This is a genomic window from Nocardia sp. NPDC127526 (assembly GCF_042672265.1).
Classification (GTDB): domain Bacteria; phylum Actinomycetota; class Actinomycetes; order Mycobacteriales; family Mycobacteriaceae; genus Nocardia.
In genome coordinates, this window is sequence record NZ_JBHXVO010000008.1 from 285,380 (window position 1) to 329,520 (window position 44,141).

General features: G+C 68.3%; 42 protein-coding genes (1 of these 42 cut by a window edge). 23 read left to right on the forward strand and 19 right to left on the reverse strand.

The window, feature by feature from the left end; translation table 11 throughout:
• The 4 genes in view from ACFVIV_RS17480 to ACFVIV_RS17495 are tightly spaced (at most 38 nt apart) and all read left to right on the forward strand, a layout consistent with a single transcriptional unit that may run on beyond the window.
• Positions 1-206: the 3' portion of a hypothetical protein gene (locus ACFVIV_RS17480; protein WP_379197348.1), read on the forward strand. 91 nt of this gene lie to the left of the window's left edge; the window shows 206 of its 297 coding nt (coding positions 92-297); the start codon falls outside the window, past its left edge; its stop codon occupies positions 204-206.
• Between the two features lie 38 nt (positions 207-244).
• Positions 245-667, forward strand: coding sequence for a hypothetical protein (locus ACFVIV_RS17485; RefSeq protein WP_379197350.1), 423 nt, complete (start codon positions 245-247; stop codon positions 665-667).
• Positions 668-681: 14 nt separating this feature from the next.
• Complete coding sequence (locus ACFVIV_RS17490) at positions 682-1,113, forward strand: GNAT family N-acetyltransferase (protein WP_379197352.1); 432 nt, start codon at positions 682-684, stop codon at positions 1,111-1,113.
• A gap of 38 nt (positions 1,114-1,151) precedes the next feature.
• A complete protein-coding gene (locus ACFVIV_RS17495) occupies positions 1,152-2,294 on the forward strand; it encodes an epoxide hydrolase family protein (protein ID WP_379197354.1) in 1,143 nt (380 codons plus the stop codon).
• Positions 2,295-2,328: 34 nt separating this feature from the next.
• On the opposite strand, the gene ACFVIV_RS17500 is transcribed toward ACFVIV_RS17495, so the two are convergent.
• Entirely contained in the window at positions 2,329-3,075 is a 747-nt protein-coding gene (locus ACFVIV_RS17500; RefSeq protein ID WP_379197356.1) for a glycoside hydrolase family 25 protein, read from the reverse strand.
• An 86-nt stretch (positions 3,076-3,161) separates the two neighbouring features.
• On the reverse strand, positions 3,162-4,502 hold the full coding sequence (locus ACFVIV_RS17505) for a glycogen debranching protein (protein ID WP_379197358.1): 1,341 nt from the start codon (positions 4,500-4,502) through the stop codon (positions 3,162-3,164).
• A 218-nt stretch (positions 4,503-4,720) separates the two neighbouring features.
• Between ACFVIV_RS17505 and ACFVIV_RS17510 the strand changes: the two genes are divergently transcribed.
• Together ACFVIV_RS17510 and ACFVIV_RS17515 are read left to right on the forward strand one after the other, a co-directional pair.
• Complete coding sequence (locus ACFVIV_RS17510; protein ID WP_379197360.1) at positions 4,721-5,425, forward strand: SDR family oxidoreductase; 705 nt, start codon at positions 4,721-4,723, stop codon at positions 5,423-5,425.
• A gap of 190 nt (positions 5,426-5,615) precedes the next feature.
• Positions 5,616-5,948 carry a hypothetical protein gene (locus ACFVIV_RS17515; protein ID WP_379197362.1) on the forward strand — a complete coding sequence of 111 codons (333 nt, stop codon included), beginning with the start codon at positions 5,616-5,618 and terminating at the stop codon, positions 5,946-5,948.
• A gap of 66 nt (positions 5,949-6,014) precedes the next feature.
• Here the strand turns inward: ACFVIV_RS17515 and ACFVIV_RS17520 are convergent, their stop codons facing one another.
• Positions 6,015-6,944: an NADP-dependent oxidoreductase gene (locus tag ACFVIV_RS17520; protein ID WP_379197364.1), complete on the reverse strand. Its 930-nt coding sequence runs from the start codon at positions 6,942-6,944 to the stop codon at positions 6,015-6,017.
• 29 nt (positions 6,945-6,973) lie between these two features.
• The gene (locus tag ACFVIV_RS17525; protein ID WP_379197366.1) at positions 6,974-7,459 is read right to left on the reverse strand and encodes a luciferase family protein; all 486 of its coding nucleotides are present in this window, start codon (positions 7,457-7,459) and stop codon (positions 6,974-6,976) included.
• Positions 7,460-7,525: 66 nt separating this feature from the next.
• Between ACFVIV_RS17525 and ACFVIV_RS17530 the strand changes: the two genes are divergently transcribed.
• A complete protein-coding gene (locus tag ACFVIV_RS17530) occupies positions 7,526-7,975 on the forward strand; it encodes a winged helix-turn-helix transcriptional regulator (protein WP_379197368.1) in 450 nt (149 codons plus the stop codon).
• Between the two features lie 74 nt (positions 7,976-8,049).
• Here the strand turns inward: ACFVIV_RS17530 and leuS are convergent, their stop codons facing one another.
• Positions 8,050-10,920, reverse strand: coding sequence for a leucine--tRNA ligase (gene leuS / locus ACFVIV_RS17535; RefSeq protein WP_379197370.1), 2,871 nt, complete (start codon positions 10,918-10,920; stop codon positions 8,050-8,052).
• Positions 10,921-11,081: 161 nt separating this feature from the next.
• Here leuS and ACFVIV_RS17540 point away from each other — a divergent pair, with 161 nt between their 5' ends.
• The 3 genes from ACFVIV_RS17540 (at position 11,082) to ACFVIV_RS17550 (ending at position 13,606) form a co-directional block, all read left to right on the forward strand.
• Entirely contained in the window at positions 11,082-11,489 is a 408-nt protein-coding gene (locus ACFVIV_RS17540) for an SdpI family protein (protein ID WP_379197372.1), read from the forward strand.
• A gap of 94 nt (positions 11,490-11,583) precedes the next feature.
• Positions 11,584-12,402 carry an alpha/beta fold hydrolase gene (locus ACFVIV_RS17545; protein WP_379197374.1) on the forward strand — a complete coding sequence of 273 codons (819 nt, stop codon included), beginning with the start codon at positions 11,584-11,586 and terminating at the stop codon, positions 12,400-12,402.
• 118 nt (positions 12,403-12,520) lie between these two features.
• Positions 12,521-13,606, forward strand: a complete 1,086-nt coding sequence (locus ACFVIV_RS17550; RefSeq protein WP_379197376.1) for a serine hydrolase domain-containing protein — start codon at positions 12,521-12,523, stop codon at positions 13,604-13,606.
• 71 nt (positions 13,607-13,677) lie between these two features.
• Here the strand turns inward: ACFVIV_RS17550 and ACFVIV_RS17555 are convergent, their stop codons facing one another.
• The 4 genes from ACFVIV_RS17555 to ACFVIV_RS17570 form a co-directional block, all read right to left on the reverse strand.
• Positions 13,678-15,738, reverse strand: coding sequence for a PhoX family protein (locus tag ACFVIV_RS17555; RefSeq protein WP_379197378.1), 2,061 nt, complete (start codon positions 15,736-15,738; stop codon positions 13,678-13,680).
• Positions 15,739-15,881: 143 nt separating this feature from the next.
• Complete coding sequence (locus ACFVIV_RS17560; protein ID WP_379197380.1) at positions 15,882-16,607, reverse strand: amino acid ABC transporter ATP-binding protein; 726 nt, start codon at positions 16,605-16,607, stop codon at positions 15,882-15,884.
• Positions 16,604-18,430, reverse strand: a complete 1,827-nt coding sequence (locus ACFVIV_RS17565; RefSeq protein WP_379197382.1) for an ABC transporter substrate-binding protein/permease — start codon at positions 18,428-18,430, stop codon at positions 16,604-16,606. The genes ACFVIV_RS17560 and ACFVIV_RS17565 overlap by 4 nt, the downstream gene beginning before the upstream one ends.
• A 45-nt stretch (positions 18,431-18,475) precedes the next feature.
• The gene (locus ACFVIV_RS17570) at positions 18,476-19,249 is read right to left on the reverse strand and encodes an LLM class F420-dependent oxidoreductase (RefSeq protein ID WP_379197384.1); all 774 of its coding nucleotides are present in this window, start codon (positions 19,247-19,249) and stop codon (positions 18,476-18,478) included.
• A 185-nt stretch (positions 19,250-19,434) separates the two neighbouring features.
• On the opposite strand from ACFVIV_RS17570, the gene ACFVIV_RS17575 reads away from it, so the two are divergent.
• Positions 19,435-20,514 carry an ABC transporter ATP-binding protein gene (locus ACFVIV_RS17575; protein ID WP_379197386.1) on the forward strand — a complete coding sequence of 360 codons (1,080 nt, stop codon included), beginning with the start codon at positions 19,435-19,437 and terminating at the stop codon, positions 20,512-20,514.
• Between the two features lie 25 nt (positions 20,515-20,539).
• Here ACFVIV_RS17575 and ACFVIV_RS17580 read toward each other — a convergent pair whose 3' ends face one another.
• Complete coding sequence (locus tag ACFVIV_RS17580) at positions 20,540-21,031, reverse strand: winged helix-turn-helix transcriptional regulator (protein WP_379197388.1); 492 nt, start codon at positions 21,029-21,031, stop codon at positions 20,540-20,542.
• A 128-nt stretch (positions 21,032-21,159) separates the two neighbouring features.
• Between ACFVIV_RS17580 and ACFVIV_RS17585 the strand changes: the two genes are divergently transcribed.
• Positions 21,160-22,329 (forward strand): thiolase family protein, encoded by a 1,170-nt coding sequence (locus tag ACFVIV_RS17585; RefSeq protein WP_379197390.1) that lies wholly within the window; start codon positions 21,160-21,162, stop codon positions 22,327-22,329.
• Here ACFVIV_RS17585 and ACFVIV_RS17590 read toward each other — a convergent pair.
• Positions 22,314-23,321, reverse strand: coding sequence for a helix-turn-helix transcriptional regulator (locus tag ACFVIV_RS17590; RefSeq protein WP_379197392.1), 1,008 nt, complete (start codon positions 23,319-23,321; stop codon positions 22,314-22,316). The genes ACFVIV_RS17585 and ACFVIV_RS17590 overlap by 16 nt on opposite strands.
• 63 nt (positions 23,322-23,384) lie before the next feature.
• Here ACFVIV_RS17590 and ACFVIV_RS17595 point away from each other — a divergent pair, with 63 nt between their 5' ends.
• Positions 23,385-23,792 (forward strand): VOC family protein, encoded by a 408-nt coding sequence (locus ACFVIV_RS17595; RefSeq protein WP_379197394.1) that lies wholly within the window; start codon positions 23,385-23,387, stop codon positions 23,790-23,792.
• Positions 23,793-23,803: 11 nt separating this feature from the next.
• Here ACFVIV_RS17595 and ACFVIV_RS17600 read toward each other — a convergent pair whose 3' ends face one another.
• Both ACFVIV_RS17600 and ACFVIV_RS17605 read right to left on the reverse strand, forming a co-directional pair.
• On the reverse strand, positions 23,804-24,139 hold the full coding sequence (locus ACFVIV_RS17600) for a hypothetical protein (RefSeq protein ID WP_379197396.1): 336 nt from the start codon (positions 24,137-24,139) through the stop codon (positions 23,804-23,806).
• Between the two features lie 49 nt (positions 24,140-24,188).
• On the reverse strand, positions 24,189-24,719 hold the full coding sequence (locus tag ACFVIV_RS17605; protein ID WP_379197398.1) for a hypothetical protein: 531 nt from the start codon (positions 24,717-24,719) through the stop codon (positions 24,189-24,191).
• Positions 24,720-25,701: 982 nt separating this feature from the next.
• On the opposite strand from ACFVIV_RS17605, the gene ACFVIV_RS17610 reads away from it, so the two are divergent.
• Positions 25,702-26,688 (forward strand): o-succinylbenzoate synthase, encoded by a 987-nt coding sequence (locus ACFVIV_RS17610; RefSeq protein ID WP_379197399.1) that lies wholly within the window; start codon positions 25,702-25,704, stop codon positions 26,686-26,688.
• 178 nt (positions 26,689-26,866) lie between these two features.
• On the opposite strand, the gene ACFVIV_RS17615 is transcribed toward ACFVIV_RS17610, so the two are convergent.
• From ACFVIV_RS17615 to ACFVIV_RS17630, 4 genes are all read right to left on the reverse strand, one after another.
• Positions 26,867-27,343, reverse strand: coding sequence for a hypothetical protein (locus ACFVIV_RS17615; RefSeq protein WP_379197401.1), 477 nt, complete (start codon positions 27,341-27,343; stop codon positions 26,867-26,869).
• Between the two features lie 33 nt (positions 27,344-27,376).
• Positions 27,377-28,624: a DUF6745 domain-containing protein gene (locus ACFVIV_RS17620; protein ID WP_379197403.1), complete on the reverse strand. Its 1,248-nt coding sequence runs from the start codon at positions 28,622-28,624 to the stop codon at positions 27,377-27,379.
• A 77-nt stretch (positions 28,625-28,701) separates the two neighbouring features.
• Positions 28,702-29,241, reverse strand: a complete 540-nt coding sequence (locus ACFVIV_RS17625) for a TIGR04338 family metallohydrolase (RefSeq protein ID WP_379197405.1) — start codon at positions 29,239-29,241, stop codon at positions 28,702-28,704.
• A 36-nt stretch (positions 29,242-29,277) separates the two neighbouring features.
• Positions 29,278-30,141: a DUF2786 domain-containing protein gene (locus ACFVIV_RS17630; protein WP_379197407.1), complete on the reverse strand. Its 864-nt coding sequence runs from the start codon at positions 30,139-30,141 to the stop codon at positions 29,278-29,280.
• Between the two features lie 146 nt (positions 30,142-30,287).
• On the opposite strand from ACFVIV_RS17630, the gene ACFVIV_RS17635 reads away from it, so the two are divergent.
• The 6 genes from ACFVIV_RS17635 to ACFVIV_RS17660 all read left to right on the forward strand — a co-directional run bounded on the left by ACFVIV_RS17635 (position 30,288) and on the right by ACFVIV_RS17660 (position 37,061).
• Positions 30,288-31,589, forward strand: coding sequence for an ABC transporter substrate-binding protein (locus ACFVIV_RS17635; protein WP_379197409.1), 1,302 nt, complete (start codon positions 30,288-30,290; stop codon positions 31,587-31,589).
• Positions 31,590-31,674: 85 nt separating this feature from the next.
• The gene (locus ACFVIV_RS17640; RefSeq protein WP_379197455.1) at positions 31,675-32,664 is read left to right on the forward strand and encodes a carbohydrate ABC transporter permease; all 990 of its coding nucleotides are present in this window, start codon (positions 31,675-31,677) and stop codon (positions 32,662-32,664) included.
• On the forward strand, positions 32,664-33,575 hold the full coding sequence (locus tag ACFVIV_RS17645; protein WP_379197411.1) for a carbohydrate ABC transporter permease: 912 nt from the start codon (positions 32,664-32,666) through the stop codon (positions 33,573-33,575). The genes ACFVIV_RS17640 and ACFVIV_RS17645 overlap by 1 nt, the downstream gene beginning before the upstream one ends.
• Positions 33,576-33,772: 197 nt before the next feature.
• Positions 33,773-35,971 carry a transglycosylase domain-containing protein gene (locus tag ACFVIV_RS17650; protein ID WP_379197413.1) on the forward strand — a complete coding sequence of 733 codons (2,199 nt, stop codon included), beginning with the start codon at positions 33,773-33,775 and terminating at the stop codon, positions 35,969-35,971.
• Positions 35,972-36,174: 203 nt separating this feature from the next.
• On the forward strand, positions 36,175-36,630 hold the full coding sequence (locus ACFVIV_RS17655) for a GyrI-like domain-containing protein (protein ID WP_379197415.1): 456 nt from the start codon (positions 36,175-36,177) through the stop codon (positions 36,628-36,630).
• Between the two features lie 5 nt (positions 36,631-36,635).
• Complete coding sequence (locus ACFVIV_RS17660) at positions 36,636-37,061, forward strand: GyrI-like domain-containing protein (protein WP_379197417.1); 426 nt, start codon at positions 36,636-36,638, stop codon at positions 37,059-37,061.
• A 74-nt stretch (positions 37,062-37,135) separates the two neighbouring features.
• Here ACFVIV_RS17660 and ACFVIV_RS17665 read toward each other — a convergent pair whose 3' ends face one another.
• Together ACFVIV_RS17665 and ACFVIV_RS17670 are read right to left on the reverse strand one after the other, a co-directional pair.
• Positions 37,136-38,236: an inositol-3-phosphate synthase gene (locus ACFVIV_RS17665; protein ID WP_379197419.1), complete on the reverse strand. Its 1,101-nt coding sequence runs from the start codon at positions 38,234-38,236 to the stop codon at positions 37,136-37,138.
• On the reverse strand, positions 38,229-38,786 hold the full coding sequence (locus tag ACFVIV_RS17670) for a PadR family transcriptional regulator (protein WP_379197421.1): 558 nt from the start codon (positions 38,784-38,786) through the stop codon (positions 38,229-38,231). Before ACFVIV_RS17670 ends, ACFVIV_RS17665 begins: the two co-directional genes overlap by 8 nt.
• Before the next feature lie 162 nt (positions 38,787-38,948).
• On the opposite strand from ACFVIV_RS17670, the gene ACFVIV_RS17675 reads away from it, so the two are divergent.
• The 3 genes from ACFVIV_RS17675 to ACFVIV_RS17685 all read left to right on the forward strand — a co-directional run bounded on the left by ACFVIV_RS17675 (position 38,949) and on the right by ACFVIV_RS17685 (position 43,981).
• Complete coding sequence (locus ACFVIV_RS17675; RefSeq protein ID WP_379197423.1) at positions 38,949-39,362, forward strand: DUF5318 domain-containing protein; 414 nt, start codon at positions 38,949-38,951, stop codon at positions 39,360-39,362.
• Positions 39,363-40,102: 740 nt separating this feature from the next.
• Entirely contained in the window at positions 40,103-42,307 is a 2,205-nt protein-coding gene (locus ACFVIV_RS17680; RefSeq protein WP_379197457.1) for a transglycosylase domain-containing protein, read from the forward strand.
• Between the two features lie 99 nt (positions 42,308-42,406).
• Complete coding sequence (locus ACFVIV_RS17685) at positions 42,407-43,981, forward strand: glycosyltransferase family 87 protein (protein WP_379197459.1); 1,575 nt, start codon at positions 42,407-42,409, stop codon at positions 43,979-43,981.
• Positions 43,982-44,141 lie beyond the last annotated feature (160 nt).

Here is a 44,141-nt window from a genome sequence, read left to right on the forward strand (position 1 = left end):
ACTATGTCCACGACGGCCATCTGCACCGCGCTCACGACGGTCACTACGACGAATGCGAGCCCTCGGGTCACGCCGCCCACGACAGTCACGACCATCAGCACGGCGAGGGCTGCGGCCACGTCGCCGTCCCGCACGGCGACCACGTCGACTACATCCACGACGGTCACCGCCACGCCGCCCACGACGGCCACTACGACGAGCACTGACCGCTCGCTCCCCCGGCCGCTACGCGATGATGCGGATCATGCCCGTGTTCCACCGCGATCCGCGTAGCGGCTTCCGGCCCAATCCGGCCCCCGCCAGCGGTACCGCCAGCCGCGAACTGGCCCGATTCACCCTCGCCGGCCGCGAATTCGTCCTGCGGCAGACCCTGATCGACCCCGGCGGTCGAACCGGCTGGCACTTCCACGACGGAACGCTGCTGGTCCTGGTCACCGGCAGCCCGCTCGACCATCCGGCCACCGACTGCGTGCCGGTCACCAAACGCCCGTGGCGCATCTTCCGGGAGCCCAGCGGCCCCGGCCACGCCCACCTGGCCCGCAACACCGGCGCCAAGCCGCTGCGCCTGACCGTTCTCTATATCAACCCACCCGGCAGCCCGCTGTCCCGCAGCATTCCCCCGCCACCCTGCGCCGCCGAGCCGCCCACGGCCGATCCGGCCCGGTGAGGCATGCTGACCTCATGATCGAGGTCGTCACTGTCTCCACCGAACAGGAACTAGCCGACGCCTACGCCATCCGCGTCGAAGTCTTCGTCACCGAACAAGGCGTCCCGAAGGAACTCGAACTCGACGAACTCGACGCCACCGCCGACCACTTCCTCGCCCGCCTCGACGGCACACCAGCAGGCGCCGGCCGCCTCCTCATCCGCGAAAACACCGGCGTACTGGGCCGTTTGGCCGTCCTGAAGGAAACCCGCGGCACCGGCCTGGGCGTAGCCCTGGTCCGCGCCATCGAGGACCGCGCCCGCGAACGCGGCTTGACCGCAGTCGAATTGCACTCGCAGACCCAGGCCCGAGGCTTCTACGAACGTCTCGGTTACTCGGCGTACGGCGATATCGACGACGATGCCGGTATCCCGCACATCTGGATGCGTAAACCCCTGGAAAGCTAGGGCAGAAGTTGCCCTAGGCGGCTTCTACGGTGGATGTCATGAGCGCAGAGATCACTCCCTTCCGCATCGAGATCCCCCAAGAGCAGCTCGACGATCTGAACCGGCGGCTGGATGCCACCCGCTGGCCCGACGAGGATCCCCGGGCGGGTTGGGGTCAGGGCATTCCGCTCGGGTACACCAGGGAGCTGGCCGACTACTGGCGGCATACCTACGATTGGCGGGCGCAGGAGGCGCGGCTCAATGCGTTTCCGCAGTTCCGCACCGAAATCGACGGGCACAACCTGCATTTCGTCCATGTCCGCTCGGCGGAGCCGGACGCATTGCCGCTGATTCTCACGCACGGCTGGCCGGGATCGATCGTGGAATTCCTCGAGGTGATCGGACCGCTGACCGATCCGGTGGCGCACGGCGGCAAGGCGGAGGACGCGTTCCACGTTGTGGTGCCGACCATTCCGGGGTACGGGTTCTCCGGGCCCGCCGTCGGCTGGTCGACGGCGCGGGCCGCGCGGGCGTGGGCGGAGCTGATGCGCCGGCTCGGCTACGACCGGTATACCGCGCACGGTGAGGACACCGGGGCGGCCATCACCCGTCAGCTCGCGGTCATCGATGCCGAGCACCTGGTCGCGATGCATCTGACCGATATCGCGTCGGCCACCGTCACCGCCGAGACCGCCGATCCGAACGATCCGATCGAGCAGCGCGCCGTCGAGCGGGCGCAGCGCTACCAGTACGAATTCGGGGCGTACGCGATGCTGCAGGCCAGCCGTCCGCAGACGCTGTCCTACGGTCTCGCCGATTCGCCGGTGGGCCAATTGGCGTGGATCGTCGAGCGATTCAAGGACTGGACCGACTCGACGAATGCGCCCGAGGATGCCGTCGACCGGGACGCCATGCTGACCAATGTCATGGTCTATTGGCTCAATGGCACCGCCGGTTCATCGGCGCGCTACTACTACGAGGGCGCCGCCACCTGGGGCGCTCCCGAACCGGACACCAGCGTGCCGACCGCGGTGGCGGTCATGCCCGAGGACATCGGCGTCCTGATCCGCCGCGTGGCGGAGCAGAACCACAACATCGTGCGCTGGACCGAGTTCGAGCGGGGCGGGCACTTCGCCGCCATGGAGGAACCCGATCTCATCATCGACGACCTGCGCGCCTCGTTCCGCGACTACCGCAAGTAGCGAACAGGTCTCGGCGATCTGCCGGTGGCGCGGGTCAGCTGCTACCCGCGCTTCCGGTACCGCTGCCGGAGAACGGCATATTCGCGAATTGCGCGAAATCGCCCTGGGCGCCGCTGTAGACATTGATGTCCGTGCCGCCGGCGATGCCCGGGACATCACCGGAATCGGTGTACTGCCAGAAGGTCCAGGTGGGCCAGCCGCCGGGGACCTCGGGCTGCTCGTTCCCCCGGTAGTCGGCGATCCAGAGTGGGTAGCGGGTGAACTGGTTGGAGTTGGCCATGGCCGTCTTCCAGAAGTTCGGATAGGTGTAGATGACGGGCACGCGGCCGGTGAGGGCCTGCACCGTATTCAGATAGCGATGGGTCCAGTCGATCAGCGCGTCGGGCGCCAGCCCGCCGGAATCCTCCAGATCGAGCACGGGCGGCAGGTCCAGGGGTCCGTTCTGGCCCAGGACGATGGTCGCGTACAGGGCGGCCTGCGGTTCCGGCGGCAGCGCGGGCCGCGCGTAGTGGTAGGTGCCGCGGGCCACCCCGGCCGTGCGCATGAGCAGGCTGTCCTGCACGAAGTACGGGTTGACGTAGTTCAGGCCCTCGGTGGCCTTGACCATGGCGAACTGGTGGCCGGCCCCGCGGACGGCGAACCAGTTGATCATGCGGCCGTCGATGTGTTGCCAGGACGAGACGTCCGGGCCGTTCTCGGCGGTTGCGGGTGCAGCGGAGATTGCCGCGAGGATGCCGGCCGCCGCGAGACTGAGCAGAACCAAGCGGTTTCGTCGGACCATGCAGACGCACGGTATGGGGCATTACCTGCTTTGGCCACCGGACTCGGCCGCGTGTCGCCCGAGTGTTAGCTAGTTCATTGCCAGCATTAGCCCAGCCAGTCCAGAACCGATGCGGCCGTCCAGGACTGCTGCATGCTGCCCAGCGGTGCGCCGGTGAACGGCTCGTAGTACTCGGCGAAGCTGCCGTCGCTGGCCTGGCGCAGGCCCTCGGCGCGCAGCATGAACGACCGCTCGGCCCAGCCGCGGCGGGCGAAGACCCAGGAGAACAGCCAGCTCATGACCGGCCAGACCGGGCCGCGCCAGTATTCGCGGGAACGGAAGTCCTTGGACACCGGCGAGGTCGACGGCGGCAGGGCGTAGCGCAGGTCCGGGTGACCGCACCAGCGCGGGCCCTCGAACAGGCGCAGCAGCCGGCGTTCGGCGTCGCGGGGCAGGCCGCCGGACAGCAGCGGCGCGAAGATCGCCAGGGTTTCGGTGTCGATCCAGCGGTCCGCGCGAACATCGAAATCGCGGGCCGCACCGGTGCGGGCATCGGTGGTGGCGATGACGCCGGCGCGGAAGTAGTCCGACCATTCGTAGAGCTCGCGCACATCGGCGCGCGGCTGCTTGTAGTCCTCGCCGATATTGGCCAGCACATCGCAGGCCAGGGCGAAGACGGCGGTCACGAAGACGTCCTCGACGGCGAAGCTCATGGTCGAGGCGAGCTGATAGTCGTCGTACCCCGCCCGGCGCATCTGCTCGACCAGCCACATGTACCGGTCGTATTCGCGGTCGCTGGGCCGCTGCGTCGGATCGCCGACCACATGCAGGTCCTCCCGCACATACGGCGGCAGGTCCGGCCCCGGAATCACGTTCTCGTAGGCGCGATCCCAGCGCGGCGAGTTGTCCATGCCGGATTCCCAGCCGTGGTACAGCGTGATGCGCCCGTGCTGCTTGGGATCGCGGGCGTAGGCCAGCCAGCGATGCCAGCGCATCAGATCCGGCCAGCGCCGTTGCAGGAACTCCTCCGCGACCGCCCGGGTGCTGCGCCCGTGCCGGCGGGAGTGATCCAGAATCCGTTGCACCGCAATGGCATGCACCGGCGGCTGGGTGATGCCGGAGGTGTCCGGCCCGTCCGGCGCGTCGGCGGCCAGGCGGCGGCATTCCCAGCGGGACGGTCCGGGAAAGTACCCGTCCACCCCATTGGCGAACACGATGTGCGGGATCATGCCGTTGCGCCATTGCGCCGACAGCAGCGTGTCGAGCTCCAGGGCCGCGCGCTCCACGCTCAGCGGTGCCAATCCGACCGCCACGAAGGCGGCGTCCCAGCTCCACATGTGCGGATACAGCTTGGGGGCGGCGCTGGTCATGGTGCCCAGGTCGTTGCCGCGCAGCAGGTAGGCGGCGCGGGCCGCGAGCTGAGTCGGGGTGAAACCCGGGTGTGTCATCGCCCTATTCTGCGACGGAACTCGCAGGTATGCGCGCTGGGTGTACGGCGCGGGGTGGCGGGGGGACAGCGCCTGATCGCCAGATTGCACTCTGTTCGCCTTTTCGTGAATCCGCTGCTTCGATTCCACTCGTGCACCGCTGCCGCATCGATCCGGGCGCGCCGCGACTGCCACGCCCGGAGCATCGTCACCGTCCGGCCCCCAGTTACCGTGATCGCATGGCGAATTCCGTAAAGAACGGCGACACTCGGCCGGCCGCGCTGATCACCGGCGCCGGCCGGGGCCTGGGCGCCGCGATCGCGCGGGAACTCGCGCCGACGCACACGCTGCTGCTGGGCGCCCGCACGGCGGAGTCGCTGAAACCGGTCCTGAGTGAATTGCCCGATTCCGCCGGTTGGCCGGTCGAGCTGACCGACTATCCGGCGGTTGCCCGCGCGGCGGAGCCGATCGAACGGCTGGAGGTCTTGGTGCACAATGCCGGGATCGCCGACCTGGGAACAATAGCCGATTCGTCCGTTGCGCAGTGGCGGAATACGTTGGAAGCCAACCTGATCGCCGTCGCCGAGCTGACCCGGCTGCTGCTGCCCGCGCTGCGCGCCGGGAACGGGCATGTGGTGCTGATCAATTCGGGTGCGGGGCTGCGCGCCAATGCGGGCTGGGGTGTGTACGCGGCCAGCAAGTTCGGCCTGCGCGCCTTCGCCGACGCGCTGCGGCTGGAGGAACCCGGGCTGCGGGTCACCTCGATTCATCCCGGACGCATCGACACCGATATGCAGCGCGCCATCGTGGCGGACGAAGGGCGCGAGTACCGCCCGGAGGAATTCCTCACGGCCGAAACCGTGGCGCGGGCGGTGCGCCAGGCGGTCGAGACCCCGCGCGACGCCCATCCGACCGAGGTCGTGCTGCGCCCGATCGCGCGGTAGCACGCAGGGCCCATCGCGCGGTAGCACGCAGGGCCCATCGCGCCGGACTCAGTCCCGCCCTATGGGATTCCTGCCCGATTCGCGACGAATTCCGGGAAAACGTTGCGGAATAAGAGGTATCGCCTATGCCGGAGAGCAAGGTCATCGCTATCCTCATGGGCGGGTCGGGCCAAGAACAGGAGAGTTATTCATGGGCCATCGTTTCGCACTGGGCGTCGGTGTGGCGTCCGCACTGCTCACGGCAACCGTCGGGCTCACCGCTCCCGCGGCCGGCGCTTTCCCGCTGGGTGGCGGCGGCGGGATGACCCCGGGCCTGAAGTGCTCGGGCATCACCTGCACCAACAACACCGACCGCGTCTACCTGGTGAGCGGCACCGTGACGTGCCAGGACGAGTTCGGCACCAACTTCGGCACCGTCAGCGCCCGCATCGAGCCGCGCCAGACCGTGGACCTGCAGTACGTCTGCGCCGCCGCCAGCGTCCCGGTCGGCGAGCCCAACGTCATCGGCACGTACGAGGGCTGATACCCGCTGCGCGACTCGGGCCGGTACGCAGTGCGCACCGGCCCGAAAGCATGTGTGGCCCAGGAGCTACGCGATGGTGATGGCGAGCTTGCCCAGGGTGCCGGTGGCGAAGTCCGCGACCGCGGCGGGCGCGTCGGACAGCGCATACGACCGGGCGATCGGGAGCCGCAGGTCACCGCTCACCACGGCGGCGGCGAGTCGGCCGAGGGTCTCCCGGTTGGGATCGGACATGACCGTCGTCGCCTTGATGTCGCGGGCGGAATCCTCCGGCGTGAAATGCAGGGTGGAGGTGAATCGCCCACCCGCGCGCACCAATTCGGCGATGACCGCGCCATCGCCTGCCAGGTGCACCGCGGCGTGCACCCCCTCCGGAACGAGCGCGCGGACCTGATCGGCCACGGCCGCCGTGTGGTCCACCACGTGAGTTGCGCCGAGCCCGAGCACGAACTCCGCTTCCGCGCCGGGCCGGGCGGTGGCGATGACGGTCGCGCCCCGCGCGGCAGCGAGCTGGATGGCGACCGCGCCGACGCCGCCGGTGGCTCCGGAGACCAGGATCGTCTCACCGGGAGCAGGCGCGACGGCGGCAATGGCGTCATGGGCCGCGGTGCCTGCCAGACCCAGTGCGCCCGCCGTCGCGGCATCGAGACCGGCAGGGACGGCCGCGATCCCGTAATCGGCCGGCACGCACACATATTCGGCCCAGCCGCCCTGACCGAGGGTGGGCCGCATGATCACGCCGAAGACCGCATCGCCGACCGCGAACCCGGTCGCCTCCGCACCGAGCGCGGCGACCGTTCCGGCGAAATCCTTCCCCGGTACGACCGGAAACTCGTACTCGTAAACACCTTTCAGATAGCCGCCGAGCACGCCCAGGTCGAAACCGTTGATCGACGAGTGCTCGATTCGGACCAGCACCTCGCCCGGACCGGGCTCGGGGACGGAAAGCTCCGCGAGGAACGGGTTTTCGCCGAAGTCGCCGAAGGCAATCGCGCGCATGAGTGACTCGCTTTCTCTCGGTGGGGATTTCAGTTGGTTCCGCCGGCCCGCTGCCAGGAGGCATGCAGCACGGCGGTGGCGACCGCGAGTTCGGCCTCGTCGCGCGGGGCGTAGAACATGACGATGGTGTCGGGCCATTCCGGCCGCAGCGTGATCGGATGCGGCTCGGCCCAATTCGCCTCACGCAGCGGTGCGACGAACTCGGCCGGAACCGTCAGGTGCAGGAAGCCGGTGCGATGGATATGGCCGAATTCGTCGCGGCTGGGGTGCAGGAACGCCTCCCACGGCCCGGTGGGCCGATGCAGTCGCAGCGCCAGCGACGCCGGTTCGGACACCTGGCTGGGGCCGGTGAAGACGCCGGGCAGCGACCGCGCGTAGGCGACCAGCGCGTCGCGAATCTCCGGTGGCGAGAACTGGTCCAGCTGGTCGTGCGGGATCTCCCGATTGGTCGTGGTGGGGCGGGGGCCGGGGCGGCGCGGCGGGGCCGCGAGATCGACCGGAATGCTGACGGACATTTCACCGCACTTTCTGTTCGTTGCTTACTTCTTGTGCGTGAAAACGATCCTGCCCACAATGGAGCGATGACGGAAGAAGGCACTTCAACCCGCGTACCGAACACGAATGTGCGTGCGGTGCAGGGCATCTCCCCGCCCATCGGCGCGGAGGCGGCGATCTGCCAGCTGCGTGACGTGCTGGATCGCGTCGGCGACAAATGGAGCGTGCTGGTGATGGCGCTGCTCGGCGACGGGCCGCGCCGGTATTCGCAATTGGAGCGGTCCATCGACGGGATCTCGCAGCGGATGCTGACCCTCACGCTGCGCAGCCTCGAACGCGACGGGCTGGTGAGCCGGGCGGTGACGCCGACCTCGCCGCCGCGCGTGGACTACCGGTTGACCCCGGTCGGGGAAACCCTGTCCACACAGGTGAATTCGCTCATCGACTGGGCGGACGCGCATCGCGAATACGTCGCACGATCGCGCCTGCGGTACGACGCCGAGCGGGCCGCGGAGGCCGTGGGGTCCGGGACCTAGCCGTCCGGGCACAAACGGACCGCGGCCCCGCCGAGAGATTCGACGGGGCCGCGAGTGTGTCGCAGGGGAAATCGTCAGGCGACGATGTTCACCAGGCGGCCGGGCACCACGATGATCTTGCGGGGATCCTTGCCGCCCAGCAGTTCCGCGATCTTCTCGTCCGCCAGGGCGGCGGCCTGCACCGCGGCCTGATCGGCGTCGGCGGGGACGCTGACGCGGCTGCGGACCTTGCCGTTGACCTGGATCGGGTACTCGACCGAATCCGCCACCAGCAGCGCCGGATCCGCGATCGGGAACGGGCCGTGGGCCAGGGATTCGGTGTGGCCCAGGCGTTCCCACAGCTCCTCCGCGATATGCGGGGACATGGGGGCCAGCATGAGCACCAGCGGCTCCACCACCGAGCGCGGCGCGCCGTCCGGGTAGGTCTTGGTCAGATGGTTGGTCAGCTCGATCAGCTTGGCGCCAGCGGTATTGTCGCGCAGGTTGGCCAGATCGTCGTCCACGCCTGCGATCGTCTTGTGCAGCAGGCGCAGGGTTTCCGGGGCCGGCTCGGACTCGGTGGCCTTGACCGCGCCGGTCTCCTCGTCCACCACCAGGCGCCAGACGCGCTGCAGGAAGCGGTGCGCGCCGACGACGTCCTTGGTGGCCCAGGGGCGGGAGGTGTCCAGCGGGCCCATCGACATCTCGTAGAAGCGGAAGGTGTCCGCGCCGTACAGATCGCACATCTCGTCCGGGGAGATGGCGTTCTTCAGCGACTTGCCGATCTTGCCGTACTCCTGGAACACCTCGGTCTCGGTGCCGGATTCATTGGTCCAGAAGAACTTTCCGTCGCGTTCCACGACCTCGGCGGCGGGAATGTACGCGCCGCGCTCGTCGGTGTAGGCGAAGGCCTGGATGTAGCCCTGGTTGAACAGGCGGCGGTACGGCTCGTAGCCGGTGACATCACCCAGATCGAACAGGACCTTCTGCCAGAAGCGGGCGTACAGCAGGTGCAGCACCGCGTGTTCGACGCCGCCGACGTACAGGTCCACGCCGCCCGGATCCTTGGGGCCGTGGATGGCGGGCTTGGGGCCCAGCCAGTACTCCTCGTTCTCCTTGGCGCAGAACGCTTCGGTATTGGTCGGATCCGCGTAGCGCAGCTGGTACCAGGAGCTGCCCGCCCAGTTGGGCATGACATTGGTGTCGCGGCGGTACTGCTTGGGGCCGTCGCCCAGATCCAGGGTCACGTTCACCCAGTCGGCGGCCTTGGCCAGCGGCGGGGAGGGCTCGGAGTTCGCGTCGTCCGGATCGAAGGTGACCGGGGCGAAGTCCTCCATCTCCGGCAGCGTCACCGGCAGCATGGATTCCGGCAGCGCGTGCGGTGCGCCGTTCTCGTCGTAGACGATGGGGAAGGGCTCACCCCAGTAGCGCTGGCGGGCGAACAGCCAGTCGCGCAGCTTGTACTGGATCTTGCCGTGACCGTGGCCGCTGGCCTCCAGTTCGGTGATGACCTTGGCCTTGGCGGCCTCGATATCCAGGCCGTCCAGGTAGCCGGAATTCACCAGCGGACCCTCGCCGGTGTAGGCGGCCTCCGAAACATCGCCGCCCGCAACCACTTCCAGGATGGGCAGGCCGAAGGCGGTGGCGAAGTCCCAGTCGCGCGCGTCGTGGCCGGGCACGGCCATGATGGCGCCGGTGCCGTAGCCGCTCAGCACGTAGTCGGCGATGAAGACGGGCATGCGGGCGCCGTTCACCGGGTTGGTGGCGTAGGAGCCCAGGAAGACGCCGGTCTTCTCCTTGTTCTCCTGGCGCTCCAGATCCGACTTGGCGGCAATCGACTTGCGGTAGGCGGCAACGGCTTCCGCCGGGGTGTCGGCATCGCCGAAGGTCCAGCGGGCATCGGTGCCCGCCGGCCAGGTGGCCTCGGTCAGGCGGTCCACCAGTTCGTGCTCGGGGGCCAGCACCACATAGGTCGCGCCGAACAGGGTGTCGGGGCGGGTGGTGAAGACCTCGATCAGCTCGGAGCCGGCCTCGAACTTCACCTGCGCGCCGCGCGAACGCCCGATCCAGTTGCGCTGCATGGACTTGACGTTCTCCGGCCAGTCCAGCTCGTCCAGATCGTCGACCAGGCGATCGGAGTAGGCGGTGATGCGCATCATCCACTGCCACAGGCGCTTGCGGAACACCGGGAAGTTGCCGCGCTCGGAACGGCCGTCCGCGGTGACCTCCTCGTTGGACAGCACCGTGCCCAGGCCCGGGCACCAGTTGACCATGGAATCGGTCTGGTAGACCAGGCGATGGGAGTCGATCAGGGCATTGCGCTCGGCCGGGCTCATATCCGACCAGTCGCGGCCGTTGTCGGAGCGCTTACCGGCCTCGAACTCCTCGATCAGCTCGCCGATCGGGCGGGCCTTGCCCAGCGCCTCGTCGTACCAGGCGTTGTAGATGCGCAGGAAGATCCACTGCGTCCACTTGTAGTACTCGGGATCGGTGGTCGCGAAGGAGCGGCGGCGATCGTGGCCCAGGCCCAGGCGATCCAGCTGCCGCTGCATGGTGGCGATATTCGACTCGGTGGTCACCCGTGGGTGCGCGCCGGTCTGCACCGCGTACTGCTCGGCCGGCAGGCCGAAGGCGTCGTAGCCCAGGGCGTGCAGCACGTTCCGGCCGTGCATGCGGTGATACCGCGCGAACACGTCGGTGGCGATGTAGCCCAGCGGATGCCCGACGTGCAGGCCCGCGCCCGACGGGTACGGGAACATGTCCTGGATGAACAGCTTGTCGGCGGGGGTCTCACCGGCCAGCGGGCCGACCGGATTGGGGGCGTAGAACGTGCCCCGGTCCTGCCAGGTCTGTTGCCACTTCTTCTCCACCTGCCCGGCGAGGTCGGCGTTGTAACGGTGTGCAGGAACGTCGCTGGTCCCCGCCGCGGCCGCGGTGGGCGTATCGGTCACACGTGAGTCCTGCACGGTCCTGCCTTCTTGTTCCTAGCCGATCCCCGGATAAGGTCGCTCACCAGGGTAAAGCGTGCGTACCTTCACACCCAAAAGAGGTCCGACCGTCCGGTCCGTACCCGCGCACTCGCGGGGCAACCGATTCCCCCCGCCCCGCCGCCGGTAGATTGGACCCCGTGTTCGTGGTGGCGCTCATCCTCTTCGCTCTGTCGGCGGTGGCCGTTGTCACCGGACTCCTCGGCCTGACCGGGACCCTCCCCGGCAACCGCTACTTCGGAGTCCACTCCGAAGCGGCGCTGAAAACCGAGGAGAACTTCAAGCTGGCCAACCGCGTGGCCGCCCCTACCACCATCATGGCCGGCGTCCTCCTCGCCGCCAGCGGCGCGGTGGCCCTCGTCGGCTCCGGCATTCCGGGCCTCCTGATCCCGGCCGTCGCCGTGGTCATCGCCGTCTTCACCCTCGGCGCCGGCGCGGCCGCCGCCGAGAAGGCCATGGCCGCCACCGCCCCCGCCGAGGACATCGGCGGCTGCGGCAGCTCCTGCGGCGCCTGCTCCCTGCGCGACGCCTGCCAGCCCGCAAGCTGAGTTCTTCCCGTTCATGACCTCCGCGGTCATGGACGGCCCGGCTCGGTGACAGCACAGTGGGACCTGTCCAGTCACCTAGACCCGGAGGATCCCCATGGCGCAGTCCGCCCTTGCGACCGAACTCGGCGTCGTCGAAGGAACACTCGGGCACGGCCTGCCCTACCTGGCATCGGGATCCGGACGCCCACTGGTGTTCCTGCGCTGGTTCACCCCGGATTTCGCCAATCCCACCGGCTGGATGCGGGATTCGGAGCTCAAAACCCTGCGCCCGTTCGCCGAGCGATTCCGCGTCTACGCGGTGAACCGCGCGCCCGGCACCTCGGCGGGCACCACCATGGCCGACGTCGCCGCCCAGCACGCCGACGCCTTGCACGCGGAATTCGGCGAGCCGGTCGACGTGATCGGCGTCAGCTCCGGCGGCTCGATCGCCCTGCAACTGGCCGCCGACCGCCCCGAGGCCGTGCGGAAGCTGGTGACCGTCTCCTCGGGATACCGGCTCGAGCCGCACGCCCGGGCCGCACAGCTGAACTACGCGGAAGCGGTCGCGGCAGGCCGTCGCGGACTCCACCACGGCGCGGCGATCACCATCAAGAATCCGGCGTTCGCCCGCCTGGCCGCACCACTCATGTGGCTGGTGGATCCGTTCGTGCGCCCCAAGGACCCCGCCGCCATGCTGAACTTCATCCGCGCCGAAGACGGCTTCGACCTGACCGACCGTCTGAGTGAAATCACCATGCCGACACTGGTTCTCGGCGGTGACAGCGACGCCTGCTACCCGATCGAGAACTTTCGCCGCACCGCCGAGGGCATCCCGGACGCCCGCGCGATCATCTATCCCGGCGCGTCCCATCTGAATGCCATCAAGGACCACCGCCTGATCGCCGATGTCCTGAAATTCCTCACCACCGACTGAATTTCGGTGTCAGCCGCTCTGTCAGGCCGGTGACTGCTCGGTGTCAGGACGGCAGGCGAATGTTGCTCCCGTGATCAGGTCCCGCCAGGGGACAGCGGATTCGAAGGAGCGCAACGCCATGACCATCAACCTCACCGACCAGGATCGCCCGGAACTGCGAAAGGTCCTGCGGGACATGATCGCGGCCGGTTTCACCGGGGTGTCGCTGCGGGTGTGCGACGAGCAGGGTGAGTGGGCCGCCAGTGCCGGGGTGGCCGAGCTGGGTGGGAACGCCGAGCCGCCGATCGACGGGCACGTCCGGATCGGCAGCAATACCAAGACCTTCACCGCGACCGTGGTGCTGCAGCTGGTGGCCGAGGGCCGGATCGAGCTGGATGCCCCGGTGGCCGGATACCTGCCCGAGCTCGGGCTGGACGAGCGGATCACGGTGCGAATGGTGTTGCAGCACACCAGCGGAATCTTCAACTTCACCGGTGAGTACTTCGAGGACGGGACCGTGGTGCCCGGCATTCCCGCCACCACCGCGGGCAAGGAGTGGGTGGACAACCGGTTCAAGACCTACACCGCGGAGGAGCTGGTGCGGTTCGCGCTGGCCAAGCCGGCGCGCTTCGAGCCGGGCGCGGACTGGAGCTACTCCAACACCAACTACGCCCTCGCCAAGCTGCTGATCGAGAAGGTCACCGGCCGTTCGTTCGCCGCGGAGGCGCAGCGGCTGATCATCGGGCCGCTCGGGCTGTCGGGCACTGTGGTGCCGGGCACGGATACCGAGGTCCCCGAACCGCACGCCCACGCCTACTACCGCTACGACGATCAGACCGTCGATGTCACCAGCCAGAACCCGTCCTGGATCTCCAATGGCGGCGACATGATCTCGACCACCGCGGATCTGCGCACCTTCATCGCCGCGCTGGTGGGCGGCAAGCTGCTGCCGGCTGCGCTGCTGGCCGAGATGCTCACCCCGGAAGCCAAGGTCGGCTACGGCCTGGGCGTGTTCGTGCAGCCGCTCGCCGGAGGCGGCACCGTCATCACCCACAATGGCGGGGCCGCGGGGCACGGCGCGCTGATGTACAGCACGCCGGACGGCGGCACCATCCTGACCGCGGCGCTGAACTACATCGACGACGCCGACCTGTCGCTGGCCCCGGCGTTCCAGGCCGCGACGCAGCAGCTCGTCGACGCGGTGTTCGGGGGCGAGCAGGACTGAGATCTCGACAGCAGCGAGGGTGGACCGGCTCCGAGCCGGTCCACCCTCGTCATGCGTTGTGCCCCTGGGGACTACACGCCGATCTCGCCGCCCTTCTTCCAGACCGCGACCACGGACGGACGCGGCTGGTTGGCGCCGCCGTCGGGCCAGTGCGAGGAGGGCTTGTCGGCCGAGGCGCCGTCGGTCTCGCCCGGGTGCTGGACGCAGACCAGGACCCGGTCCTTGGTGATGATGGGGCCGCAGGTCTCGGCGCCGATGGGAACCGTGAGGAACTGCTTGGTCTCACCGCGCTTGTCGCCCTCGAGGGCGACCGAGAACAGGCCGTCATTGGACTTCAGGGCATTGCCGTCGGTGGAGATCCACAGGTTGCCGTGCGGGTCGAAGGCCAGGTTGTCCGGGCAGGAGATGGGGCTGACCTTGGTCTTGTCGAAGCCGGCGAAGTAGGTGTCGGCCTCCTTCGGGTCGCCGCAGACCAGCAGCAGGGACCAGGTGAACGCGGTGCCCTTGTGGTCGTCGACGAGCTCGAGGACCTGGCCGTTCTTGTTCTGCTTGCGCGGGTTGGCCTCGTCCACGCCGGCCTTGCCCTCGTCGCCGCGGTTCTTGTTGTTGGTCAGCGCGACGTAGACCTTGCCGGTCTTGGGGTTGGCCTCGAAGTCCTCGGGGCGGTCCATCTTGGTGGCGCCCACCTTGTCGCCGGCCAGGCGGGTGAAGACCGCGACCTCCTCGGCGGTCATGCCGTCGACCAGCGACTTGCCCTTGCCGTCGGCGCCGGTCTCCAGCAGCGGAATCCACTGGCCCTTACCGGTGAAGCCCTGATCCGAGGGGACCTTGCCGCTGCCGTCGATCTGATCCGGGTGGTCGCCGGTCAGCTTGGCGACGTACAGGGTGCCGTGATCGAGGATGGTCATGTTCGCCTTGCGCGCGGCGGCGGTGTCACCCTTCTCGATCTTCTTGGCGGACACGAACTTGTACATGTAGTCGAAGCGCTCGTCGTCGCCGGAGTAGGCGACCACGGTGCCGTCCTCGGTGACGTGGATATTGGCGGCCTCGTGCTTGAACCGGCCCATGGCGGTGTGCTTGATCGGGGTGGAGGAGGGGTCCCACGGATCCACCTCGACCACATAGCCGAAGCGGTTGGACTCGTTCGGCTCCTGCGCCACATCGAAGCGCTTGTCGAAAGTCTCCCAGCGCCGGGGCATTTCGCCCTGGCCCGCGCCCGGGTGGCCGAGGCCGTAGCGCTTGCCGCGCGCCTGCGCGGCCGGATCGGCCAGCACGCCGGCGAAGTACTGGTTGAAGTTCTCCTCGCCGGAAAGCACGGTGCCCCACGGGGTCACGCCGCCGGAGCAGTTGTTGAGGGTGCCGAGCACCTTGGTGCCGGTCGGGTCGGCGGAGGTCTTGAGCAGGTCGCTGCCCGCGGCCGGGCCGGTGAGAGTGAACTCGGTGGTGCCGGTGATGCGGCGGTTGTACTCGCCGATGACCGGGGTGAGCTTGCCCGAGCCGGCCTCGCCCTTGACGCCGACCACCGAAAGCCCGTGCGCGGCAAGGGCGATCTCGAACTGCTCGCGGGTGGGCGCATCCGGGTTGTAGCCGGCGAACATGAACGGCTCGGTGGTGTATTCGTGGTTCACCACGAGCAGGAATTCATTGTCCTTGCCGGGGACCGGCAGCAGCGCCGCGAAGTCGTTGTTGAAACCGAACTGCTTGGCCTGGGCGGCGGCGGTCTGCTTGGCGAAGTCGAACTGCGGCGCGTCCTTCAGCACGGGATCGCCCCAGCGAATGACCACGCCCTGCTCGTAGCCCTCGGGGATGACGACCGCGTCTTCCTTGTTGGGCGCGACGGCGGTGAAGTCGGTGCCGGCTCCGGTGCCCGCCTCGGCGGCGGTATTGGTGGTGGTGTCGTCGCCACAGGCGGCGAGCACGCTGCCCGCGCCGACGGCGAGCACCACCGCCGCGCCGCCCTGCAGTACGCGGCGGCGCGACATGGCGGCGACGATATCGCCGAAGTACTCGTTCTTCGAGTCGTTGGGGACCTCGTGGAAGCACGCGTTGCCACACTTGTACTGGCAGGTGACCGACGCACGCGAGGACGCGCCGTCGTGCTTCACGAAGAGGGCCAGGGGTTTCAGAGTCACTGCATGCTCCCAAGTTCGGTCGTTCGGGCGCACGGTAACCAGGTTAGGAGAGCCGGAGGAGACGGCCAGGTGAACAACCGACCAATTAGGTTGCCCTTAGTTAGCCGGAGGGATGCGGCAGCCGCCGCATCCCGCCTCCGGTCTCAGAGCACCTGGGAGAGGAACTGCCGCAGGCGCGGCGTCTCCGCATTGTCGAACAGTGCGTCCGGGGTACCGGTTTCGACCACCCGACCATGATCCATGAAGACCACCTGATCGGAAACCGAACGAGCGAAACCCATTTCGTGGGTCACCACGACCATGGACATACCGCCCCGCGCCAGCTCCGCCATGAGCGCGAGCACGCCCTTCACCAACTCCGGATCCAGCGCCGAGGTGGCCTCGTCGAAGAACATGAGCTGCGGTTTCATGGCCAGCGCCCGCGCGATGGCCACGCGCTGCTGCTGTCCGCCGGACAGATTGGCGGGCCGCACATCGGCCTTGCCCGCCAGCCCGACGGACTCGAGCTGCTCCAGCGCCAAGGCGCGCGCCTGCTCCTTGGACAGGCCGTGCAGCTTGCGCGGACCCAGCGCGATGTTCTCCGCGACGGTCATGTGCGGGAACAGATTGAAGTGCTGGAACACCATGCCGATCTTGCGGCGCAACTCGTCCGGGTTATCCCGCAGCACCGACTTCCCGTCCAGCAGGATGTCGCCCTTGCTGGGCTCGTGCAGCCGGTTGAGCACCCGCAGCAGCGTCGACTTGCCCGAGCCCGAGGGCCCGATGACGGTCGTGGTCTTGCCCGCGTCGACGTGAATGTCCACGCCGCGCAATACCTCGTTGCCGCCCAGCGTCACATGCAGCCCGGTACCGGTGAGGGAGGCACTCATGCTCCACGCCCTTCCGTGATCACGGCCTGCTCGACCGGGTCGATGGCCTTCTCGTCGCGGCCCGTGCGCATCCGGTTGTCGATGTAGTTGACCAGATGCGTGAGCGGAATCGTCAGCACCAGATACACCAGGCCCGCCGCCACCAGCGGCGATAGATTTCCGGTCTGCGCATTGAGATCCCGGCCCACCGCGAACAGTTCGCGCTGGGTCGCCAGCAGGCCCAGGAAGTAGATGAGCGAGGAATCCTTGATGAGCGCGATGAACTGGTTCATCAGCGCCGGCAGCACCCGGCGCACGCCCTGCGGAATCACCACCAGGGTCATGGCCTGCCGGTAGCCGAAGCCGATGGCGCGCGCCGCCTCCAGTTGGCCCGCCTCCACGGACTGGATGCCGGAGCGGAAGATCTCGCCGATATAGGCCGAGGCCAGCAGGCCCAGCGCCACCGCGCCCAGCCAGTACGGATTATTGCCGGTGAGGTTCTTGACCACCGGGCCCACGCCCAGGCCGATCAACAGGATGATGACCACCGCGGGCAGGCCGCGGAAGATATCGGTGTAGACGCGGGCCGGCCAGCGCAGCCAGCGCGTGCGGGAGATGCCCGCGACCGCCAGCATCATGCCGATCACCGTGCCGAGCACGCCCGAAACCACCGCCAGGATCAGGGTATTGGGCAGACCGGTCTTGATCAGGTCCGGGAAGGCCTTCTTGTAGAGCTCCCAGTCGAAGAAGGTGTCCTGCAACTGCGCCAGCGTCGACTTCGGCTGCACCGCCGAGTTGTCCGGCTTGCCGTCGGCATTCTGGGCCGCGATGGCGGCGAAGTCCGGAAGCTGCGGCGCGGGAGCGGCTTTCGATCCCGGCTTCCAGCCCGGCGGCAGCTCCCGCGGCACCCAGTCCTCGTAGAGCCGGCTGTAGGTGCCGTCGGCGATGACCGCGTCCAGCCCGGCATTGAGCGCGTCGATGAGCGGCTGATTGTCCTTGCGCACCGCGTAGCCGACGAAGTTGTTGAGGCTGAAGGTGTTCTGCACGATCGAGGTCGGATCGCCCGGCTTGATGGCGCCCACCGCCTGCGCCGACGGAGCCACCCAGGCGTCGATCTGCCCGGTCTTCAGATTCGCGTACGCGGTGTTGTAATCGGGGAACTTCACCGGATCCAGGTGCAGTTCATTGACCACGTACTCGTCCTGCACGGTGCCCTGCACCACGCCGATGCGGGTGCGGCTGTTCAGGTCCGAGAAGCCTTGGATGGCACTGCCGTTCGGCACCACCAGCGAGAAGTAGCCGAAGTCGTAGCCATTGGTGAAGCCGACGGTATTGCGGCGCGCGTCGGTGGTGGTGATATTGGACGAGCCGACATCGAAGCGGCCATTGGCCACCTGCGCCAGCAGGCCGGCGAACTCGGTGCCGGTGAACTCCACCTGTAGGCCGAGTTTGGCGCCGATGGCCCGCAGCAGCTCATTGTCGAAGCCGGTGAACGCGCCCTTGGAGTTCACGCAGATGCTCGGCGGCGCGTCCGAGAGCGTGCCGACGCTGAGCTTGCCCGGCGTGATGAGGCCGAGCTTGCTCACGTCGACGCGATCGAGCGGTTCGGTGCGCGCCGTCGTGTACTTGTCCGAGGACGGCGTCTGCGGACCGGTCGCCAGATTGGTGGGCGCCGCGCTGGCGGCCGACAGCCCGGGCGGCGAACAGAGGTCGGTGCTCTGGGCCACTGCGGGCCCGGCTCCGATCGTCGCCAGCCCGAGAGTGACCAGCAACACCCCCGCGACCGCCAGTACGCGAGGTCGCCGACCTATATGCCGGGACCTGGACGTGCGCAAGCAAACCATGACAAACCACCCTAGTGGGGGTGGTGGACATGTCCAGAGTTGCGGTCAGTCAGAGTTCTGGTCGCGCCAGCGAATGGCTTCCTCGACCCCGCTCAGGTCGTACTTCGGGCCGCTGGAACCAATCGTGAACAGCGACACTCCCTGTTCCACGTACGCCGCGGCCTGCTCCGGACCCGGCCAGCTCACCGACTTCTCGATGGCCGCCGCGTCGGTGCCGACCTCCGCGCAGTGCTCGGCCAGAATGCCGGTCTTGCGCCGCAGCACCTCCAGATCGGCGAAGCTGTGCCAGATATCGGCGTACTGGGCGACCAGGCGTAGCGTCTTCCGCTCGCCGCCACCGCCGATGAGGATGGGGATCTCGCGGGTCGGCTGCGGGTTCAGCTTGGCCAGGCGGTCGGTAATGCGCGCCATATAGTCCTTCAGCAGCGCCAATCGCGTTCCGGGCGTACCGAAGTCGTAGCCGTACTGGTCGTAGTCCTTCTGGAACCAGCCCGCGCCGATGCCCAGGATGAGACGGCCGTTGCTGATGTGGTCCACGGTGCGCGCCATATCCGCCAGCAGATCCGGATTGCGGTAGCCGCCGCCGGTGACCAGCGCACCCAGCTCGACCCGCTCGGTCTGTTCGGCAATGGCGCCGAGCATGGTCCAGCACTCGAAGTGCGCGCCCTCGGGATCGCCGGTCAGCGGATAGAAATGGTCCCAGTTGAAGACGATGTCGACGCCGGCGTCCTCGGCCCGGCGCACCGCATCGCGAATCAATCCGTAGTCGGGCGCGTGCTGCGGCTGTAGTTGAACTCCGATACGAACCGATCGGCTCATGTACATCCTCTTTTCAGGGATCCGGTATCGCGAGACCCATTCGAGGCTACTGCCTTCGTATCGACTCCGCCCGGACTGTTCGCCCGCCGCGAACTACCATCGTGCCCGGAACCGGTACCACGCCGGAGCCATCCCTCTACTACGGATCGTCCGGCACGTTCCTGCCGGTGAAGGGTTGCACCACCATGGCAACAGTGACTTTCGACCAGGCCACCCGGCTGTACCCGGGCTCGGCCAAACCCGCCGTCGACGCCCTGAACCTGGAGATCGCCGACGGCGAATTCCTGGTTCTGGTCGGCCCCTCCGGCTGCGGCAAATCCACCTCGCTGCGCATGCTCGCGGGCTTGGAGGAGGTGAGCGACGGCCGAATCCTCATCGGGGACAAGGACGTCACGCACGCCGAGCCCAAGGAACGCGATATCGCCATGGTGTTCCAGAACTACGCGCTCTACCCGCACATGAGCGTCGCCGAGAACATGGGCTTCGCCCTCAAGATGGCCAAGGTCTCCAAGGCCGAGCGCGATCAGCGCGTGCGCGAGGCCGCCAAGCTCCTCGACCTGGAGCAGTACCTGGAGCGCAAGCCCAAGGCGCTCTCGGGCGGTCAGCGCCAGCGCGTGGCCATGGGCCGCGCCATCGTGCGCCAGCCCCAGGTGTTCCTCATGGACGAGCCGCTGTCCAACCTGGACGCCAAACTGCGCGTGCAGACCCGCACCCAGATCGCGCAGTTGCAGCGCCGCCTCGGCACCACCACCGTCTATGTCACCCACGACCAGGTCGAGGCCATGACCATGGGCGACCGCGTGGCCGTGCTCAAGGACGGCCTGCTGCAGCAGTGCGCCTCCCCGCGCGACCTGTACCGCAATCCCGCCAACCTGTTCGTGGCCGGCTTCATGGGCTCCCCCGCCATGAACCTGTTCACCCTGCCGATCGAACAGGGCGTCCTCATGCTGGGCGGCTGCCCGCTGCCGCTGCCCCGCTCGGTCGCCGATGTCACCGGCGGCACCGTGGTGGTCGGCATCCGGCCCGAGCACCTCGAGCCCACCGGCAATGGCACCGGCATTGCCATGGAGGTGGACGTGGTGGAGGAGCTCGGCTCCGACGCCTACATCTACGGCCGCACCCTGGGCGCGGTCGGCGGCGACGAAACCATTGTGGCGCGCGCGGATTGGCGCAACCCGCCCGCCAAGGGCACCCGCCTCAACCTCGGGGCCGGAGCGGAGCACATCTACTTCTTCGATCCCGCCGACGGCCGCCGGCTCAACTGATTCGATACATCGACCGGCGTCGCCCTCACCGTCGGGGGCGGCGCCAGTTCTTGTTCACGCGAACACGCAGATTCTCCAGCGGCACTTCGTGTCCGGCGGCGCTGCGCAGTTCCACGCGCACCGGTTCGCCGGTCGAATCCTCGAGCCGCTCCAATGGCGGCGTGCCGTCCTGCAGGTATTCATCACCCCACTGCCACAGGGCGACGACGGCGGGGAGTAGATCCAAACCCATTCGGGTGAGCGCGTATTCGTGCCGGGTGCGCTTGCCCTCTTCCTGATACGGCCGCTTCTCCAGCAGCCCGGCCTCGGTCAGCTTGCGCAGGGCGCTCGACGCGGCCGCATCGGTGATGCCCACCCGGCTCGCGAAACCGTCGAACCTGCTGGTGCCGTAGTAGGCCTCGCGCAGGATGAGCATGGCCGACCGGGTGCCCACGATGTCCAGCGCTTTGGCGATGGAGCACGAGTCGGGCTTCCACGCGCTCAGGTCTTTGAGCGGTCCTTCCAGTACCAGCGGCATGGTGCACATCATACCCGAGCTGACTTGCCTTCAGTATTGCCAGCTCCTACTCTGACTTTAGAGCAACGAAGCCAGCTGGGGCTCGGGGGCTGCGCCCCCGACTCCCCACCCTTCTGGAAGGGATCTCCATGAGAGACGCAGTCATCGTCGAGGCGGCACGCACGCCGATCGGCAAGGGCAAGGCCAATGGGGCCCTGCACGGCGTACATCCGTCCGATCTGTTCGCACACAGCCTGCGGGAAGTGGTGCGCCGCAGCGAGATCGATCCGGCCCTCATCGACGATGTGATCGGCGGCGTGGTGACCGCCGTCGGCGAACAGGGCTCCAACCTCACCCGCCGCGCCGCCCTGGCCGCGGGTTATCCCGAATCCGTCCCGGCCACCACCGTGGACCGCCAGTGCGGCAGCAGCCAGCAGGCCATCCACTTCGCCGCACAGGGCGTCATCGCCGGGGCCTACGACATCGTGGTCGCCGGCGGCGTGGAATCCATGAGCCGAGTTCCCATGGGCGCCAACCTCATCGGCGCGGAGGACATCAGCGGGGTCGGCTTTGCCGAGCGGTATCCCGAGGGCTTGGTCCCGCAGGGCATCAGCGCCGAACTCATTGCCGCCAAGTGGGGCCTGACCCGCACCCAGCTCGACGAGTTCGCCCTCGCCAGCCACGAGAAGGCCGCCGCCGCAACCAAGAACGGCTCCTTCGAATCCCAGCTGCTCCCCCTCGCCGGTCTCACCGCCGATGAGGGCATCCGGATGGGCAGCACCCTGGAAACCCTCGCCGGCCTGCGGCCCGCCTACTACAGCGAGGAGATGGCGGCCCGCTTCCCACAGATCGGCTGGAATATCACCGCCGCCAATGCCAGCCAGATCAACGACGGCAGCTCGGCCGTCCTGATCATGACCAGCGAGCGCGCCGCCCAGCTCGGCTTCCGCCCGCTGGCCCGCCTGCACAGCTTCGCCGTGGCCGGTGACGATCCGCTGCTCATGCTGACCGCCGTCATCCCCGCCACCCGAAAGGTCTTGCGCCGCAGCGGTCTCGACCTCTCCGACATCGATCTCTTCGAGGTGAACGAGGCCTTCTCCTCGGTGGTCCTGGCCTGGGCCAAGGAAACCGGCGCGGATATGTCCAAGGTCAATGTGAACGGCGGCGCCATCGCCCTGGGCCACCCCCTCGGGGCCTCCGGCTCCCGCCTGGCCACCACCCTCGTGCACGCCATGCACGAGCGCGGCGCCCGCTACGGCCTGCAAACCATGTGCGAGGCAGGCGGTCTGGCCAACGCCACCATTTACGAACGCCTCTGATCCGCACCCGGCCCGCCGCTCGCCTCGGCGCAGCGGCGGGCCAAGCGCGCGAAGGCCTCCTGCAGGGCAGGCGGCCCGACGACCTCGATATCGGCGTCGAACCGGCAGAACGCGGCGGCCAGCGCGGGCCATGACCATGAGCCCAGCACCATCCGGCAGCGGTCCGCACCGAGTTCCTCGACCAAGCCCTCGCGGGTGAATTCGAGAACCACCGCGGCGGGGAGGTCGAGGATCACCTCGCCCCGGCACGGCCAGCCGCCGGTGCCGTCGGAGCCCTGGAACCTGCTCGCCACGAACGCGGCCACCTCCCCGCCCGGCAGCGCACGCGGATCGAAGCGCGGGCCCGTGGGAATACGCGGGGTGATCCGGTCCGCGCGGAAGATGCGCCAATCGCCGCGATCCAGATCCCAGCCGACGAGATACCAACGCCCGCTCCAGGTTACGAGGTGATGCGGTTCCACTCGGCGGGGTGGCACGAGAGCACCGTCCGGCTGCGCCCCCGCCGCCGAGGCATAGTCGAACCGCAGCACCTCGCGGGCGTGCACGGCCGCACCGAGTGTCATGAGCACCGCGCTGCCGACCTGCGGGCCGGGCCGAACCTCGGCGCCCGGCACGGCGGTGACCTCGAGCATGTCGATCCGGTGCCGCAATCGCGCGGGCATGACCTGCCGGACCGTGGTCAGCGCCCGCGCTGCGGCCTCTTCGATGCCCGCCCCCGAGGTGGTGGCCAGGTGCAATGCCACCGCGAGCGCGACGGCTTGGTCGTCGTCGAACAGCAAGGGCGGCAATTCTTTTCCCGCGTCCAGGCGATATCCCCCGTCCGGACCCTTGATCGCCGCGATCGGATACCCGAGTTCACGCAGGCGGTCGACATCGCGGCGCACCGTGCGCGGGCTGATGCCCAGCCGATCGGCGAGCAAGGCTCCCGGCCAGTCCCGGCGGGACTGGAGCAAGGAGAGCAGCGCCAGCAAGCGCGCTGAGGTCTTCGGCATGAATCCGATTCTCCCCAGGGAAGAGGACACATCCTGTCCTCTTCCCTTGCGAGGGTGGTCCCCATGTCCATCAACACCGTGACCCACCTGAACTTCCGCGGCGAGGCCCGCGCCGCGCTGACCTTCTACCAGTCCGTCTTCGGCGGCGAAACAATCGTCGTGACCTACCGGGACGCCGGAAACGTCCGGACTCCCTCCGATGCGGACCATGTGATGTGGGGTCAGGTGACGGCCGCCGACGGCTTCCGCGTCATGGCCTACGACGTGCCCGCGGCCATGCCGTGGGAGCCCGGCACGAACTCGTTCTTCGTGTCGGTCCGCGGCGACAAGACCGAGGAGATCACCGCCTGCTGGGAGAAGCTCGCCGACGGAGCGGCCATCGTCCAGCCCCTGGGCGCGGCACCGTGGGCGCCGCTCTACGGAATGCTCCGAGACCGATTCGGCGTCACCTGGGTGCTGGACGTCGCGTGAAAGCCGTTATCTCACACCGATATCGCGATCATCGCGGCCAGTAGACCCAGCACCCACGACAAGGCCAGCAGCGGGAAGGCCACCAGCGCCGTCGGCCACGCCCGCTGCCCCAATCCGCGCGCCTGAAACATCCAGAGCGGAACGACCATGAGGGTCACGACAATCCCGAACCAGGCGATCGCGTACGCGACGGGCAGGTACCGGGCCTGGCCCGGCTCCCGGACCAGGCCCTCGTACTCCGGGACGAAGGCCGCCAGCACCCAACCCGCGGCGCACGCGAACAGGTAAATCAGCGCCGCGACAACAAGATCGGCCCAGCCCCATGGCGGCCGCCGCCACTCCGCCATACCTCCAGCATCCCCCGGTCTCCGGGGGATGCACCATCGTCGGCCGGACTCACACGAGGAAGAATCCGATCGCACCGCACACGAGGATGATCGGGAGCGCGAGGGCGGACCAGATCCAGGCTTTGCGGCCGGTCATGGCGGCGACCGCGGTGACGACCAGCGCTCCCATCAAGGCGAGGGACATGCCGCCGCCGGCGATGAGCAGGCCCAGCAGGGCCGAGCTCGGCGGACGCTGTACCGCGCAGTCGACCGAGAAGTCCCGCGCCACCACGGTGCACTTGTTGTGGATCAGGTCGAAGACCTTGCCGAACAGGGCATAGGACCAGCCCGCGACCGCCAGGACGTCCACCACGAACAGCAGTGCGCCCAACAGCACATCCTTGCGCCGCAGCGATGCGGACGCGACCGGCGGCGCGGCTTCCGCGGCGGAATCGCCCGGGCCGCTGTCCATTCGGGCAATCGGTGCGCGCTGGGTGGGGCCATCCACATCGAAAGATTCACCGGTGGCCACCGGATACTGCTGCGGCAGTTCACCACTCGTATTCGGCCCGAATGCCGGAGCGCCCGGTCCCCGCTGCACGGGCAGGCCGCCCGTTCCCGGTCCGCGCTGTACGGGCAGACCACCGGTTCCCGGGCCGCCCGCGCCCGGATGTGAAGGCGGGCCACCGGGACCCGACGGCCGCGAACGGTCGCCCGGGCCCTGAGGAGGTGCGCCACCCGGACCATGCCCCGGTCCACCCGGACCTCGTGCAGGTCCGCCCGGACCTGACACAGGTCCGTCGGGACCCTGCGGGCGCTGCGGGCCACCGGGCATCGGGTGCCCCGGACCGCCCGGGCCCTGCGGACCACCCGGCCCCCGCGGATGCGCGGGAGCACCCTGATCCTGCGGACCACCCGGCCCTCGCGGATGCGCGGGAGCGCCCTGATCCTGCGGACCGCCCGGGCCTCGCGGATGCGCGGGAGCACCCTGATCCTGCGGGTGCCTGGGGCCCTGCGGATGCGGCGGACCACCCGGGCCCTGCGCTCCTTGTGGACCACCCGGGCCCTGATGACCGCCCGACCCCTGCGGTCCCTGATGACCACCCGACCCCTGCGGACCACCCGACCCCTGCGATCCCTGTGGACCACCCGGGCCTTGAGATCCTTGTGGACCGCCCGGCCCCTGCGGACGGCCCGGCCCTTGCGAATTGCGTGGTCCGCCCGAATGCGGCGGCTGCCCCGACCCGCCCGGATGCTGCGGCTGTCCGGGCCCGCCCGGATGCCGGGCCTGTGCCGGATCACCCTGCTGCGGTGGCAGATCCGGGCCGCCCGAGATGCGGATCTGACCCGGGTCGCCGAGGCCGCGCGGGTACGGCGCATCGCCCGGGCCGGGTACGGAATTCGAGCGGGGATTGTCCGCACCGGGACGCCGCGGTTCATTGGGCGGGTACATATCGCTGGGCTCCCCCGGTGTCGATGGTCGGTCTCTCGCATTCTGTCCTCGCCACGGGCCCGCCGCCACTCCGTTACCCGCTACCTGGCCGAAGTCCGCTGAATGCCCGCCGCGAGTAGGCTCCCCGGCAATGACCGACAGCGCCTCCGCACCCGCTTACGACGCCGCGATCGTCTACGCCATTCCCCTGCGAACCCGGTTCCGCGGGATCACGGTTCGCGAGGGCATGCTCATTCCCGGGCCGAACGGCTGGGGCGAATTCTGTCCCTTCCCCGAATACGACGACCGCGAGGCCGCCGCCTGGCTGGCCACCGCCGTCGAGCAGGCGACGATCGGCTGGCCGGAACCGGTCCGGGATCGGGTTCCGGTCAACTGCATCGTCCCCGCCGTCGGCCCCGACCGCGCGCGTGAGATCGTCGCCGCCTCGGGCTGCGGCACCGCCAAGGTGAAGGTCGCCGACCACCCGGACTCACTGTCCGAGGACCTCGACCGGGTGGCCGCCGTGCGTGACGCCCTCGGCCCCGGCGGCGCGGTCCGCGTCGACGCCAATGCGGTCTGGGACGTGGACACCGCCGTCGCGCGGATCAAGCAGATCGACAGGGCGGCAGGAGGTTTGGAATACGTCGAACAACCCTGCCGCACCATCGAGGAACTCGCCGCCGTCCGCCGCCGCGTGGACGTGCGCATCGCCGCCGACGAATCCATCCGGCGTGCGGAGGATCCCCTGCGCGTGGCGGTGGCGGGCGCTGCCGACGTCGCCGTCCTGAAATGCACTCCCCTCGGTGGCGTCCGCCGCGCACTTCAGGTCGCCGAGGCCGCCGGCCTGCCCTGCCTCGTCTCCTCCGCGCTGGAAACCAGCGTCGGCCTCGCCGCCCAGATCGCCCTGGCCGGAACACTTCCCGACCTCGACTTCGCCTGCGGCCTGGACACCCTGTCGCTGTTCACCGGCGACCTGGTGACGGATGCGGTGCGGCCGGTGAACGGATACCTGCCTGTTCCCCGGCAGGCACCGGTCCCCGACCCCGAGCTGCTGAACCGATATCAGCACCCGGACCCCGAACGCGTCACGTGGTGGCGTGACCGTCTGACCCGTGTCCGCACACTCCTGGCCGCCTGAGCGCGTACGCACTCCTGGCCGCCTGAGCGCGTACACAGAACCCTCACCCGTCATCCCGGCACGCGCCTCACCCGTCATCCCCGCACGCGCCTCACCCCGTCATCCCGGCATGCTTTTGGCCGGGATCTCCTACGGTGCTGCGGATTCCGGCCAAGAGCACGCCGGAATGACGAGGAACTCAGTCCGCGACGAGAGCGGTGCTCAGGCGGCCCGGGATGCTGCCGTGCCACGCGGTGGCGGCGCGTTCTCGCTGACGTCGGATCAGGTAGCGGCCGGGCGCGATGCCGCTGCCGCCGTGTTCCGGGTGCAGCAGGTAGGCGATGCCGCTGGTGTCGAGGCAGCCGAGGGCAAGGCCCTCGCTGTCGCGGACGCGTGAGGTCCAGCGGCAGCTGCCCGGGTCCGCCACCAGCACATGCGGATTCGCGCCGCTACCGCCGCGAACGACCTCGATTCCGGTGGGCGGCAGCTCGGTCCAGCGCACATTGAACACGCTCACCTCGGGAACCAGATCGAGCGGAATGACGATCAGATCGCCTTGAGCTTGTATGCCCGCTATGACGGGAATGGTGGCCTCGCGGTCCACATGGGCGAGAACGTCCACGCCGGTGCGGTCGCTGAGATCGGAGACGGTCGGGTCGACAAACAGGGAAGTCATAGTGATCACCTCGGGTCCGTACGAGTTTCGAGTTCATGTGCGGCGCTCCAGCCGTGCGTACTGCACGCCGCTGAGCCCGTATGTCCAGCCGACGGCCTCGATCGGGTCGTCGAAGATGTCGGGTACATAGAGGCCATAGCGGCGGCGGGTGCCGTCGCGTTCGCGGGAACCGTTGACCACCAGCAGCAATCGGGTAGTGCCGCGCCAGCCACGGTCGGGTGATTCGTATAGTCGTAGTTCTGCGCCCGGATTCCCGGGATCGGGCGCGTGCGACAGCAACGTGAGCCCGGTCTGTTCGATATAGGAATCCCAGCCGATGCGTTCGATCGCGGCGCGGCGCACCTCTATACTCGGCGTCTCCCGGATCCGTTCGATAGTCGGCGCGGTCATCACCCACTCCGGCACCGGCGTCCCGTGCAGCACGAATATGCCCGCATCATCGGCGAATTCGACTGCACGGTACTGGTCGTGGTGCAACCTCACCTCGCCGGACAGCGCCCCCGCCTGCGGTTCGGTATGCACCGCGATCGGGCGTTCGGCCATGATGCATCGACGCGGGCCGGGCCACCACCAACCCGTCGACCGGGCCAGCGCCACCCAGTGCGCCAGCTGCTGCGCGGCATCGCGGCGATAGCCGAAAAGCCCAGCCGTCTGACAGATATCGAAGAACGCGGTTTCCCACAGGTCATACCGCTCGTATCCGGCAATGCCGCCGCCATTCCCCGCTTCGCCGAGCAATGCGGTCCGCAGCGGCCGATACACGCTGTCGGCCAGGGTTTCCCGCAGTGGCTGGTGCACCACCGCCTCCAATACGCGACGGACCGAGATGCCCGCGTCGAGCATTTCCCGGGGCGTCATGGTGGCGAGCTCACCCAGAGAGACAGCGGCGCCGAGCATCGTCCACCCGCCCGTGGGCTCGATGCGCGCCATTATCCGATGCCGCATTTCGGATCTCAGGACGATCAGTCGCTGCAGGAGCGGCCATTGCCGAATGGGTTTGCCGTGGTCCGGGCGACCCAGTCCATCCGGCAGCGCGCTCGGATCCGACCGGAGTACATCGGCTGCTGCCGTGGGTGACGGCACCCACTCGAATTCCGGTGGTGGTTCACCCAATAGCCGGTACAACTCGGTGACGGCACTCTCGGCGGCATCCCGATCGGCTGGTTCAGTGGATAGTCCGATGCGCAGCCATTCGTCCCGCAATCGACAGGCGGTCTCGACTCGATCGGCCAGGGGAATCCCGCGGGCATTGCGCCGCTGCGGGGATGACGCGGGGGTCACCGCTTCGAGGCGGTGGCCGCCTTTCCGTAGAAGGAGATCATGTTTTCGATCATGACATCGGAATCCGGATCACGCAATCAGGCGATGCGCACGCCACAGGAGTACATGGTGGTGCGCAGCAGCAGCGCGGCCTCGGGGCCGATGATGCCGTCCACCAGATCCAGGTAGCGGGCGCAGAATTCGGGGCCGTGCGCGGCGGTCTCGGACCGGGCGGGTTCGAGGTGGTGGGCGAGTTCGTGCAGAATCACCAATTCCCTTAGCGCCCAGGCATTTCGGCGGTGCACCACACTGTCGGGGCGGTTGACGCTGCGCAGCGGGACCGCCAGCACGGCGCCCTCGACCTCGTAGTGCGCGGCCTCGGCCCCGGCGCGCGCCCGGACGGTCACCGGTTCGGCGGCCCGATCCCAGTGCGCGCGTACCCAATTCAGCGCCAGCACGCGATCGACGTAGGTCTGCACCGATTCCACCGAACCGAAGCGCCGCTCGATCGGCAAGGTCAGGTTCGACCCGTGCATCTCGATGGTGCGCGCGCCGAACTCGTCGGCCCGGTCGAACATCCGCCGCACCAACTGTTCGGCGTCATAGACCCGCGACCGTTGCGAATCCCGAGGGCTCATGCCGATTCCGCCGAATTCGTCAGCACGGGCGCATGGTCACGGGGCACTGCCGTCTCCCGCGCCGCGAGTGAGCCGTCCGCGCGCCGCGCCCAATTCGGGCGAGTTGTTCAGCCGGGCGGCCCGGCCCGCCCGGTCGCCCGCGCGGCGCGCGGCCGCGGAGTATCCGGCGGATGCCTGCGGGCCGCGCCAGGTGCCGCGCGCCTCGGAGGTGCTGGTGTAGAAGTCGACGAGTTCGAGTTCCTTGTCCCGCAATGCCAGTGCCGTTCCGGCAGCAGCGATGTCGCCGTTTGCCGAGGCGTCGGCCCGGACGGCGTCGGCCTCCACTTCGGCCTTGACCTCGGCGAGGCGGCGGCCGATGCGCTCGGCGAAGGCCATCTGGAAGTTCAGCCGGGCGGTGACCGCGGCGACCGGGGCCTGCACCTTGCGCTGGACCTTCCGGCCGAAGCGGGACTCGACCACGATCTTCTCGGCGGTGGCGCTCCGGTACGACCCCGATTTGATGTAGTGGTCCGAGGCCCGCACCATCTGCACGAGCAGGCTCGTGTACAGCGATTCGCAGGTGTCGATATCGGAGTCGAATCCGTAGGCGTACACCGTGGTCGAGGTGCGAGTCACATCACAGCGCACGTCATTGGCGGTGGCGATGGCCACGAACAGCTGCACGTAGGTGCGCAGCCCGCGCTTGCCCGCCTCGCCGATGGGGATGACCCGCTGCACCGGGACCGGCCGGCGCTCCCGGCTCGCGATGTGCGCCCGCGCCACCGTCAGATCGATGGCCGAGCGAGTCGCCAGCTTCTGCGCCGCCGCGAGGAAGGCCTCGGCTTCGTGTTCGTTGTCGGTGGATTCGGCTTGGCGCAGCAATCCGCCGATTCGGGTGAGGAGTTTGTCCTGGGAAGCCATCGGCAGTCAGCCTAGCTGGGGCGATACGCGCCGGGGGTGGTGCGAAGTCCGAGGTAGTCCCGGCGCGGGGAACCTCCACCATGTATCTTCCCTTGTGCAACCGGCTGAGTGTGCTGCCGCTCACGTCTCGATCTGGAGTATCCGCGATGGTGTTGAAAAAGGTGTCGTCCCTACGATCGTCGCTCGTGCCGCGTGCTGCCATAGCGGTCACGTCGGCGGCGCTGCTGACGGCGACTTTCGCCGCGGGCTGCTCCAGCGACAGTGGTAGCAACCCCACCTCGCAGAACCTCACCGGCCGCGGCCCCATCACCTACGTCGAGGGCAAGGACACCACCGAGACCGGTGCGGTCAAGCAGCTCATCGAGCGCTGGAACGCCACCCACCCGGATGAGAAGGTGACGTTCAAGGAGCAGTCCAACGACGCCTCCCAGCAGTACGACGACCTGGTGCAGCATCTGCAGGCCAAGTCGGCGGACTACGACGTCATCGCCATGGACGTGCCGTGGACCGCGGAGTTCGCGGCCAAGGGCTGGATCCAGCCGCTGAAGGACTCCTTCGCCATCGACACCTCGACGCTGCTGTCGCCGCCGGTCGCCTCGGCCACCTACAACGGCACCCTCTACGCCGCGCCGCGCAATACCAATGGCGGCCTGCTGTTCTACCGCAAGGATCTGGTGCCCGAGCCGCCGAAGACCTGGGCGGAGATGCTGTCGCACTGCCCGCAGGCCAAGGCCGAGAACATCGGCTGCTACGCCGGGCAGTTCGCCCCCTACGAGGGTCTGACCGTGAACGCGGCCGAGGTCATCAATGCCTTCGGCGGCAGCTTCGTGGGCCCGGACGGCAAGTCCCCCACCGTGAACAGCCCGCAGGCCCGCGCCGGCCTGCAGACCCTGGTCGACTCCTACAAGAACGGCGACATCCCGAAGGAGGCCATCTCCTTCAAGGAGCCGGAGAGCCAGCAGGCCTTCGTCAGCGGCAAGCTCATGTTCATGCGCGGCTGGCCGTCCTCCTACGGTGACGCCGGCTCGGACGCCTCGGCCGTGAAGGACAAGTTCGGCGTCGCCCCGCTGCCCGGCAAGGACGGCATCGGCGCCTCGACCCTGGGTGGCTACAACGCCGCCATCAGCTCCTTCTCCAAGAACAAGGCCACCGCGCTGGACTTCCTGCGCTTCCTGATCTCCGAGGACGCCCAGCACATCGTGGCCTCGGGCGCGCTGCCGTCGGTGCGGGCCTCGGTCTACGACGATCCGGCGCTGATCGCCAAGATGCCGTACCTGCCCGCGCTCAAGGAGTCCATCGCCTCCGCGGTGCCGCGGCCGGTCACCCCGTTCTACACCGCGGTGTCGAAGGCCGTGCAGGACAACGCCTATGCTGCCCTGACTGGAACCAAGTCCGTCGACGACGCGATCATCGGTATGCAGAAGGGCATCGAGACCGCCGGGTCGTAGGCCCCGCCTGCCGAGTCTTGTCGCCCGCAGGAGAAGAGAAAAGGTGTCACGTCCTTCGGGAGCGGCCGATGTCGAGCCGCCCGGCATGACCAAGTCGTCCGCGAAACCCGAACCGTCACAGCGCAAGCGCCGAGCCGCCCTGAGCGACTCGGCCAAGGCGTGGCTGTTCGTCACCCCGGTGCTCATCGCACTGGCCGTGGTCATCGGCTATCCGGTCGTCCGCGCCCTGTACATGTCCTTCCAGAAGGACGCCGGGCTGGACACCGCGACCGGCATGTTCGTGGAGGGCGGCAACGCCGGCTTCAGCAACTACACGCACTGGCTGCTGCAGCAGTGCACCAACAGCCTCGGTGAGACGGTCAGCTGCCCGACCGGCAATCTCGGCTCGCAGTTCTGGCTGGCCATCGGCGTCACCCTGTTCTTCACCGTGGTGACGGTCACGCTGGAGGCCACCATCGGCCTGGGCATGGCCGTCATCATGGGCAAGACCTTCAAGGGCCGCGCCCTGCTGCGCGCCGCCGTGCTGATTCCGTGGGCCATCCCCACCGCCGTCACCGCGCGGTTGTGGGAGTTCATGTTCCAGTACGACGGCGTGGTGAACCGGGTGCTGGGCACCCACATCCTGTGGACCGCCGACGCCTGGCCGGCGCGGTTCGCGGTCATCATCGCCGACGTGTGGAAGACCACGCCGTTCATGGCGCTGCTGATTCTGGCGGGCCTGCAGGTCATTCCGGAGGACGTGTACGAGGCGGCGCGGGTGGACGGCGCCTCGGCCTGGCAGCGGTTCGTGCACATCACGCTGCCGCTGCTCAAGCCGGCGCTGCTGGTGGCCATTCTGTTCCGCACCATGGATGGGCTGCGGTTGTACGACCTGCCGGCCATCATGACGCAGAACAATCCGGCCACCCGGCCGATCTCCGCGCTGGTGGTCGACCAGGTGCGGGTGGGCGCGAACAGCGCCTCGGCCTTGTCGGTGATCACCTTCCTGTTGATCTTCGCCGTGGCTTTCATGCTGGTGAAGGTGCTGGGCGCCAATGCGGTTCGCACCCAGGAAGCACAGCGGGAGGCGCACTGATGAGTATCGACATGGCGAAAGAGCCCGCGGGAGCGCCGGTGCCGGTCGCGAGAACCACTGTCCGGCAGTCGGTTCCGTGGACGAAGAAGCTGGCTTCGGGCCGGGTGTACCTGGGCGCGCTGATCGTGCTGATCTGGGGTCTGGGGCCGTTCTACTGGATGGTCGTGACCGCGCTGCGCGATCCGATCTACCAGTTCGACAACACGCCCTGGCCGACTCACCTCACGCTGGAGAACTTCCGCAACGCCTTCGACACCAGTCGCGGCAATGATTTCGGGCGGGCGCTGGGCAACAGCGTCATCATCGGATCCATCACCACGGTGGTCGCGCTGCTGATCGGCGTCATGGCGGCGTACGCGCTGGCGCGGCTCACCTTCAAGGGCAAGTACCTGGTGTCCGGGCTCATCCTGAGCGCGTCCATGTTCCCGGTGGTGGTGCTGGTGACGCCGCTGTTCCAGCTGTTCACCAATATCGGCTGGATCGGGCAGTACCAGGCCATGATCATTCCGAACATCTCGTTCGTGCTGCCCATGACGGTGTACATCCTGGCGTCGTTCTTCACCGAGCTGCCGTGGGAGCTGGAGGAGGCCGCGCGCATCGACGGCGCGTCGCGGTTCCAGGCCTTCCGGTTGATCATGCTGCCGCTGGCCGCGCCGGCGGTGTTCACCACGGCCATCCTGGCGTTCATCGCGGCGGTCAACGAATACCTGCTGGCGCGACTGCTCTCCAGTGACGCCACCGAGCCGGTGACCGTGGCCGTCGCCCGGTTCTCGGGCAACAACCCGCAGGTGCAGCCGTACGCGGCGATCATGGCGGCGGGGACCATCGTCACCATTCCCCTGGTGATCATGGTGCTGCTGTTCCAGCGCCGCATCATCTCCGGTCTCACCGCCGGTGGTGTGAAGAGCTGACGCCCTAGGCGTGCAGGGGTCCGGGAGCTAAGCCCCCGGACCCCTTAGGCCTGCGGCCCGCGGCTCCGGCCCCCGGGTCCCTATTCCCGTCGCCAATTCCCCGGACACCGTCGGTGTGTCGTCTAGCATGGGTCGCGCCGCACGCTGATTCGCGGCGTCCTGAAGCAAAGCAAGCTTTTTCGACGCTCCGAAAGGGGATGCTCGTGAGCTCGTCCCGCAAGCGGCGCCGCGGCGAACCGGCGCCGTACGCCACCATGGCCGGGTGGAACGAGCTGGCGACCCAGGCCTCGCGGCGGGCGCCGACGCACAGCAAGCCGCGCCGCCGCCCCAAACCTCCCAAACCACCCGCGTCCAAGATCGCGCCGGGTAAGACGCGCGGACAGCGCATTCGGCGGGTTCTGCTGGCGCTGTTCTGCATTTTCTTCGTGGTGCCTGCGCTGCTGCTCGGACTGGCGTACTGGAGTGCGGAGATTCCGGATCCGGAAGCGGTGCAGACCAATCAGATCGCCACCATCCTCACCTCGGACGGGCAGTCGGTCATCGCCAAAGTCGTTCCGCCGGACGGCAATCGCACGCCGGTTCCGCTGGACGACGTCCCGGAGCACATGCGGCTGGCCATGCTCTCGGCCGAGGATCGCAACTTCTACACCAATCCGGGCTATTCCACCTCCGCCTTCGTTCGCGCGGCGCGGGATAACTTCATGGGCAAGGAGGACGCCGGCGGCGGCTCCACCATCACCCAGCAGTACGTCAAGAACGCCTTCCTGAGTTCCGAGCGGACGCTGAGCCGCAAGATGCGCGAGCTCATCATCTCCGCCAAGATGGCGCGGCAGTGGTCCAAGGACGACATTCTCGCCGCGTACCTCAACACCATCTACTACGGGCGCGGCGCGTACGGCATCGCGGCCGCCGCCAAGGCGTACTTCGCCAAACCGGTCCCGGAACTGACCCTCGCCGAGAGCGCGATCCTGGCCGCGGTGGTGCGCACGCCGTCCATCCTGGATCCGGAAACCCACCTCGACCAGCTGCGCGCCCGCTGGGTGTACGTGCTCGACGGCATGGTGGAGATGGGCGTGCTCAATCGGAACGAGCGCGCCACCACCCAGTTCCCGGACATCGTCCCGGTCACCGAGCTCAACGACAGCATTCCGCGCGGGCCCGAGGGCCTGATCCGCGCCCAGGTGCTGCGCGAGCTGCGCGACTCCGGCATTTCCGAGTACGAGCTGAATACCGGTGCGCTGCAGATCATCACGACCATCGACGCGCGTGCCCAGCAGGCCGCGCTGGATTCCGTGGGCGGGGTGCTGGGCGGGCAGCCGGGCGAACTGCGCACCGCGGTGGTGTCCATCGATCCGCGCACCGGCGCGGTGCGCGCCTACTACGGCGGTCCCGACGGCATCGGCTTCGATTTCGCGCAAGCCCCCTTGCAAACCGGTTCCGCATTCAAGACCTTCGCCGTGCTGGCCGCGCTGCAACAGGGCATCTCACTGTCGTACAAGATCGACAGCGAACCGCTCACCGTGAACGGCCAGAAGATCCAGAACGTGCAGGGCGAGAGCTGCGGCACCTGCTCGCTGGGCGAGGCCTTCAAGCGGTCGCTGAACACCAGCTTCTACCGGCTCACCCAGGCGCTGTTCGAAGGCCCCAAGGCGATTGCCAATGCCGCCCACCAGGCCGGCATTCCGGAGCAGATTCCCGGCGTGCCGGGCAAAACGCTGACCGAGGAGGACGGTCCGCCGCTGCCGTCCATCGTGCTCGGCGCGTATTCGGTGCGTCCCATCGACATGGCCTCGGCCTACGCGACGCTCGCGGCCTCCGGCGCCTACCGCGCCCCGTACTTCGTGCAGAAGGTGATCACCGGCGACGGCCGCGTACTGCTCGACCGGGAAGCCGATCCGCAGCCCTCCGAACAGCGCATCACCCCCGCCGTGGCCGATACCGTCACGCAGGCCATGCTGCCGATCGCCGCCTACTCCGGTAAACCGCTGGGCGGCGGCCGCGCCTCCGCGGCCAAGACCGGCACCACCCAGCTCGGCGAGACCGGTGACAACAAGGACGCCTGGATGGTCGGCTTCACCCCGTCGCTGTCCACCGCGGTGTGGGTGGGAACCGAACAGTCCCAGCCGATTCGGACCGCCCGCGGCGGCGCGGTCTACGGATCCGGCCTGCCCGCCGACATCTGGAAGCAGACCATGGACGGCGCGCTGGAAGGCACTCCCGCCGAAGCGTTCCCGAATCCGGAACCCATTCCCGGCTCACCGCCCAGCAATGCCAATTGGGACATCCTCAACCCCGGTCCCGGCGGCCAGCAGGAGCCGATCGTCATCATCCCGCCCGCGCCCCCGCCGCGTCAGGTGGAAATCTTCCCTGGCCTCAGCATCCCGGTCCCGGGTTAGATGTATTCGCCCACCCCGATTCGGGGGGTGCGGGCCAACGCCCGCGCAGTTGATCATGAAATACAACAACGCGCCCCCACACGCGCAACGGCGGATATTGTGGAAACCGGCCACCGGTGCCATCGACTCCGGACGACGGTGGCAGGATGCGGGTTGGGAGCAGGGTGGGGTCGGAGACAGCACGAGACATAGGGGCGACGCCGGTGGATTTCAATGTCGTTGAACGCCACGAGACGCTGGTGGCCGGAACGGTGCTACGCAGCCCGGCGCTCGCGGTCGAGGGACCGCGCCGCGCCAAGGTCGAGGAGGCGTGGAAGCGCAACCTCGCCCGCAGCCTGCCCGGACCGCCCGCCACCGCGTATGTCGATCACGCGCCCGAGATCGGCTCCTATCTGACCCACATCGTCGGCTACCGGCTGCGCACCCTGGACGACCTGCAGCCCGGCGATGTGCTGGCCCGCATTCCGGCGGGAAAGTTCGCCCGCTTCACCCGCAGTGGTGACAATCTGGGCGACACCATCGCCTCCATCTGGCGCATGGTCTGGGATCTCGAGGCGTCGGGCACGCTGGTACGCGCCTACACCGGGGATTTCGAGCGCTATCCGGACGTCCGGACGGTGGAGGTTTTCGTGGCGCTCGATCCGAGCGCGGAGGGGTAGGGGCCGTGGATTTCGAAATCGTCACCCTGGAGGCGTTCCTCGTCGGCGGGCTCACCATCCCGCTGGCCGGTCGCGAGGTGACCGCCCGCGACCTGGACCTGGTGAACTTCACCTGGGACCGCTACCTGGCCCGCGAGAAGAAGGCCGAGCGCGTCGCCGCCTACATCGGCCAGAACGACCACGCCGTGGCGGTGCTGGGCTACGAACTCGCCAACCTCGACGGCCTCGACATCGGCGACGTCATGACCCGCATCCCCGCGGGCCGCTACGCCAAATTCGTTGTCTCCGACAAGCCTTACGACCTCCTCCGCACCGCCTGGGCCAAGGTCGCCAAGGCCGAGAACGCGGGCACCATCACCCGCTCCCACGCCGCGGAGATCGAGCGCTACACGGGCCCGACGAGCGTCGAGGTCTACGTCTCCCTCGACTGAGGAGTGAAAAGCTAAGGGCAGGTTCGCGATTGGATCGCGAACCTGCCCTTCCCTCACCTGTGCGCGAGTAGGCGCTACTCGGCCCCGATGATGAAGGCTTCCAGCTGCGCGCGGGCGATGTCGTCGGCGAGCTGCTTCGGCGGGGACTTCATGAGGTACGCGGAGGCCGGGATGACCGGTCCGCCGATGCCGCGATCCTTGGCGATCTTGGCGGCGCGCACGGCGTCGATGATGATGCCGGCGGAGTTCGGCGAGTCCCACACCTCGAGCTTGTATTCGAGGTTCAGCGGCACGTCACCGAAGGCGCGGCCCTCGAGGCGCACGTACGCCCACTTGCGGTCGTCCAGCCAGCCCACGTGATCGGACGGGCCGATGTGCACGTCGTTGGCGCCCAGTTCCTTCTTCAGGTTGCTGGTCACGGCCTGGGTCTTGGAGATCTTCTTGGACTCCAGGCGCTCACGCTCGAGCATGTTCTTGAAGTCCATGTTGCCGCCCACGTTCAGCTGCATGGTGCGGTCCAGCTGCACGCCGCGGTCCTCGAACAGCTTGGCCATGACGCGGTGCGTAATGGTGGCGCCGACCTGCGACTTGATGTCGTCACCGACGATCGGCACGCCCGCGTCGACGAACTTCTGCGCCCACACCGGATCGGAGGCGATGAACACCGGCAGCGCATTGACGAACGCCACGCCCGCGTCGATGGCGCACTGCGCGTAGAACTTGTCGGCCTCCTCCGAACCCACCGGCAGGTAGGAAACCAGCACGTCGACCTTGGCGTCCCGCAGAGCCTTGACCACGTCGACCGGCTCGGCGTCGGACAGCTCGATGGTCTGGGCGTAGTACTTGCCGATGCCGTCGAGGGTCGGGCCGCGCAGCACGGGGACGCCGGACGGGGGCACATCGGAGATCTTGATGGTGTTGTTCTCGCTGGCGAAGATCGCATCGGAGAGATCGAAGCCGACCTTCTTCGCATCCACGTCGAACGCGGCGACGAACTTCACATCGCGCACGTGGTAGGGACCGAACTTGACGTGCATGAGGCCGGGAACGGTGGAGTTCTCGTCCGCGTCCTTGTAGTACTGCACGCCCTGAACCAGCGACGAGGCGCAGTTGCCCACGCCGACAATGGCCACGCGAACTTCGGTGGCGCCCTCAGCCGTGTTGATTTCACTCATGGCCGATATTTCCCTCTTTCTGTGGTGCCGCCTTCGTCGATTGCTCCGCAGCAATCAACTCGTTGAGCCAGCGCACTTCGCGCTCGCTTGATTCGAGACCGAGTTGATGGAGCTGGCGGGTGTAGCGATCCAGTTGCCCGCTGGCGCGTTTGATCGCCTCCCGCAGTCCTTCTCGGCGCTCCTCGACCTGCCTCCGCCGCCCCTCCAGGATCCGCATCCTCGCTTCCGCGGGGGTGCGGCTGAAGAAGGCCAGATGAACGCCGAAGCCGTCGTCGGTGTAGTTCTGTGGTCCGGTATCGGCCAGCAGTTCGTTGAACCGCTCCCGTCCGGTGTCAGTCAGTTGGTAAACCCGCCGGGCTCTGCGCGTCGCCAACCCCAGCGGGGTCTCCTCCGCGATGAGCCCGTCGGTCTGCATGCGCCGCAGGGTCGGATACAGCGACCCGTACGAGAATGCCCGGAACGGGCCCAGCAGACCGGTCAATCGCTTGCGTAGCTCGTAGCCGTGCATGGGCGATTCGAGGAGCAGCCCGAGGATTGCCAACTCGAGCACCGGGCCTCACCTCCCTGACTGTTCTTCTCAGATCTAACCGATGGATGCAGTTCCAAACTATATCGCGCCGATATAGTTGCGCCACTCATCCGACTCCGTGAGAACCCTGAGAGTCGATCGGGGGCGTGCGGGGGTCGTACCGCCGCAAGTACTCTGGGTCGCGTGCGAATACAGCGGCAGGTAGTGGACTATGCGCTCCGGCGCCGGTCACTGCTGGCCGACGTCTATGCGGGGCGGGTCGCGGTCGCGGAAGTGTGCGATGCGAATCCCTATCTGTTGCGTGCGGCCAAATTCCATGGGCGGGGGAGCGAGGTCACATGCCCCATCTGCAGGAAAGAGCAGCTCACCCTCGTAAGCTGGGTCTACGGCGACGGGCTGGGACCGGTCGCCGGCTCTGCCCGCACACCGGAGGAACTGGTGCGGCTGGCCGAGACTCGCGAGGAGTTCTCGGTGCATGTCGTGGAGGTGTGCCGGACCTGCAGTTGGAATCATCTGGTGCAGTCCTATGTGCTGGGCGTGGCCCCGGCGCCGACGGGACGCCGCCGGGCCGGCACGCGCCGCACGGCCGCCGAATGAAAGGCCACGTCGACTGCTGATCCGCGGGCACGCAGCACGTGCCCGCCGCGGTGCACGTGACCGCATCGAGCCAACAGGACCGTATTTTCGAGTAGTTATTGGAGATCCAGGCTGTGACATCGCCCTATGACGACGGACCGCACGGCGGCCGCCCCCAGCGCGGCGGTTCGCACCCCGGCCCCGGCGGCTACCCGCCGCCCCGACCGGCAGGTCCGCCGCCCGGCGCACGGCAGCCGCAGGGTCGTCCAGGGCAGGGTCCGGGCGCGCCCGGGCGCGGTCCGGTCCCGGGTCCCGGCGGCGTGCCGCCGCGCGGACCCAATGGCCAGCCGCCGCGCGGCCCGGTGCCGCCGCAGGGCGGTCAGCCGCGCCGGCCGGCTCCGCCGCCGCAGCGTCCGGGCAATCCGGACGCGACGCGCAAGCTACCCCACCCCAATTCCGATGCCACACAGAAGGTGAACACGGGAGCGCGACAGGCTGTGCCGGACCACATTCAGCGCGCCGCCGCCTCCGATCGCAATCAGCGCGTGTCCGATCGCAGTGTGCGCGCGGCCGGCACCGGGACGCGTCCGCGCCCGGCCGACGATCGCACCCGCCCGGCGACCGGGCCCAATACGGCCGCGCGCCGGGCCCAGGCCGCGGCGCCCGGCGGTCCGCCGCCGCGGCGGCCCGGCGGCGGCAATGGTTCCGGCGGTTCCGGCGGCCGGGGTGGCCGTCCCGCGGGTGCGCCGAAGAAGCGTTCGGTGTGGCGGATTCTGCGCCGCATCTGTTATGTGGGCCTGGCGCTGTTCATCGTGGTGCCCAGCACCGCGTTCCTGATCGCGTACTCGACGGCGAGCGTGCCGCAGCCCGGTGACCTGAAGACCAATCAGGTGGCCACCATCTTCATGTCCGACGGCACCTCGGTGCTGTCCAAAGTCGTTCCGCCGGAAGGCAACCGGACCGACGTCTCGATCGACCAGATTCCGCCGGCGGTGCGCCAGGCGGTGATCGCGGCCGAGGACCGGGACTTCTACACCAATCCGGGCTTCTCCATCTCCGGCTTCGCGCGCGCCCTGCGCGACAATGTGCTGGGCAAGGCCAGCGCCGGCGGTGGTTCCACCATTACCCAGCAGTATGTGAAGAATGCGCTGGTCGGCAATGAGCGCTCGCTGACGCGAAAGCTGAAGGAGCTGGTCATCTCCGCCAAGATGGCGCGCGAGTGGTCCAAGGACGACATTCTCACCGCGTACCTGAACACCATCTACTTCGGTCGCGGCGCCTACGGTATCGACGCGGCGGCCAAGGCCTACTTCGGCAAGCCGGTGGGCGAGCTGAGCGTGACCGAGGGCGCGGTGCTGGCGGCCACCATTCAGCAGCCGTCCAATCTGGATCCGGAGAAGAATCCGACGGGCGCCAAGACGCGCTGGGAGTACGTGCTCGACGGCATGGTGAAGGCGGGCAATATCTCCGCCGCCGACCGCGCGGGCATGCAGTACCCCGAGGTCATTCCCGCGTCGCAGGCCCAGGGCGACAAGACCCTGGACAGCGGGCCCGAGGGCCTGATCAAGACGCAGGTGCTCAATGAGCTCTCCGCGGCCGGTATCAGCGAGCACGAGCTGAACACCGAGGGCCTGCAGATCACCACCACCATCGACCCGAAGGCGCAGGCGGCGGCGGTCGACGCGGCCACCAGCAATATGCAGGGCGAACCGGATAACCTGCGCACCGCGGTGGTTTCGGTGGATCCGCGCTCGGGCGCGGTGATGGCGTACTACGGCGGCACCGACGGTCAGGGCTTCGACTTCGCCAATGCCGGTCTGCCCGCGGGCTCCTCGTTCAAGGTGTTCGGCCTGGCCGAGAATCTGGAGCTGGGCAAGTCGCTCTCGACGCTGTACGACTCCTCGCCGGTCACGGTGAACGGCATCAAGATCACCAACGTCGAGGGCGAGCAGTGCGGCAACTGCACCATCGCCGAGGCGCTCAAGCGGTCGCTGAACACCAGCTTCTACCGCATGATGCTGGACATGCCGGGCAACGGCCCGCAGAAGATCGCCGATATGGCGCACAAGCTCGGTATCCCGGAATCCATTCCGGGCGTGGGCAAGACGCTCACCGAACCGGACGGCAACGGCCCCAACAACGGTGTCGTGCTGGGTCAGTACCAGGTGCGGCCGCTCGATATGGCCTCCGCGTACGCGACGCTGGCGGCCTCGGGCGTCTACCACGCGCCGCATTTCGTGCAGAAGGTCGTGACCTCCGACGGCACCGTGCTGCTGGATCGCGGCGAGGTCGCCGGTGAGCAGCGCGTCTCGGCCGCGGTCGCGGACAATGTCACCGCCGCCATGAAGCCCATCGCCGCCTGGTCGCGCAACCACCAGCTGGCCAACGGCCGCGAATCCGCCTCCAAGACCGGCACCCACCAGCTCGGCGACACCGGCCAGAACCGCGACGCCTGGATGGTCGGCTACACACCGTCGCTGTCCACCGCGGTCTGGGTCGGCACCGAACAGGGCGATCCGCTGCGCGGTTCCAGCGGCATGATCTACGGCTCCGGTCTGCCGTCCGACATCTGGAAGGACACCATGGACGGCGCGCTGCAGGGCACGCCGAAGGAGGACTTCCCGAAGCCGGGCGCCATTGCCGGCCAGGCGGGTGTGCCGTCGTGGTCCGCGCCGTACACGCCGAACTCGACCAGCAACGCGCCGCTGGCGCCGCCGGTGATCACGCAGTCGCAGGTGGAGATCCTGCCGGGCATCACGATTCCGGTGCCGGGGCTGGCGCCGAATCCGCAGAACCAGCGGACCCAGGAGCCGGAGCAGGACACACAGGACGGCGGACCGCTGCCCGGACAGCCGGTGCAGCCCTCCGACGGGGCGCCGCTGACCACGGTGCCGACCACGCCGAACGGAAACGGGGGAACCGGTAATGGGAACGGCACCGGAAACGGCAACGGGCGCAATCGATAGCCTGGCTCTGTGATCGAGCAGGAACTGGTGAACCGGCCGGCGGCCCGTGGGGCGTCGGCCGGTCGCGCACCGGAGGCGGGCGGTGATGGCGTTGCGGAACTGTATGTTTCGCCCGCGCCGCCGGCGGCCGATCTGCGCTCCGCCGACGACCGGGACAAGCCCAGCCGCACCGATGCGCTCACCTCGCAACTGGCCGATGTGATCGGCGGGCCGGTCGGCGACCACGCGGTCATCGGGCGCGTCCGGTTCTGGACGCCCATGCGGGTGATGATGGCCTTCGCGGTGGTGTTCCTGGCCTTCAGCTGGTTCGGCAAGGCCGCGTGCATCCAGCAGACCGATATGGACGGTGCGCTCGGGCTGGACTGGAACAACGGCCGGCAGTACACGGCCATGTGCTACTCGGACACGGTGCCGCTCTACGGCGCCGAACGCCTGAACGAGGGCGCGTTCCCGTACAAGAAGAAGTGGACCGAATTCGACGGCAATGGCCGGCCGCAGGTCCGGTACATGGAGTACCCGGTGCTGTCGGGCCTGTTCCAGTACGGGGGCATGGGAATCGCCAAGGCGTGGAAGCAGTCTCCGCTGCCGAGCGCGCTGGAAGTGGTCATCTACTTCAATGTGGTCGCGGTGCTGCTGTCCATGGCCTGGCTGGTCACCATCTGGGCCTCCGCGCTGCTCGCGGGCGGGCGGCGGGTGTGGGATGCCGCGCTGATCGCGCTGTCGCCGCTGGTGCTGGTGCACGCCTTCACCAATTTCGACGCGCTCGCAACGGCTTTCGCGGCCGGCGGGCTGCTGGCGTGGGCGCGGCGGCGGCCGGTGCTGGCGGGCATCCTGCTCGGGCTGGGCGGGGCCGCCAAACTGTATCCGCTGCTGCTGCTGGGACCGATCCTCATGCTGTGCCTGCGCGCCGAACGCCGCGGCGAGGACGCGCAGAGCTTCGGGCCGCTCGGCCCGCTGCGCACCGGCGGCGCGACCGCCGCGGCCGCGGTCATCACCTGGCTGACGGTCAATGCGCCGATCGCCGTGCTCTACCCGAACGGGTGGCGAGAGTTCTTCCGGCTCAATACCGAACGCCACGCCGACCCGGATTCCATCTACAACGTGATCACCTCGTTCACCGGCTGGACAGGTTTCGACGGCGTCCTCGATTCCGGTGAGACGCCCGCCATCCTGAACGTGGTCTCCCTGCTCCTGTTCGCCGCCGCCTGCGCCGGTATCGGCTGGATCGGCCTCACCGCCGCCCGCCGCCCCCGCCTGGCGCAACTGGCCTTCCTGGTGGTGGCGGCCTTCCTCCTCACCAACAAGGTCTGGAGCCCCCAGTACTCCCTCTGGCTGGTCCCCCTGGCCGTCCTGGCTCTTCCCCAACGCCGAATCCTCTTGGCGTGGATGACAATCGACGCCCTCGTCTGGGTCCCCCGCATGTACTACTACCTCGGCACCGACAAAAAGGGCCTCCCCGAGCAGTGGTTCACCGGCACCGTAATCCTCCGCGACCTAGCCGTGATCGCCCTCTGCATCCTGGTAATCCGCCACATCTACCGCCCCGCCGAAGACCCGGTCCGCCGCGACGGCATAGACGACCCCTCCGGCGGCATCCTCAACCACGCCCCGGATCCCGTGCACCCGTGGCTCCCGCCGCTCCTCCGCCCCCGCACCCCAACACTGGTGAGTTGAACCAACTCTCGTAACTCTCAGGGGCAAGCCCCTGAAACCCCAATGAGTGGGGAAGGCGGGGCCAAGCCCCTGAAACCCCAAAGGAGAGGAAAGCGGGGGCTAAGCCCCCGAATCCCCGAGCCTCTCGCGATTGAAGAGACCCCCGCGCCTCGGGCGCGGG

Excerpts from the sequence above, each read along its gene's own strand:
- ACFVIV_RS17485 (WP_379197350.1), top strand. The coding sequence starts at position 245 with ATGCCCGTGTTCCACCGCGATCCGCGTAGCGGCTTCCGGCCCAATCCG.
- ACFVIV_RS17490 (WP_379197352.1), top strand. The coding sequence starts at position 682 with ATGATCGAGGTCGTCACTGTCTCCACCGAACAGGAACTAGCCGACGCC.
- ACFVIV_RS17495 (WP_379197354.1), top strand. The coding sequence starts at position 1,152 with ATGAGCGCAGAGATCACTCCCTTCCGCATCGAGATCCCCCAAGAGCAG.
- ACFVIV_RS17500 (WP_379197356.1), bottom strand. The coding sequence starts at position 3,075 with ATGGTCCGACGAAACCGCTTGGTTCTGCTCAGTCTCGCGGCGGCCGGC.
- ACFVIV_RS17505 (WP_379197358.1), bottom strand. The coding sequence starts at position 4,502 with ATGACACACCCGGGTTTCACCCCGACTCAGCTCGCGGCCCGCGCCGCC.
- ACFVIV_RS17510 (WP_379197360.1), top strand. The coding sequence starts at position 4,721 with ATGGCGAATTCCGTAAAGAACGGCGACACTCGGCCGGCCGCGCTGATC.
- ACFVIV_RS17515 (WP_379197362.1), top strand. The coding sequence starts at position 5,616 with ATGGGCCATCGTTTCGCACTGGGCGTCGGTGTGGCGTCCGCACTGCTC.
- ACFVIV_RS17520 (WP_379197364.1), bottom strand. The coding sequence starts at position 6,944 with ATGCGCGCGATTGCCTTCGGCGACTTCGGCGAAAACCCGTTCCTCGCG.
- ACFVIV_RS17525 (WP_379197366.1), bottom strand. The coding sequence starts at position 7,459 with ATGTCCGTCAGCATTCCGGTCGATCTCGCGGCCCCGCCGCGCCGCCCC.
- ACFVIV_RS17530 (WP_379197368.1), top strand. The coding sequence starts at position 7,526 with ATGACGGAAGAAGGCACTTCAACCCGCGTACCGAACACGAATGTGCGT.
- ACFVIV_RS17545 (WP_379197374.1), top strand. The coding sequence starts at position 11,584 with ATGGCGCAGTCCGCCCTTGCGACCGAACTCGGCGTCGTCGAAGGAACA.
- ACFVIV_RS17550 (WP_379197376.1), top strand. The coding sequence starts at position 12,521 with ATGACCATCAACCTCACCGACCAGGATCGCCCGGAACTGCGAAAGGTC.
- ACFVIV_RS17560 (WP_379197380.1), bottom strand. The coding sequence starts at position 16,607 with ATGAGTGCCTCCCTCACCGGTACCGGGCTGCATGTGACGCTGGGCGGC.
- ACFVIV_RS17565 (WP_379197382.1), bottom strand. The coding sequence starts at position 18,430 with ATGGTTTGCTTGCGCACGTCCAGGTCCCGGCATATAGGTCGGCGACCT.
- ACFVIV_RS17570 (WP_379197384.1), bottom strand. The coding sequence starts at position 19,249 with ATGAGCCGATCGGTTCGTATCGGAGTTCAACTACAGCCGCAGCACGCG.
- ACFVIV_RS17575 (WP_379197386.1), top strand. The coding sequence starts at position 19,435 with ATGGCAACAGTGACTTTCGACCAGGCCACCCGGCTGTACCCGGGCTCG.
- ACFVIV_RS17580 (WP_379197388.1), bottom strand. The coding sequence starts at position 21,031 with ATGCCGCTGGTACTGGAAGGACCGCTCAAAGACCTGAGCGCGTGGAAG.
- ACFVIV_RS17585 (WP_379197390.1), top strand. The coding sequence starts at position 21,160 with ATGAGAGACGCAGTCATCGTCGAGGCGGCACGCACGCCGATCGGCAAG.
- ACFVIV_RS17590 (WP_379197392.1), bottom strand. The coding sequence starts at position 23,321 with ATGCCGAAGACCTCAGCGCGCTTGCTGGCGCTGCTCTCCTTGCTCCAG.
- ACFVIV_RS17595 (WP_379197394.1), top strand. The coding sequence starts at position 23,385 with ATGTCCATCAACACCGTGACCCACCTGAACTTCCGCGGCGAGGCCCGC.
- ACFVIV_RS17600 (WP_379197396.1), bottom strand. The coding sequence starts at position 24,139 with ATGGCGGAGTGGCGGCGGCCGCCATGGGGCTGGGCCGATCTTGTTGTC.
- ACFVIV_RS17610 (WP_379197399.1), top strand. The coding sequence starts at position 25,702 with ATGACCGACAGCGCCTCCGCACCCGCTTACGACGCCGCGATCGTCTAC.
- ACFVIV_RS17615 (WP_379197401.1), bottom strand. The coding sequence starts at position 27,343 with ATGACTTCCCTGTTTGTCGACCCGACCGTCTCCGATCTCAGCGACCGC.
- ACFVIV_RS17625 (WP_379197405.1), bottom strand. The coding sequence starts at position 29,241 with ATGAGCCCTCGGGATTCGCAACGGTCGCGGGTCTATGACGCCGAACAG.
- ACFVIV_RS17630 (WP_379197407.1), bottom strand. The coding sequence starts at position 30,141 with ATGGCTTCCCAGGACAAACTCCTCACCCGAATCGGCGGATTGCTGCGC.
- ACFVIV_RS17635 (WP_379197409.1), top strand. The coding sequence starts at position 30,288 with ATGGTGTTGAAAAAGGTGTCGTCCCTACGATCGTCGCTCGTGCCGCGT.
- ACFVIV_RS17640 (WP_379197455.1), top strand. The coding sequence starts at position 31,675 with ATGACCAAGTCGTCCGCGAAACCCGAACCGTCACAGCGCAAGCGCCGA.
- ACFVIV_RS17645 (WP_379197411.1), top strand. The coding sequence starts at position 32,664 with ATGAGTATCGACATGGCGAAAGAGCCCGCGGGAGCGCCGGTGCCGGTC.
- ACFVIV_RS17650 (WP_379197413.1), top strand. The coding sequence starts at position 33,773 with ATGCTCGTGAGCTCGTCCCGCAAGCGGCGCCGCGGCGAACCGGCGCCG.
- ACFVIV_RS17665 (WP_379197419.1), bottom strand. The coding sequence starts at position 38,236 with ATGAGTGAAATCAACACGGCTGAGGGCGCCACCGAAGTTCGCGTGGCC.